Raw genomic sequence first — 57671 nt, forward strand, 5'->3', positions numbered from 1 at the left:
AGCTTGAGCTAAAACTTGGGCAGGCGGAGGAGGCGCTCACCCAGTTTGACAATGCGAATGAGTTTCTTGAAAAGCGCAAACCGTGGGTGGTACAGGCAGAAAAATTTGCTGGCAGTTGGCAGGCCCATGAGCAGGCGCTGAGTAAGACCAAGGAATGTGAATCGCTCCAGATCGCGTTGACCAATGCACGCGACTACCTCCTGGCCTTGCGGCGCCATTTTGAGAAAGGCGCAAGTTCAGCTATCTCACCTTGATCTCGCAGTCAAATGTTTGCACTGGCTTAACTTCTGGTGCCCAGGGCTGCTGATAAACCAGCACCAAATGCCCTTCGCCGGCGGCGCGGGCCTCGAAGCGCCAGGTAGAAACACCCGCGCTGCCAACGATGCCGGCGTCTTCCGGAGCGCTGTATACCTCTGGGCCGAGGTTACGCATTATCTGTGACGCAGGGTTTTGCAGCAGCCAGCGGTAACCGGTGGATGGGTTGCTCGGCAAGGAAAGCGTAAGTACCTGCCCAACCTGCAAGCGCTGGGGGCACTCGCTTTCGGCGTCCAGTTCGACCGGTTGCTGTGGATATTGGGCGCAGGCGGTGAGCAAAGCGAGGCTCAGGGGTACAAGCAGGCGAGGGCTGGTCATGGTGGCTCCGGAGACTGGCGGTGGCCTGAGGATAACCGAAGCATCTGGTTTTTTGTGCTGGGCTTGATGGCCCTTTTCGCAGAGGAGTAAGTCGGTGCGTTGATCCGACTTACTCCGCGAAAGGGCAGGTACAAGTCAAAACAGCACTTTAGCCACGTCGGCAAAGCGCTTGGCAAAATGCACAGTCAGCCCGTCACGCAGGTAATCCGGCAACTCTTCAAAGTCTCCGCGGTTAGGTTCGGGCAAGATCAGTTCGAAGATCTTCTGCCGGCGCGCGGCAATCACCTTTTCGCGTACCCCACCAATGGGCAGTACTTGGCCGGTGAGGGTCAGCTCGCCAGTCATGGCCACGCCTTTCTTGGGTGCCTGGTCGCGTGCGAGGGACAATAGCGCACTGGCCATGGTGATACCCGCACTCGGGCCGTCTTTGGGGGTAGCGCCTTCAGGCACATGCAGGTGGATGAATGCTTCGTTGAAGAAGCCCGGGTCGCCACCAAACTGTTTGAGGTTGGAGCTCACGTAGCTGTAGGCAATTTCTGCGGACTCTTTCATCACATCCCCAAGCTTGCCGGTAAGCTTGAAACCGCGGTTCAGCGTATGGATGCGGGTTGCCTCGATCGGCAGGGTCGCCCCCCCCATGCTGGTCCAGGCCAGGCCGGTGATAACGCCCTTGCCAGCTAGTACCTGCTCGCTGCGGAACACTGGCATGCCAAGTGCCGGCTCCAGGTCTTTGGTGCCGATCTTGAGTTTGGCATCCGGGTTATCCAGCAGCTTGACCACGGCTTTACGCACCAGTTTGCCCAGCAGTTTTTCAAGCTGGCGTACGCCGGCTTCGCGGGCGTAACCCTCGATGACCATGCGCAGGGCGCTGTCGCTGATGCTCAGGCTGGCCTTGGCCACCCCGGCCTTGTCCAATTGTTTGGGCCATAGGTGGCGTTTGGCGATGGCGAGCTTTTCTTCGGTGATGTAGCCCGACAGGCGAATCACCTCCATGCGGTCGAGCAACGGGCCGGGGATCGAGTCCAGGGTATTGGCGGTGCACACGAACAGTACTTTGGACAGGTCCAGGCGCAGGTCGAGGTAGTGATCGAGAAAGTCGACGTTCTGCTCTGGATCCAGGGTTTCCAGCAGCGCCGACGCCGGGTCGCCCTGGTAGCTCTGGCCCATTTTGTCGATCTCGTCGAGCATGATGACCGGGTTCATCACCTCGACGTCCTTGAGCGCCTGCACCAGCTTGCCCGGCTGGGCGCCGATGTAGGTGCGGCGGTGGCCCTTGATCTCGGCTTCATCGCGCATACCGCCGACGCTGAAGCGGTAGAACGGCCGGCCCAGGGATTCGGCGATGGATTTGCCAATACTGGTCTTGCCCACGCCAGGTGGGCCCACAAGCAGTACGATCGAGCCGCTGATTTCGCCTTTCCAGGCACCTACGGCAAGGAACTCAAGAATGCGCTCCTTGATGTCGTCGAGGCCTGCATGGTGCTGATCCAACACCTTGCGTGCATGCTGCAAGTCGAGCTTGTCCTTGCCGTAGACGCCCCACGGCAGGGCGGTTGCCCACTCCAGGTAGTTGCGGGTAACGGCGTACTCGGGCGAGCCTGTCTCAAGGATGGCCAGCTTGCCCATTTCTTCATCAATACGCTTTTGGGCCTGAGGGGGCAGGGTTTTGCCCTCCAGGCGCTGCACGAACTGTTCAAGGTCGGCACTGCGGTCGTCCTTGGTCAGGCCAAGCTCTTGCTGGATGACCTTGAGCTGTTCCTTGAGGAAAAACTCCCGCTGGTGTTCGCCAATCTGGCGATTCACCTCTGCAGAAATCTCATTTTGCAACCGCGCGACTTCAACTTCCTTGCGCAGCATGGGCAGGACTTTTTCCATGCGTTTGAGCATGGGCACACAGTCGAGTACTTCCTGCAGCTGGTTACCGGTGGCGGAAGTCAGTGCTGCGGCAAAGTCGGTGAGTGGCGAGGGGTCGTTGGGACTGAAGCGGTTGAGGTAGTTCTTCAGCTCTTCGCTGTACAGTGGGTTAAGGGGCAGCAGTTCCTTGATCGCGTTGATCAGGGCCATGCCATATGCCTTCACCTCGTCGGTGGGTTCAGCCGGTTGTCGCGGGTACTCGACCTCGACCAGATACGGCGGACGATGATGTTTGAGCCAGGTGCGGATGCGCACGCGAGACAGGCCCTGGGCGACGAACTGCAGCTTGCCGTTTTCCCTGCTGGCGTGGTGTACCTTGACCAGCGTGCCATATTGCGGCAGGGCCGAGGTGTCGAAGTGGCGGTGGTCTTCTGGTGGCGTGTCCATGAAAAACAGCGCCAGGGCGTGATCCGGGGTTTTTGCCACCAGGTCGAGAGTCTCGGCCCAGGGTTCTTCGTTGACGATGACTGGCAGCACTTGCGCGGGGAAGAATGGGCGGTTGTGAATCGGGATCACGTAGACCTTGTCCGGCAGCTGCTGGCCGGGCAGGGCCAGGGCGTGGCCAGGTTCGGTCTTGGGATCGAGGTGTTCGACTTCGCTGTGTTCGTCGGGTTGTTCCGGGAAATCCTGCTGGTCGCTCATGGGGCACCTGCGTGAATGACTATGGTGCTTAGATGGGGCGGGGGGGATGGGTTTCAATGGTAGACGATGGGCGTGGGGTGGGGTTTCATCTTTGCCGGGCGGTGTTGGATGGCACCGGCTTCGCCGGTTCGCGGCTGAAGCCGCTCCTACAAACTACGGCGCCAATCCCGAAATCGGCGCTATTTCTGTAGGAGCGGCTTTAGCGGCGAACCGGCGAAGCCGGTGCCACCCAACGCTGCAAAAGGTTACTCAGCCAATTTGTAAGCGATGATGTAATCGCCCATTTTTGTGCCCAGCGAACCATGGCCGCCAGCAACGATCAACACGTACTGCTTGCCGTCCTTGCCGGTGTAAGTCATGGGCGTTGCCTGGCCACCTGCTGGCAGGCGGGCTTTCCACAGCTCCTTGCCATTGTTCACGTCATAGGCGCGCAGGTACTGGTCCAGGGTGCCGCTGAGGAAGCCGACACCGCCAGCTGTGACGATCGAGCCACCCATGCTCGGCACGCCAACCGGCAGGCCGATCGGCACCGGGGTGCTGTCGCGGGTGGTGCCGTTCTTGCGCTTCCACACCACTTTGTTGGTGAATAGGTCGATGGCGGCCACGTAGCCCCAGGAAGGCGCCTGGCACGGCACGCCCAGTGGCGACATGAATGGGTGCATGATCACAGCAAACGGGGCGCCGGTATTGGGCTGCACGCCACTGGTCTCGCTTTCGCGCTTGCTGCCAGCCGCCACTTGCTCACGCGGCACCATCTTCGACACGAACGCCATGTAGTTGGGCGAGGTGAAAAGCAGTTGGCGCACCGGGTCGACGGACACGCCACCCCAGTTGAACACGCCGACGTTGCCCGGGTACACCAACGTGCCTTGTTCGGACGGAGGGGTGTACTGGCCTTCGTAGCGCAGTTCGCGGAATTGGATGCGGCAGAGCATCTGGTCGAACGGCGTCGCGCCCCACATGGCCTGTTCGGTCAGTTCCGGAGCCAGCAGGTTGAGGTCGGAGCGTGCTTGGGTCGGCGCGGTGTGGTCACCCTCGACGGCGCCCTGCGGCACCGGGATCTCGCGGATCGGCACGATCGGCGTACCGTCGCGGCGGTCGAGCACGTACAGGCTGCCTTGTTTGGTCGGTACGATGATGGCGGGCTTCACACCTTCCTTGGTTTTCAGGTGCACCAGGGTGGGTTGACTGCCCACGTCCATGTCCCACAGGTCGTGGTGGGTGAACTGGTAGTTCCAGCGGGCCTTGCCGGTGGCGAGGTCCAGCGCGACCACGCCGGCGCTGTATTTTTCGGCGCCGGGGGTACGGTTGGCGCCGTACTGGTCGGGCGTCTGGTTGCCAAGAGGCAGGTACACCATGCCCAGGTCTTCATCGACACTGGCCAGCGACCACATGTTGGCCGAATTGCGGCTGTAGGTTTTGCCGGGGGCCAGGGGCTTGGTGTCGTCGGGGTTGTTGCTGTCCCAGTTCCACACAAGGTGGCCGTCGTGTACATCGTAGGCGCGAATCACACCGGACGGTTCGTTGGTCGACTCGTTGTCGGTGACGTGGCCACCGATGATCACCAGGCTGCGGGTCACGGCCACCGGCGAGGTGGAGTAGTAGCCGCCTGCGGTGAACGGGCCGATGCCGGTGGTCAGGTCGATGGCGCCCTGATTGGCGAAGCCTTCGCAGACCTTGCCGTTGTCGGCGTTGATCGCGATCAGGCGCGCGTCGGCGGTCGGCAGATAGAGGCGGCGTGGGCAAGCCTGGGCGACAACCTGGCCTGCATCGGAGATTTTCGGCGCGGGGCTGCCGTCGCGGCTCACGTAGGCATTTTCGTCAAAGTACGAGACACCGCGGCAGGTCATGTGGGCAAAGCCCTTGAAGGTGCCCACCGGGGTTTTGATTTGTGGGTCGAAACGCCAGATCTCGGCGCCGGTGTCCGGGTCCAGGGCCAATACCTTGCTGTGGGCGGTGCAGGCATAGAGCATGCCGTTGGCTTTGAGCGGGGTATTTTCGTTGGTGAGTTCTACCGGGTCGTTGTCGGTTGGCAGGTCACCGGTGCGAATGCGCCAGGCTTCTTCCAGGCGATAGGCATTTTGCGGAGTGATCTGGCGCAGTGGGGAATAGCGGTCGCCATGCTCGGTACGGCCATAGGCCTGCCAGTCGCCATCAGGCATGGCGGGTGCGGCGCTGCCCATTTCGCTGTTGTCACGGCCGAGTTCACCGAACACTTCACCGGGGTGAGTGAATTGGCTACCCAGTGCGCTGGCGCCGGAGGCCACTACGGCAACACTGAGCAAGGCGATGTTGGCTTTGTTTGCCGGCCCGGTCAGTGGGCGGCGCGCCCAAGGCAGCAGCAAGACCACGCCGATGGCAAACCAGATGGCCAGGCGTGGCACCAGTTGCCACCAGTCCAGGCCCACTTCGAGCAGGGCCCATACAGTGCTGCCCAGCAGCACCAGGCCGTAAAGGCCAAGGGCGATGCGGCGCTGTGCCAGCAGTAGAACGCCCGACAATGCAAAGCCGATACCGGCAATCAGGTAGTACAGCGAGCCGCCCACCTGGCTCAATTTTATGCCGCCCGCCAGCAGGGCAAGGCCCATCAGCAACAGCAATACGCCCAGTGTGCGCGGTAGCCAGCGGCTTCCATTCTTGGCACCGTCAGTGCTCATCGTAGGTTCTCCGTCAGGTTGAAAGTGGTCAGTAAGTGCTTTGAATTTTCGTTGCCAAAGACAGCGGCGCTGGTGGCGGGTGGCTGGCGGTTCACGTGCCTTGGAACATCGTGTGCATTGGCATTACTGTAGTAGCAGCCAGCGTGTTATTCCGCCTTTCAGGCCATTGCCTTAGTGCTCCAGCCCCTTCCTCTTCCACCATGGCGCCGGGTGAGACAGGCGTTGATGCGGCATGAGATAGCGCTATCTTCTGATTGCGAAAACAACGAGAAGCGCGCCCGACAACGGACGTCTCAAGATCATGGCGGCACGGTTTGGAGGTGAAGCGTTTCAGCTTGGGCCGGGGAGGATATAGAGGAAATCGTCAGAAAAAAAGACAAATTGTCGCAGGGGATTGTTGCTAAATCGGCAACAGTAATTCGCAGGCGCGCCCTCGCGGCGCACCTGCGAAATGGCCACGATGTCAGAACGTCGTGCGCAGTCCAACTTCGACACTGCGGCCCGGTGCTGGCGCGATGTCTCGCAGGATCGAACTGGCATAGCGCACTGTCTGGTCCGTGAGGTTCTCGCCACGCACAAACGCCAGCCACTCGCTTTGCCCGATATCGAAGCGATAGCCGACGCTGGCGCCCAGCGTGGTATAGCCATCGGTGCTGGTTTCGTTGTCGGGTTTGCGGTGTTGTGATGCAGCATGCTGCACATCGACCCGCGCCTGCCAGCGGTCCAGTTCCCAGACCAGGCCGCTGTTCAGCCGCAGTGGCGCAATGCGCGGTAGTGGCTCGCCGCTGTCGAGGTTCTTGGCGCGAGTGTAATCGCCCGACAGTTCCAGCGCGAAGCTGCCGAAGCGGTTCTCCAGCAGTTGCCAGCGGTCCTGGGCTTCGATGCCATAGAAGCGTGCGCGTACGCCTTGGTACTGGTATTCGGGGAAGCCTTCGTCATCGTGATCATGTTCTTCCTCTGCGTGGTCATGATCATGGCCTTCACGCACATTACCTGTGCCAATCAGGCCGATGTAATTACGGAAGTGGCTGTAGAACACGCCAACGCTGCCCTTGTGGGTGCCGTTGTCGAAGCGCAGCGCCAAGTCGGCGGAAATGGCCTTTTCCTTGTTCAGGCTGGCATCGCCCACTTCATAGGCTCCGGTGGCTACGTGGGGGCCATTGGCATACAGCTCGTAGAAGGTGGGAGCGCGTTCGGTGTAGGCAAGGTTGGCTGCCAGCGACCAGATCGGGTCAAGCTGGTAGACCGCGCCGGACGACAAGCTGAAGGCATTGAAGCTGCTGGCGCTGTCGGCGTCGATGAAGTTTTCGTTGCCTTTGGCGTCGGGGTCTACGCGGGTATGCTCCAGCCGCGCGCCCAGGCTCAGGTTGAGGCGTTCGGTGGCTTGCCATTGTTCAAGCATGAACAGGGCCAGGCTGTCGGTGTCGGTGTGGGGTACGAATGCTTCCTCACCCAATGCCGAAAATTCGTTGCGGCTGACTTGCGCGCCGATTACACCTTCGACTGGGCCAAGCGGTTGATGACGGGCTTCGATGCGCGCCTCGTAGCCTTTGTTCTTGAATGTGGTGTGCACCTCACCGCTTTCGATCTCGCTGTGCTCGTAGTCGGTGTAGCCAGCATCGACCTTTACTGAGCTGAACGGGCCTTCCAGGTCTCGCAGTTCGGAGGCGAAGGCATAGTGGTCCTGTTTCATGTCCAGGCGTACGCCAGATTCTGCTACCGAGCCGTAGTTGCTGTCGTAATTGCTGTAGGAAAGGCCTGCATAGCCGTGGTCCCAATGGTAGGAGCCGCCGATGGCTCCTCCGTCCTGACGACCGTCGCTGTTTTCCAGGCGGTGCTTGCTGCCTGGCTCGTCGGCATCACGCACTTTGCTGCTGCGCGCGTAGCCTGGGATGCGCAGGTCATTGAACTGCCGGCTGTTGGCGTCCAGGTGCAGGGCGAATGTGCCGTCGCCCGCCTCAAGCTTGCCGGCGCTGCTGCGGGTGGTGTCGGCACCGCCGTAGCGCAGTTCACCGGCGCCGTGGATGCCTTCGATGGGGGCGTCGGGAATGCGATTGTCGAAGGTGTTGACCACGCCACCAATAGCATTGCCACCATAGAGCAGCGCGGCAGGGCCTCGGACGATTTCGACGCGCTCTACGTTTACCGGGTCCAGCGGCACGGCATGGTCGTAGGAAAGCGACGATGCGTCCAGCGCACCTACACCGTTGCGCAAGATACGGATGCGATCACCGTCGAGGCCCCTGATCACCGGGCGGCTGGCGCCAGGGCCGAACCAGGTGGAAGCCACGCCAGGCTGCTTGTTAAGGGTTTCGCCCAGGCTACCGTGTTGCTGCTGCAGCAGGTTTTCACCTTCCAGCACGGTACTCGGCGCTGCCAGCTGGCGGTTGCCCAACGGGTTGGCGGTAATGACTTGAGGTTCAAGTTCCACGGCATGGCTGAGGGATGAAGCGAGCCAAAGGGCGATGGCGAGGGGGGAGAGACGCAAGGGAGAGGACAGCATGGTGAAATGACGTTCCTTGGCAGAGACTTTATATTGTTACTATATAACATCTCTATTTCAGCACGGACGATTCGCCACTGGCCAGCGGTTTTTGCGCGGTCACTACACTCGTGTAAGGTGCGCATCTTTAAATCGGAGCACAGCATGAGCACGGCCCAACACAACGCGTTGCACGGCAAGACCCTCGAACAGATCCTCACCGAACTGGTGGCGCACTACCAATGGCAGGGCTTGGCTGAACGCGTGGATGTGCGCTGCTTCAAGAGCAACCCGAGCATCAAGTCGAGCCTGACGTTTCTGCGCAAAACGCCTTGGGCGCGGGAAAAGGTCGAGCAGCTCTACGTGAAAATGCAGCGCCAGGGCTGAGATGCTGCGCCGCCCGTGGTTGACCCTGGCCGCCATGCTCGGCTGGCTGGGCCTGACTGTGCAGATTGACTTGGTGCTGGTGGCGCGTTGGCAGGAGCAGGCCAGCCTGATGGGTGGGCTGATCACTGTGTTCAGCTACTTCACGGTGCTGAGCAATACCCTGGTGGCGACTGTGCTGAGTTACGCGGCCTTTGGCCGTGAGGGCACCGCCAAACGGTGGTTCCTGTCGCCGTCGGTGAGTTCGGCAGTGTGCGCGAGCATCGTGCTAGTGGCACTGGCCTATAGCGTGTTGCTGCGGCACCTGTGGCAACCGCAGGGCTGGCAATGGCTGGCGGATGAGCTGCTGCATGATGTGATGCCGCTGCTGTACGTTTTGTATTGGTGGTTCGAAGTGCCCAAGGGGGCATTGCGGCTATGGCATCTTGGGCTGTGGACGGCTTACCCGGCGGCCTATTTTGCCTACGCCCTGTGGCGGGGGAGCGAGATTGGTGTGTATCCCTATCCGTTCATCGATGTGGCGAATTTGGGGTATGACCAGGTGATGCTCAATGCCCTGGGCGTGTTGGCGGGGTTCTGGGCGATTGGTCTGGTGTTGTTGTGGCTGGACCGGTGGTAGGGGCGCCTGCGCCGGCCCGCTCGCACTTAGGGGGCAGGGCCGCCGCCATGAATCACTCGTCGTCTGCAGTCCCATCCGCACGCCAGTAAGCGGCCGCCTTGAGGGCATCTTCCGCTATCCCTCTGTGCAGCAGCAGCGCTTTGGCTTGTCGGGTTAACGATTTCTCGAGCGCTACCCAGCTGTAAAGCTTGCCGTCTGGCAGTGGCAACGCCTGCAGCCGCGCCAGCAAGTCCTCGTCACGTTTGATCCAGATGATCTCGACCTGCGCCTTGCTCGGCAGCGGCTGGCGTTCGTGGTCATCTTCAATCTGGATCACCGCCAGCACCTTGCGGCCCGCTGCTAGCTCTTCAAGGCGCCGGCCAATTGCCGGAATCGCTGTCTCGTCACCCACCAGCAGGTAGCTTTCGAAGATGTGCGGAACCACCATCGAGGCCCTCGGCCCGGCGATGTTCAGTATGTGCCCTGGCTCAGCCTGAGCTGCCCATGTCGAGGCAGGGCCATCGCCATGCAACACAAAGTCGATATCCAGTTCATTGGCCACCAGGTCGATACGCCGAGGCGTGTATTCGCGCATGGTTGGCCGTGCACCGCCATCCCTGCCCAGGTTGCGGGCGTCAATGGCGGCCTGCTGCTCGGCGCTTTCGGCAAACAGCAACTTGATATGGTCATCGCTGCCCAGGCTGGTGAAACCTTGCAGCTCTTCACCACCCAAGGTGATGCGGCGCATGCGGGGGGTGAGGTCGGTCACTTTCAGCACCTGCAGGCGGCGCTGGCGGATTTCGTGATTAACGCGGTGAATGGTGTCAGTCATGGGAATTCTCCGTGGCAGGCACAGCGGCGATGGCCTTGGCTGTGTCGTTGAGCAGGGTGCGCACCCGCTCGATTTCTTCCGGCGTCCAGCGGCCACTGTGCATGTGCAGGGCATGGCGCAGGTTGCCGACCGCTTCGTGGATTTCGGGCGGGCGGTCGTGGCCGCGCAGGGCGCGCTTGCTGACTTCTATGCGCAGGCGCATGCCATCCAGAGCGACGGCCTGGTCAGCCAGGGCATTACGGCCTGCTTCGGTGATGGCATACAGGCGCTTGCTGCCCTGCACCTGCCCGCCGATCAGTTCGGCTTCTTCAAGAAAATTCAGGGTGGGGTAGATCACACCGGGGCTTGGTGTGTAGCTGCCGTCGAACAGGTTTTCGATCTGGCGGATCAGGTCGTAACCGTGGCCCGGTTGCTCCGCGAGCATCGACAGCATCAGCAGTTTGAGGTCACCAGGGGCGAAGACCCGGGGGCCTCGTTCACCCCGTCCAGGGCGGCGTTCGAACAAGTCATGGGCGCTATGGTCGCGCATGATTTCAAGGCTCCATCTGTTTCGATATATCGCAAGATATTACTCAAGATATATCTAAAGACAAGCCTTAAAATGCGGATGATTCTCATCTATGTTTTCGATGCATCACTCCCATGCATCGCTACTTCGGGCGCTTTGCAGGCGTTTGGATTGCCCGGTTCCAGGTAGGGCATGAGGATCGGCGCCATGCCCTTGAGCACCTGCACCGGTAACGCTGATGTGAACTTGAAGGCCTCGGCAGAACGCCCCGGCACAAACGCCGTGAGCGTGCCGAAGTGGTTGTCGCCCAGGAAGAAGACGAACGTGGCGGTGCGGTTCAGCGAGCGGGAGCCGATCAGCCGGCCCCCGGCCCCGAAGCTTTCGATACGGTTGTCACCGGTACCGGTCTTGCCACCCATCACCAGTGGGGTGCCATCGTGCAGCTTGAAGCTGCCGGAAATGCGCCGCGCCGTCCCGGCGTCGACCACCTGCGACATGGCGCCTTTGAGCGCCCGCGCCACCTCCACCGGGAGGATGCGCACCCCGCGGTCAGGGTCGCTGACCAACTTGGTTTCGTACGGGGTGTTGGCAGCGAAGTGCAGGGTGTCGATGCGAAGCGTGGGCAGGCGCACGCCATCGTTCTGGATGATCCCGACCAGCTCGGACAGTGCCGCCGGGCGATCGCCCGAGCTGCCGATGGCGGTGGCCAGCGAAGGTACCAGGTGGTCGAACGGGTAGCCTACACGCTTCCAGCGTTGGTGAATGTCGAGGAAGGCTTCGATCTCGACCATGGTACGAATGCGGCTGTCACGCGCGCCTTGGTGACGGCTCTTGAACAGCCAGCCATACACTTCCTGGCGCTCGAAGCGGCTGGCGTTGACCATTTCGGTCAGCGTGGCGCTGGGGTGCTTGAGCAGGTAACCGAGCAGCCAGAGGTCCAGTGGGTGCACTTTGGCGATGAACCCCTGGTCGGGCAGGTCGTATTTGCCAGGGCCATAGGCTTCGTACATTTCGGCAAGGCGGCCATCAGTCAGCTTGCCCAAGGCAATCTTGTCCGCTTTGCTGTGCGCACGGACGAAGGCGTTGAACGTCTCCTGGCCTGCCTCCGGGAACAGGTATCGGTGTACAGCAGCCAAGCGCTGCGGGGTCACGCGCATGCTGTCCAGGAAGGTGTCCAGGCGCTGTTGTGAAGTCTTGCGCTGGTACTTCTTCCAGAAGCGCATCAGGTAGTTGGTGCCTTCCTTGTCGGCAAAGCGCGCCAGGTACTCCTGGCGACGAGGGTCGGCATCGTCCTTGAGCAGTGGTACCCGGTTGAATGGCTGCTGGTAGGTGACATAGCGCACCAGGTCGCGCATCAGGCGGATGAAGGGCAGGTTGATCGATTCGCGCAGCGCTTCCTTGAGCGTAGGGTTGCGGCTGTTGTCTTCCTTGCGGAAGTTGTTGAACACATGCATGCCACCGCCGGTGAAAAAGGCCTCGCCGGTATTGGCCGAATACTTGCGCTCCAGCGCGGCATCGAGCATGGCATCCAGGCTCTGGTTCTTGCTGTTCAGTGCCAGCCACTCCAGCGACCATTGGGTGATGCGGTCCAGCTCGGCGACTTCGACTTTCTTCAGTTCCGCGGCGGGTTTGCCAGCGTATTTGTCGTGCAGTTCGGCAATGATTTCCAGGTAGGTGGTCAGCACCCGCAATTTGGCGGTGGAGCCCAGTTCCAGCTTGCTGCCTTCGTTGATATCGAAGGGTTGGTCAGTGCTGTCGGTTTGCACCCGCACCCGCGAGCCGTCTGCGGTGCGCTCGAACAGCGTGAAGCTGTAGCGCACCTGGTCGGTGGTTTTGCTGGTCAGTAACCGCTCACCGATCAGACCGATCTGTGCCGCAAATTCCGGGTCGGACAGGTTTTTCAAGTACTGACTCACTTGCATCTGCAAGTCGGCCTGCAAGGTGCTGGTGGCCGAGACGTCGAGGCGATCCAGGTCATACAGCGGGCGGTTGAGCATGGCCGCCATGCGGTTGCGCGCCAGGCTGATGCCTTTGTTGGTGATGATGGGCACGATGGTCGGTTGCGCTACCCAGTCGCGGTACACGGCCTTGCTGGCGAGTGCCGCTTCTGCCAGTGGAGCGTCGACGATGCCATTGGCGGCGAGCACACGAATGTGCGAGTCGGTCAGTTCGGCCAGTTCGACCCGGCCTTTGGACAGGTAATGCGAAGGCCTGCGCTGGGCGATCATCAGCGACAGCACCTGGCGCAGGGCCAGGCCGCGCACCGCCATGCTTTCAGGGTCGGTTGCGGTCGACGTCAGCGCCTGGTTGACCTGGTCGAAATCAGCGCCGTACCACACGCGCAGGCCTTCAGCCATGCCATGCACCTCACCGTGCCCCGGGACGGCCGACAGCGGCACGCTGTTGAGGTAGTCGCGCACGATGCGTTGACGCGCCTCGGTCGTATCCGCGCCGCCCTGATAGGCGCGCACGCTGGCAGAAATCATCTGGCGAATTTTTTCGGCACCTGAAACGGTCAGGCCGTCAGGCGAGTGACGGTACTTTTCCAACTGCGTGGCCAAGGTGCTGCCACCGGCGGACTGGCCGGGCAGCGCGAGGTATTTGGCTATTTGGCTGTAGGCGGCCTTGGCGAAGCGCGGCCAGTCGACGGCCGGGTTGTTTTTCGGGTCTTTCGGGTCCAGCAAGTCGCGGTTTTCGATGAACAGCAGGCTGTTCACCATTACCGGCGGGATCGCCGCAAAGTCCGGGTAAAGGTGCTGCGGGTAGTTGTACTGGTAGAGCGTGTCGCCACGGCAGTCGGTGATCGACAGGCCGGCCTGAATCTTCTCGATATAGGGTGCGAACAGGCCATGGTCGACATAATTCATGAGGGCCGGCGAAAACTTCACCTGCTCGCTGATCAGGTAGTCGCGCTTGAGCAATCGCGGCAGAAACTCCCCCAAGGCGCTATAACCCAAGCGTTTGTCGAATGGCCCTTCACCCGGGTACACGATGGCATCGCTGGGCCCAGGCTGCAGCGAATAGGTGAGAGTGGTAGCCAGCTTGCTGAACTCGCGCGATTGAATTTCGGAGGTGCGAAACTCTTCATAGGCGGCATAACCCACCGCAACAATCGCCACCAGCAAGATCAGCAGGATCAGACGCCACCATAGCCGACGCTGACGGGGGGACTTTGGCTGTGGCGTCTCGGCCAGAGGTGATTCGGGTGCTTCCGTTCTGGTTGGTTCCGATTGCCACAGTGCGCCCATAGTCATCTATCCGGCCAGGTTATTTCGTCTTGCTTGTCTGAAGCTTAGACGCTGACGGGAAGAGGTGAAAAATTTGTAGGAGCGGCAAAGCAGGGGCAAGCACGCCCCTGCTAAAGGCCCTTTCAGGCCGCCACCTCACTGTGCGGCTCGAAACTGTCGGCCCGGGCCAGTTGCCACATGCGCGAATAGAACTGCCCGTTTACCTCGCCGGTCAGCAACTCGCCTGGCTTGAGGAATACGTGCATCTGCGAAAACAGTTTGATTTCAGTGGCCGAAATGCGCCGCACCAGGTGTTTGGCCTCCAGCTGCGCCGGGTGCTCCAGCCCGGCTGCTGCCAGCATTTCTGCCAGTGCGCGCAGCGTGTTGTGGTGGAAGTTCAGTACCCGTTGCGCCTTGTCCGGCACCACCAGTGCGCGTTGGCGCAGCGGGTCCTGGGTGGCCACCCCGGTCGGGCATTTGTTGGTATGGCAACTTTGCGACTGGATGCAACCGATGGCGAACATGAAACCACGCGCCGAGTTGGCCCAGTCGGCACCGATGGCCAGCACGCTGGCGATGTCGAAGGCGCTGACGATCTTGCCGCTGGCGCCGAGCTTGATCTTGTCGCGCAGGTTCAACCCGACCAGCGTGTTGTGCACGAACAGCAAACCTTCGCGCAGCGGTACGCCGATATGATCGGTGAACTCCACTGGCGCAGCCCCCGTGCCGCCTTCCTTGCCGTCCACCACGATGAAGTCGGGCAAGATGCCGGTCTCCAGCATGGCTTTGGCAATGCCCATGAACTCCCAAGGGTGGCCCAGGCAGAACTTGAAGCCCACCGGCTTGCCTCCCGAAAGCTCACGCAATTGGGCAATGAACTGCATCATTTCGATGGGCGTGGAAAAGGCGCTGTGGCGTGATGGAGATATGCAGTCTTCGCCCATCAGCACGCCACGGGTTTCGGCAATTTCCTGGGTCACCTTATGCTTGGGCAAAATGCCGCCGTGCCCCGGTTTGGCGCCTTGGCTCATCTTGATTTCGATCATTCGTACCTGTGGGCTGAGGGCCTGGGCGGCGAAGCGTTCCGGGTCGAAGCGCCCGTCCGCGGTGCGGCAGCCGAAGTAGCCACTGCCCAGCTCCCAGACCAGATCGCCACCATGCTCCCGGTGATAGGGGCTGATGCTGCCTTCGCCGGTGTCGTGATGGAAGTTCCCCAACTTGGCACCCTGGTTCAGCGCGCGGATGGCATTGGCGCTGAGTGAACCGAAGCTCATGGCCGAAATGTTGAAGATCGACGCCGAATAAGGTTGGCTGCATTGCGGGCCGCCGATGATGACCCTGAAGCTTGAAGGGTCGGCCAGCGGCGCGGGGCGCATGGAGTGGCCAATGAATTCGAAGCCAGACTCGTACACGTCAATCAGTGTGCCGAAAGGCTTGTCCGAAGCTTCGTTCTTGGCCCGGGCATACACGAGCGAACGCTGGGCACGGGAGAAGGGCAGAGCGTCGCTGTCGGCCTCCAGCAGGTACTGGCGGATTTCCGGGCGAATGCCCTCAACCAGATAGCGAATGTTGCCCAGGTGTAAGACACACCAGTAAATGAGAAAAACAGCATTAAAGAAGATTTCCTCTAATTAAATGAGAAAAATGTGACTTAGCTGGGACCTATGCTCCGTCCACGCGTTCACAATATCGATAGCCCCTCCGATTGAAGGCTTTTTTGTACGGAAAATACACGCGTCGACTCATGAATCTTTTCAACAATTAGTGAGTGTAGTTGACACTTATCGTTACGGCTTGGCTTTATAGTTTTCCCTGTAATTCGAAGCTCAGCACGACTACCAAATGGCATCTTAAATTTTAGCAACATATTTTTTCTGGAAAGCATCAAGCTATTATTCAGACTTGTAACCTGAAGGTTTTTATATGGCAGCACTCCTGAAGCAACAGACCTCACAGACAATGAAAGTAGCTGCGTAGCAGAAATCTCATTTTTGCTGAACTTGTTTCGACCACTCGGCATCAAAAGGCCACCCCCCCCCCTATGCATGCGAGGTAGCCATGACTGAAACTCAGAGGTTAGTACAAAGTTCGCATACGTCTTTGAAGGACACAGATAATGCCTGAACAGTTCAGCACAAGGGATGAGAATTCTAGCGAAGTAACTTTCAAATCGAACATAATTTATATGGGATAGGAACTCAGCTCTCGAACACTTGGCACGAAGAAGTCGTTGATTCATCTCTTCAGGTGGCAGATGATGGGCTGCGTCCACATAGGTTACGTCATAGCTACTGAGATCCACCCAGTGCCCCCCATAAGTATGTGCTGAGATTCTTCGCCCGTTCTGCCATAGTGATCCTGGAATGAGCACACGAATCGCGTCAATTGGAAGCGTCACATAGATACTGGACCCAGACCAGACTTTTTCTTTCAAATCTTTTACAGAACGACAGTAAAATACCGCTTCGAACCCCTCTTTATTCCTCGACAAAACCAACTGCCCAACGCCCATAACCTCCAAAATTGTTGAACCACGATCCAACTGGGGGACATATTTCATATTCAAAACGAAAAACCTATCCCAATAACAAGTCAAGACATACCATTAAAGTAGCTGATCCTAGCACGTAATATTGACATACCTATGTCGGCAACATCATATTGCGCTCACCCTCGCAGTCGACAGGTAAATTACCCTTGAACAATTTTTCTAAGTCCTCCGTCCTAACCAATACGCAAGTCGCGCACGCCGCGAATCTAGCAAAGTCAATTAGCCATGAAAACGGTAACCGAGACGCCGCGTTAGTTTTAACCTGCTTCTCAAGTGGACTAACAATCACTGAGATTGCACGACTGACCATCAAAGATTATTTAGCTGCGAACGGGGAGGTTTTACATGAATCTGAGGTTAGAGAAAAGATTTCCTACAACGGCCGAAGCCGACCACTTTTCTGGGCAAATGCAAAAACAAATTCTGCAATTGACGCACATTTAGCAGAGCGTTCAATTCGCAATCACGGCACCACATCACACAAAACATTTCGAGGACTAGAACCAGACTCTGCATTGTTCGTGTCCGGCCGAACCGGGGCTGCCTTGAAAATCAGTGTCAAGGTAAGAGATGGTCAAACTTACTATAGCTGCAACCAACTAAGTAGGCTCATTACTAGGCTGTTTGAACTCTCGGGAGCACAGGGAGTAACTGCACAATCTGGTAGACGAACATTAGCCTGCAAAATGGCGAAACATGGAATTAAGTACAGCTACATAGGTGAAGTCTTAGGCATTGAAAGCCTAGAAGCGGTAAAAAGATTGTGCCAAGGCTCGCCTCCATGCTTCAAAACAATCATGAAATCGATTTATAAGTGAATCGCCCCTGGTTTCGCCAACCCCGCAACCGTTGATACACCGTCGAGAAGGGCCGAAGCGTTCGGGCTTATTTCGCCACGCAGCGCCCTAACAGAGTACCCAGAGCGCGCCATCAAGCATTAGGCGGTCGCTCAAGCGGGGCCGCCCTAGGCCGTGGGTTTCCGTGAAGAAATCGGCGACCAGAGTCCAGGCCTCATATGAGAGTTCGTAACGCTTTACGGATACCGTCATCGCTCTGCGCGGTCAGCGAATAAATCCAGTAGTCGGCTGTCTCCGTTCGACGCGAATTTTTCTCCGGGTTTGGCGATGGGCGGTCTTTGAAGCCGAAGCGGACTCTGAGCCGCTTTCCGCTCTTACACAGGAAGTCGGCGTAGTCACGACCGTTTCGCGTGACGCTCAGGTCGTTGCTTGCGGCTACTGCGAGTAACCGCTGTCGAGTTCGAATCAGCCCAGCATCAATCGCGGCCTGCATGGCGCTCTTCAGCCGCCTAGCATGTTCGATCGCCTCCCGGTCCATTTGGGCTACTGATGGCTTTTTGCAATCGGAGCCTACGGTCAACAGCGCGAGGATGGCAACTCGCGCGTGTAGTAAAGCAGTCCCCAAAAACGCACCGGCCCCATTTCTCGACTACTGTTTGATGGCTATTGGCCTTGCTATCTGAGGCTTACATGGGATCGGGAGCGGACGGATATGCGGGTTGCACGGCTACAGATTGAGAATTTTCGGGGTATTAAGCGTGCGGATGTCTTGTTGCCCAAGCATGCCGTTATCGTCGGTGACAACAACATCGGTAAGTCTACGCTGCTGGAGGCGATTGATCTCGTCCTAGGCCCCGAGCGACTCTCGCGTCGGCCGGTGATCGATGAGCACGATTTTTATGCGGGGGAATATGTCGATCCACAGAGGCAGCCAGTCAACATCACCATTGAAGCAGTGATCACTGATCTGAACCTGGATCAGGAAATGCGCTTCCGGGATCACATAGAGTGGTGGGATAACGGTACGGGAGATCTGCTCGGTGGCCCGCCAGCAGAGGGTACTGACGAACAGATGGTTCAGGCCTGTTTACGCGTCGTTTTTGTCGGCAACTACGACGCTGATGAGGATGATTTCACTGGCACCACGTACTTCTGCTCGCCGATGAAACAGGATGGGTCCTACGATTTCTTCAGGACGGCCGATAAGCGTGTCTGTGGATTTCTGTACCTGCGCACGATCCGAACCGGCAGTCGTGCGTTGAGCCTCGAGCGTGGCTCGCTCCTGGACATTATTTTGCGGTTGCAGGACGACAAGAACTTCAAGATCTGGGAAGGACTCCTAGTCGAGCTTCGACAGTTGCAGGTTGCAGCTGATCCAGAGATTGGGATCAACGACATCCTGGCGAATGTGCAGGCCTCAATCCGCGGCTACATGCCCAGCGATGACGGCAGCGATCCCCAAATGCGAGTCACGCAACTGACACGTGAGTCTCTGCGGAAAGCGTTAACTGTCTTCATGGCAACCGGGGCTCAGCGCAGTGATGGCGAAGCGCATGCAGCACCATTCCAGAGCCAAGGCACCGGTACTATTAGGCTCTGTACGAAAAGAGATGTCGCAAACATCGCATGGAACAAGCCAGCGAGACCATGGCGGCATAGCTTTTTGCGAGCTTGTCGAAGCGTGTCACGATCCGGCGGTTCTCTTTCAGCCAGCCGAACATGCGTTCGATGATGTTGCGCTGTCGATACTTGGGGCGGTCAAACAGCCTGGGTAAGCCAGGCTTGGGCTTGCGCTTCATCGAACGCATCGGAATGACGGGTTGCATTCGATATTGGTCGCAGTAGCGGCGCAGCGCTTCGGCGTCGTAGCCCTTGTCGGCAAGCAACCACTTGCAGCGTTTACGCGGGCGGCCTCGTTGGCTCGATGGAATGCTGACTTCGTCCAGCAGAGGTTGCGCGTAGCTGATGTCACTGGCTTGGCCGCCAGAGAGGAGGAAGCGCAACGGTGTCCCGTTGGCGTCGCAGAGCATGTGAATCTTGGTTGTCAGGCCACCGCGACTGCGGCCTAGAGCGTGATCGGCAGGCTCGTCAGGCCCCCTTTTTTCCCGGCGCCAGAAGAGGCTCGGGTTGCGCGTACTGCGGTTGAGTCGATCATCCAGGTTTGCAAATCAATCAAGCCTTGCTCATTCAGTCTCAGGTGCAAGCGTTTGAGCATCTGATCGAATGTGCCCTGGTTTCGCCAGCCCCGGAACCGTTGATACACCGTTGACCAAGGGCCAAAGCGTTCCGGCATATCTCGCCACGCTGCACCCGAACAAAGTACCCAAAGCACGCCATCGAGCATCAGACGGTCGCTCAGGCGGGGCCGCCCCCGGCAATGGGTTTCTGTGAAGAGATCGGCGACCACAGTCCAAGCCTCATCCGAGAGTTCGTAACGCTTTGCCATCACAGAATTCCTTTCCGTAGATGGCCGGGAACCCTACAGAAATTCAGCGTCCGAAGGGTGGCGATTGGGTTTCTCGGGATTTCGTACAGAGCCTAACATGATGGTATTGGCACTTCTGTCGCTAATCGCGGAACTGAAGCAAAACGTGATTTTTGCGATGGAGGAGCCTGAGATAGCAATCCCGCCGCACATTCAGAAACGCATCATCAACGGCGTGCGCAGCAAGTCAGCCCAGGCGCTGTTTACCTCGCATTCGCCCTACGTGCTCGAAGAGTTCGAACCCGAGCAAGTTATCGTCATCAGCCGAAACGATGGGGAACTGAGTGCCATGCCTGCAGGGCTACCGCCGGGCATCAAAGCAAAAATGTACCGGCAGGACATGCGGCTGCGTGTTTGTGAGGCCCTTCTGGCACGTCGGGTACTGATTGCAGAAGGCCGGACAGAATACGACGCTTGGCCCGCCGTAGCTCGACTGCTTCATCAGCAGGAGCCAGAGTCATTCATGCCGCTTGAGGCCTTGGGCATTCCAATCATCGATGCGACGACAGATTCCCTGATCGCGCCGATGGGGGCTTATTACCGCAGACTCGGAAAGAAGGTCTACGCCGTGTTCGACGAACAGTCACCCGAGCAGCTCGAAGCTATCAAGGCGTCGGTTGACTACCCCTATCAGGCGCCTCAAAAAGGTTTCGAGAACGTCGTTCTCAAAGGAACCGATGAGGAAGTTTTGCGTGGCTGGGTAGCGTCTTTGATCGACAGCGGTGCTTGGCCTTCAGACTTAAAGGACAAGGCCCCGGGCCCTGATGCCACGAAGGATGAGGTAGTAGTGATTCTAGGGGTGCTGCTGAAGCGCTGGAAAGGCGATGGTGCTGCTGCCAGTTTGCTTTGTACCGCCATGACCCGACACCACCTGCCGGAATTCATTGTCAGTACCCTCGAGAGCATTACAGCCACAATTGTCCCCAAGAAGCCCGAGCCTGAACCTCCAGAACTGGATGATGACCTTCTCGATTTGGTCGGGCCTTAACAGATGATGGTGCTTGATCAGTCTCGACGGGATGTTATCGAATCCCCCAGCCATCTGATTGTGATGGGGGGGCCTGGCTCAGGGAAAACCACAGTCGCATTGCTTAAAGCTGAAGCATTTCTAGGCCGACTAGACCTCACAGAGTATCAGCAGGTGCTGTTCCTGAGCTTCGCCAGAGCAACGGTCGCAAGGGTTGCGGAACAGGCTGGGAAAATGCTGCCGAAACTCGAGCAGGCTCGGCTCGAGGTCAACACCTACCATGGCTTCACGTGGAATTTGCTACGCAGCCATGGCTACTTGCTCCGCAACGGTCGGCCCTTATCGCTGCTTCCTCCGCCAGAGGCTGCAGCCCGATTGTCCACATTGAGCGAAGAACAGATAGCCTTGGAGAAAATCAGGCTGCTCGAGGAGGAGGGACTGTTGCACTTCGACCTGTTCGCCGGCAATGCTGCCATGTTGCTGGAGAGAAGCAAGTCGCTGCAGCGCATCTACGGCAACACCTATCCACTTGTCATACTCGACGAGTTCCAGGACACGAACGAGGATGAGTGGCGTTTCATTCGAGCGCTGACTCGACATAGCCAGGTGCTGGCTTTGGCTGACCCGGAACAACGAATCTACGAATTCCGCGGTGCTAGTGCTAACAGGATTCAAGAATTCGAAGACGCCTACCGCCCCGCCTCCTTTTCTTTTGGAATGGAAAATCACCGGAGCACAGGGACCGACATCGTGCAGTTCAGCAACGATCTGCTGACAGGAGCCAATAAGAGCAGAGCCTACACCCATGTGTCGGTGACACCCTATGCGCCGCGCAAAGGGATGCTTCATCGGGCTTTCAAATTTGCCGTTCTGACCGCCATTGCACGGTTGAACAGAGGCGAACGTGATTGGTCGCTAGCAATTCTGGTGCCCAGCAAGAGCTTCATGGCAGAGGTTTCCGCGTATCTGTCGAGTGACTCGGATAATTTGCCGAGACTTTCCCATGAGGTAGCGTTCGACCAATAGGCTGCGGCGCTTTCTGCTACGGCTATCGCCGCGCTTCTCGAGGGCGGCGCGACTGCAGAGATCATTACTGAACGGCTGCTCAGAAATTTATGTGCTCACCTGCGTGGTAGGAAAGGCGAGAAGGCCCCCAGCAAACCGCATTTGGAATTGGTGCTCGCCCTAGAGCAGTTGTTCGGTGGACAAGCTCTTCGTCGAGTGCCGCACAAGCGGGTTCTTGCTGCCGCGCAGGTCATCGCGGTCCAGCGTCTTGATCTGCAATTGACTGGCGCCCCCCAGCTTGACTGGATTGCCGCGCGCCAGCTGCTGGATTCAAGCACCGAGCAGGTCTTCAATCAGATAGGTATCGATGGCCGCTATGTGCGCTTGCTGGGGAAGGGATCCCTACTTCGAAGCCGCTTGAGCGAATTGTGGCGCTCAGCCGAGGGTTACCCAGGAGCAGAGAGGCTAGTACGAGATGCTCTTATTCAGGATCACTTCCAAGCTGTCACCAAGGACTGGAAGGGTCTCCATCTCATGACCATGCACAAGTCAAAGGGAAAGGAATTCACGGAGGTCATTCTTTATGAGGGCGTCATGAAGGGACGCTTTTTACCGGCCGAAGCAACTCCAGATCGCGTGCGCCAGGCCCGTTTGGCCATGCGTGTCGCTGCCACCCGTGCTATGCAGAAAGTGACCATTTTGACGCCGACTGGACGAAATCGCTGCCCGTTGCTTTGAATGCAAAAGGATTCATCAAATGGTGAAACCGCCTGGGATCATCGGGTCATTACCGACGTGCGACTGATTGGGCGTAGATGCCCGCCAGGTGTAGGTTTTCGAATTAAATGCGAAACTTTGGATATTAATGCGACCAGTTTGGTGGTGCAGGCTCATCCTGGCCGTGCCTAAAGCCTCCAATCTCATATCCAAGTGATAGTCGATGTACGCAGTGGCCTTGGCGCGGATTCTCTTGTTCCGCCGATAGAGTGCGATGCCTACACGTATTTGTGTACCACGAGGCGCAGGCCTCTGGCTGTCACGCCGAAGAAATCGAGCGGCTTCGTCAAATCGCAGAATCACAGTTCCGAGCGGTGAACGAGTATCAGCTCAGAGCCTTGGGTTGCCATTCTCGAAAGCCCCACTGATAGGATTGACCAAATCGGCCCCCGTTGTGGGCACATGACTGCCCCCCAAGACACTCAACATGCCATGCATGTCCGGAGAGATCAGTTCCTGCCAAAGTGCGCAGACCGGCCCAAGAAATGACTTGAGCCGGTCCTACACTAAATGGTTTAGGCGGTAGCCGGCTTACCAGCTAGCTCAGGTTGTGAAGGACGAATCGTCAACAGGGTGAGCGTTGTTACTGCGCCGAACAGCATCAGCATTACTGCAACTGGCCACGCGTCCTTGTAGGCTGCAAAGAGCGCAGTAGCAATTAGCGGTGCGAAACCACCCGCGAAGATCGATGCGATTTCATGTCCCAGTGCTAGGCCGGTGTAGCGGACATGCGTCGGGAACAACTCGCCCATCATGGCCGGTTGGGTGCCGATCATTGCGCCATGGCTAAATGGCAGCCCCAGGCAAAGCGCGAGGTAAACCAGCAGCGGCTGGTGTGTGTCCATCAACCAGAAAAACGGGAACGCAAATGCAATCAGGCTGACCGAGCCGATCGCGTAGACGGTGCGGCGCCCGATGATATCGCTCAACCAGCCCCAGAATAGGATGCTGAACGCTTCGATGATCATGGCCACCATCACGCCGCTGAGGACCACTTGGGTGCTGAGCCCGGTGAACTTGGCATACGCCATGGAAAACGCCAGGAAGATGTAGCCACCTCCATTCTCTGCCAGACGCAGGCCCATGGCTTGCAATACCGCCTTGGGGTGTTCGCGCAGAACCTGAAGAGCAGGCAGATGTTTGGCTTCGTCCTTGGTACTCACATCACGTTCGAATTCGCGGCTTTCCGGTAGGTTACGGCGAATGTAGACGCCCACACCAAAAATCACCACGCTAGCCAGGAACGGAATACGCCAGCCCCAGCTCATGAAGTCTTCTGTCGGCAGCATCTGCACCAGATAGAACGCTGCGGCCGAGAGCACGAAGCCGGCGGATACGCCCAACTGGCTGAAAGCTGCAAAAAAACCAGTGCGATCGGCCGGGGCATTCTCGCTGAGCATCAGTACGCCACCACCCCATTCGCCGCCAGAGGCGATGCCTTGAACGATCCGCAGGATGACCAGACATACAGGTGCCAGGTAGCCCACTTGCTGGAAGGTTGGCAACAAGCCAATGAGGAACGTCGCAACGCCCATCATCGACAGGGTAATGACCAGCGCCTTTTTCCTCCCGTCTCGGTCACCGATATGGCCGAAAATGATGCCGCCCAACGGTCGCGCGACAAAACCAACGGCAAAGCCAGCAAAAGCACCCATAGTGCCAAGGATGGGGTCGGTGCCAGCGGGGAAGAACAGCGGCCCAAAGATCAGGGCCGCGGCAGTGCCGTAGAGGAAAAAGTCATACCACTCGAGTGCATTGCCAATGACGGAGGCGACAACGATTCGCCCGAGTGAGGATTGTTTATCTGAAGCTTGGGACATTTTTAGCTCCTAGCGCATTACTTGAACGGTAAAGCTGCGCTTCATGGACTGGAGATACGTTGTGACTGCAGGCTGGCTTACCAGACCTGCCACGTGTAGGTGGTGATCAAGCGGTTCTCATCGAAGTCGTTGCCGTAGCGTTGCTTGACCATCCAGTTTTTCCATTCGAGGCCGAGTCCCTTAAGCGGCCCACTCTGGACAACATATTTCAAAGCCATCCCTCGTTCGTTTTCAGCATCATCTGCAAGACCCTGGCCACGATCGATCTGGGTGCCTTTGATGTAGCGGAGAGAAGCGGTCAGACCAGGGATTCCGGATTGCGCGAAATCGTAGGCGTACCCCACTCCCCAGGAGCGCTCCTGAGGTCGAATGAACGGTTGGTTGGCCCAGTTCATCAAGTAGAACTGTGGGATTGCACCGTTCAGCGTCGGGAACATGCTTTCGCCCAGCATGCGCTGATAGGTCACGGAGGCTTTATGTCCGCCTTTGGTCAGCGTGAATCCACCTGTAACGGCGCGGTTATCGATGTCGCCGCCTTTGGCCTGGCCCGCTTCATCATTGTCGAAGTAGCGCAAATCAGTGCGCAGTGCGAAACCTGCCCCCAAGTCAGCAGTATGGGCAAACCCTACGTAGTTCTGCTTGTAGATGTCATGAACGAGTGCATGGAAAACACTTGCCTGGAAGCGGGGTGTCACGTTGTAGGTTGCACCAGCAAAGTCCATGCCTTCACTGTCGAGATCGTCACGAGTGCCGTACTTGTAGAAGCGCTCGTGGTTGGACGATTCGCGGGTGACAGCAGACCAGAATCGACCGCCGGTCAGGGTCAAACCATCGATCTCCTTCGACTCCACCACGGCACCTTGGTAAATGGTGTCAAGCTGGCGGCTCGGGTCGTGCCAGGCGACCGGTAACTCGGGGCGCATGTCACCTATTTTTAGTTCGGTTTTGGAATACCTCAACTTCAGGGTGGCGCCGGCCCGACTGTAGTTATCCACAGCCTCGCCGTTGTTTTTCATTGGCAGTGATCCATCATTGCCGTCGGAGTCGAAGACATATGCGTACTGGGCGTCGACATCAAGGCCGACTTGCACAGGGGTTTGGGTGTAACCAGAAGTAAATTGAAGGTCGAAGCCTTGCGACCAGTTACCAACCTGTGAAACCGGCGCATCGCTCTTGGTAAAGTTACGGTTCAAATACAAGTTCCGCAGATCCACTTTGAAGTGGCTATCTTCAATAAGGTCTGCATGTGCAACCAAGGGCGTAGATACTGCGCCTACGATCCCCATGCACTGAACTCCACGCACAAGCACCTTTCGCTGAAACATGTGAGGCGTCCTCAACAGGCGTGCCGAGCACTATTTATTTGAGCAGGTGGAATAATTATTAAAATTGGCAGTCAAAACGCCGTGCACTTTGGTGGGTGCTTATTGTGGGGCGGCATAAGCCACGCGCACGGTCGTATTGCCGTGGCGTTGTCGTTATAAGGTGCTGCAGGAAAACCTGGGAACAGCGCAGGCTTCAACGATTGGCCAAAGACTCAGATGTCGAGTACCAGCCGTTTGGATTTGGCCCGAGAGCAACACACCAGAATCTGGTCGTTGGCGCGCTTCTCCTCATCAGTGAAATACACATCGCGATGGTCCGGTTCGCCTTCGAGTACATCGCACATGCACGTGCCGCATACGCCTTGCTCGCAAGACACCTCGATCTTGATGCCCACCGTCCCCAGGGCTTCGAGGATGGTTTGCCCTTCGGCGACCTGCACAGTCTTGCCGCTGGCCGCTGCGACCACTTCGAAGGCACCACCGGTGTTGTCCACTTCGACCTGGAAGAACTCCCGGTGAATATGGTCGTCGCTGTAACCCTGCTGTGAGGCTGTTGCAATGACCCAGTCCATAAATCCGGCTGGGCCACAGGTGTAAACATGAACACCGTCGTTACCTTGGCCCAACACGCTGGCGAGGTCCAACCGGGTTTCAGGCGCATCGTCGAAATGGGTGAAAACGCTGCCCGCAAATACTGCGTTCTGCAGTTCATCCAGAAACGCGCAGTGGCCACGGGAGCGGGCGCAGTAATGCAACTCGAAGGATTTGCCCTGCGCCTGCAGACTGTACGCCATGGCAATCATTGGGGTAATGCCAATGCCGCCGCCCACCAGAATGGAGCGTTGCGCATCCGGTGCGAGTGGGAACAGGTTGCGCGGCACGCTGATGGTGACTTCAGCATTTTCGATCAAGGTTTCATGAACTTTGACCGACCCACCCCTGGAAGCAGGATCCTTGAGAATGCCAAGCCGATACACTTGCGTATCGGCGGGTGCGCTGCACAGTGAGTATTGGCGCACCAGGCCGGGCTCAATATGCAGATCAACATGCGCACCAGCGTCAAACGCGGGCAAGGGCATGCCGTTGATAGAAACAAGGTCAATAACAGCGACACCGTCGCCTTGAAGTTGGCGCTTGTGCACCTTTACTTTCAGTAGTTGTTCAGTCATCTGGCATTACCCGCGTTGCACGTCAAGGTTGTTGTATGCGGCCTTGAATGGCCGTCGCATGGTAGTAAGTGTTACGTCAAAGGATGTAGCCGATACCAGCGAGGGTGTCGTCAGAGTTGATGAGTCGTATCAATTTTCGTTGCAGCGTAAAGGTGTCCGCCTGCCGCCGGAGTTCATAAATGATGTCGGCGCTGTAATGTTTGAGCACGTCCTTGCGGAACTCGCGCAGGTCCTGAGCGCAGCGCACGGTCACGTGCTCTCTGTCTTCATAGACAATACGAAAACGCGAGGAGTGGCGTACCGTGCGCGGTTGCGGGCTGGTGGAAATCGATTCGCCACCGATCAAACGCTGTACGCGTTTTTCACGCATGTGCGCATCGTCGTAGGCGTAGTTCAACGTATTCTCGAAATCCTGCTCATCGGGATTGATCGGGATGATATAAGTACCGTTCTTTTCCCACAGAGCCAGCCAGGCGTCGTATTCGCCATGGTCGAGCATGTCGCCTTCCTGCCAGATAAAGGCGGTTACCGCCTGCAGCAATTGCAAATTCATCAGTGCATACTCCGTCGGTCAGGCCGACATCATCTTTTTCCATTGTTGATAGGCCGCGCGCATGCCGGTCTCAGCGGAGACGTCGCTGATCAGGCCATCTTCGCTGGGCTTTTCACCTGGCAGGCCCCGATTGAGCATGATCCAGAGGTCTTCACCGGCGTTCGCACCTTTCTGCACCCGTTCCCACGCTTCGGAATCGTCCGGCGTACCAAAGCCCATCGGCCCTTGGAAGTGTTCGTGTAGGCGCAGGCGGTACTGGTTGGCCACTGCTGGGCCCCCATCCATGGTGATCACCGAGTGATGGATCTCGGTTTCGTTGACCGAAATAGGTTGCAGAACCCGGAAGAACGCCATCGAACAGGCTACGTTGGGGAATAGATTGAGGTTGAAACCTGTTCCGCCAACGGCGCGGACGATACGACGCACTTGCAGTTCATCGATGCCCTCTTCGCGAAGTTGCTGAGCCAGTTCCTCGAAGCGCGTGGGGATGGGCGCCTCAAGATCCGCGTCTAGGTCGATCAGTTCCGGGATCATGACCATGACACTGTGACCGTTACCCAAGTCCTCGACGTATCCGGCCCCATCGACGAAGTCGAGCATGTCCATGGTCTGCTGGTCGACCGAGTGCAGGAACGACTTGTGCACCAGTGGGAAGTGGTAAGCATCCGTGGTGTTTTCCAGCTGAATCTTCCAGTTACCGGGGAAGCGGAAGCGGTGTTCGCCCGGCACTTTGATGCCGTAGCCAGCCCCCTGCTTCATGAACAGATCCATCCATTTCTTCGCTGGCCCCAGGAAGTCCACCAGCGGTTCAATATCGTCATTGAATGTCGCGAAAATCATCCCCGCATAGCGTTCGGTACGCAGGCTGACGAGGGGCAGTTCGCTTTTGTCCAGGCAGTCACCGTAGCTGTCCGGGTGTGGAACGCCGCGCAGCGAACCGTCCAGTGCGTAACCCCAGCCGTGGTATGGGCAGACGAAGCTGTTGGTTTTGCCTTTTTTGTGCTCGCACACGGTGGCACCCCGGTGGCGGCAGCGGTTGAGCAGCACATGAATGGCTTGCTTGCGATCGCGCACAACGATGACCGGCTGCTTGCCCACGTAGGTGCTCTTGTAGCTGCCGGCCTCAGGAATCTCACTTTCGTGGGCAACCCACACCCAGGTGCGGTAGAAAATCTTGTCCATTTCCTGGTCGAACAGCTTGCTGTCGGTATAGAGCGAGGTGTGGACGCGATCGGCCTGTACGAGCTCGGCAGGTGAGCTCTCCAGGGTCACGGTTTCTATCAGGTTGGTCACGGTGGTTACCTCTTTTTTTGAATTTGGGTTAAGCCCTGTGTCACAGGTATTGGCTGAGTGCTTTGCCTACCGCGCAGACCTTGGCGTCATCGCCAAGGGCGCCAATGACTTGCAGGCCTGCCTTCAGCCGAGTACCAGGCAGCGGCAGTGGCATCGAAAGTGCTGGGTGGCCACTGAGATTGAAGGGACGCACCAAGGCGCTGAGTTCAAGTAAGGGCTCGCCGTTGCGCACGCGCTCGACCGACGGAGGCAGGCGAGGCAGGGTCGGCATCACAAGGGCGTCGAATTGCGTGAGGGTCGACTCGACGTGCGATTGGAACCGTTGGCGTATCTCCTCGGCGTGGGCCAAGGCCTGGCTAGATGTTTGCTTTGCCTGAAGCAAACGCGCTTCAACGTCGGCACCCAACAAACCGCGTTCGGTAAAATGGCCGAATGCCGCCCAGGTTTCTGCTGATATGACATCGACGGCGGCCTGGAACGCTTCGCGCATCAAGGGCAGTTCGACAATCTCAACCTGCCACCCGGTTTTCTTGAGTACCTGGGTCAATGCCTCGACGATGGGCGCATCACTGTCAGTGCGCACAAGTGCAATACGCGGGCTTTCGGGAGCTGCTTCAGACTTAAAACTGCTGTCCAACGCTTGCATGACCCGAATCAGGGTATTCATGTCTCGGGCAAACGGCCCAACGCAATCCAGCGAACTCTCGGCCGGATGCAGCCCTTTGCGGCTTACTCTGCCGAACGTCGGTTTGAAACCATGCACGGCGCAACACGCTGCTGGTAGCCGGATGGAGCCACCGGTATCGGTGCCCAGTGCAGCATCCATAAGGCCTGCACCTACTGCGACAGCACTGCCGCTGGAAGATCCACCGGTAATCAGGGTTGGATCTTGCGGGTTGAGCGGGGTGCCCGACCATTCGTTGATCCCGCTCATGCCGAACGCAAGTTCGTGCATGGTGAGCTTACCGACGATGTACCAGCCGTTATCCAGAAGCGCCTGTACCACTGTCGCATGTTCGGCGGCTGGCGGTTGCTCAGCCAATGCCCGACTGCCTGCGAACGTTACATGCTGGGCAATATCGATACAGTCTTTGATGCCAATGCTCGGACCTTCACCACCCAGTTCGAAACGCTCTACAAATACACCCTTCATTAGTTCTTCTCCGCAGTTGGGACGCTTGCGCCCAGTGGAAACTCTGCCAGGCGCTCCGTGCGGAAATGACTGATCTTCCAGTGATCGTCGACAAGGGCGAAGTCGATGTTCAGGCGAGCAACAATCAGTTCGCTGCGCCCATCCTCGTAGCTTGACACTTGTTGCATCAGCCACTGGCCATTGGCACTTACCACGTCAGACTTGATGTCTTCGGAGGTCAAGAAGTGAGCGTTGAAAACAAAGTGCGGTGAGGGTGGCAGGTAGGAGGCAAGCATGGCGGCGATTGATGTACTGCCAACCAGTCGACCGAATTTTTGTGCGTACTTACTACCTACGCCTTCCCAGATGGCATCGTCGGTAAACAACGCTTGTAGTGCGAGAGAGGTTCCAAATGGAGCTGGCACATCGCAAAGCTGCATGTATCGCGCAATGGTCTGACGGACTCCCTGGGCCGACTCGAGCTTGTTGAGGCGTTCGATCAGGAGCTTGCTTGATTCGTGTTCGGGCGTTGGATCAATCATCATGGCAACTCGATCTGTCCGGTATGGACACATGATGGTTATCCAGTGTCGATCCGCTCAATGACAGGTGGCGCCTAACATGATGCGTTTTGTGCAACACACTTTTTGGCTTTTTGCACCTTTATGATGCGAAACGTGAAATCGTGCGCAAGACAGGGGCATGATGGGGCCGGCGCTAGATCGACCCGTTAGCGAACTTCGTTCCTGACCCCACCGGAAGACCGGTGCCGGCGGCTGGCCTGGTATTTGCGTGAATGCAGCAGTTCCAACCACAGCCAACATTCAGATTGGCGAAGAGTGCCTACCGTGATTACCAATTCCCAAGGAGCTCACCTGGATCTTCAGGACCAGCGGCTCAAATATCTGTATCTCAGTTATCAACTGGGCTCCATGCGTGCTGCCGCCGATGAGCTTGGGCTTGCGGCGTCGTCAGTCAGTCGACAGATCGGCAAGCTTGAAGCCGAACTAGATATCGACTTGGTAGAACAAGGCACCCACCGGATTCGCTTGACCGAAGCGGGACAGGCCGCCATTGCCTATTACCATGCACGCGCCGAGCAGTTCGAGGCGCTATTGAGCCGCCTGGATGACCTGCGCGGCCGTTTCCTGGGCACCACAGTCATTGCTGTGGGAGAGGGTTTGCTTGGCGCACGGGCAATAGGCGAGCTGGAGGGGTTCTTTCAAAGTCACCCAGATGCGCGCACGGAATTCATTACCGCGCCGTCCTTCGAGGTGCAACGTATGATCCTAGAAGATCAGGCTCATATAGGAGTGGTCTTTTCTCCGCAACAGACTGGTGGCTTGCGGTCGCTCTATCGTTTTGAGCAACCCTTGCGAGCCATCGTCAACCCCAATTCTCCACTTGCTCACAAAGCCTACGTAACACTGGAGGACCTCGCGAGTGCTTCAGTCGTCCTACCAGGGCCAAAATTTCGTGTCAGGGAATTGGCCGATAAAGCAGGCAAGGGAAAGCCGTTCTCAATAACGCCGAGCATCACCTCGAACTCGCTGCAGGTCATCCTAGATTGTGTCCGCAGCAACCTTGCGGTAACACTGCTGGCGGAGCTGACGGTTGCTCCAGAATTGCAAGCAGGGACAGTTACTGCAGTTCCTATCGCAAGCGAAGAAATGAACAGCACCGACATTCAGATTGTCGTGCGCAAGTCGCGGAAATTGTCATCCAATACACGCGACCTGATCCATCATCTGGCACGTACGATTAAAAAGCTGAGTAAGGACACAGCCTTTGGTGGCCGCTAACTGAAACCTGCGAGTTATTGTTATCAATTCAGTTGTTGCAAAACTGGTCTTCGCTGAGCGACCCGGGGATGGGCGAAGCGTTAGGCCTCGGAACTCCTTGAACCGCTCACTTCAGATGAAGCTGCGTAAAAAGGGTTTTGATGACTATCTTCTCTCACCCCCCAAAGAGCCAAAGCTGGTGGTTTTCGTCAGATTTCGTCACCGACTTTCAAGCTTCAGTAGATACTGGGCCCGTATGTCTCACTGGGACCTCGCGGGAAGCCTAATTCGCCCCTAACGAACACCCATCGCGGAAGTGCGTCCATAATCTTTACAAAAGGCTAGCTTTACGGATATGGAAGCCAAATTTTAATCATTCTTCTTGCTGCGTCCCGTTGGACCCCTAAAACTCGCATAACGTTTTGAGTGCTCAATTGTAGACCGTTTGAAACTAAATATGCCGCCGCTTGCAGAAATTTCTCTTGGTTTGGCGAGTAGGTCCGATTATCCAAATAATTGGAAAGCGCAGCCTCAAGCCAATAAGGACTAGCATCAGGCTCTTCAAGGATTCGACTTCTTGATAGTCCAGCGGTGCGGCAGGATGTTACGAAGCGGTCAGGCCAGTTTTGTATTAACCAACATGCACATAGCAGCAGATGCAAACGTCTAGCTGGTCCCAGGTATTCAAAGTGCAGAGCGGACGTCTGCACAACTGCTATAGGTAGTTGAGAACATATTGAATTCTGCAACCGCTCTCCGTAACGGCCATTAAGCAAATTCAAAATCGCGCGCAATCCTATAAAAAAGGGTAGGGGGCAATCAGCACCGACCGGGAACCCCTGCCATGGACAAGAATCAAATTCACGAATCAAGCGCTCAAGCAGAAATTGCGAGCTGAGGTCTGGCCACTGTGGATAAATGGGCTCTACTGCGGCCAAATTATCATTACATGCATAACAATACTTAAGGCAATGAGGGTGTAGATATTTCCCTCTGCCGATTCCATGTCTATGGAAAATAATTGGACTATTACATCTCGGGCAATGGTCCATCAAAACACAGTTATGCACTTCGCATAGCACTATCAGCCCTATTCGCCACTTGAGCCTGTAATATGGGCTCGAATCATTCTTTAGGCAAAGCGGACAAAATTGCATACCTGCAAGCTTGTGGGTACGATGATAAATTCCTAGCGGCAGCAACCATGGTGCCACGCCATTTACCGAAAGACTGTCATAGAACAAACCTTCATACTTTTTTAAACTTAGCTCATTAAGCTGGCTTATTGAAGCTTTAGTAACGTGATTAAGGCACTCCAGTAAGCCAATAGGCGGATGCCGATCAATATCACGACTCCAGATTGCCTGACGAAAATTTAGCAATCCAGAATAAAAGCTGTGCAGTGGCAGACCATTTGCCAAGGACAGCCTCACCAGCCAAGAGGAAAAAATCTCGCCCGCTTTTGGCTGAGGATGCATAGGAACCATTTTATATTTCACCCATGATTCTTCGCCGCTGCGAAGGTGGCGTGAACTGGCAGGAGTTTAGGATTTCGAGATCTATAGCTTCGACTCCAGACTGTATAGCAAGACTTGCTGCTGCATTCAGAAGTTTAGAAAGCTCCCCAATGGTACCTTCGCTCAAGGACAGAATTTTTGCCGCCAGCAAAGGCTCACTGAGATTTGATGCTTTTTTGAGCGGCAAAATTTTCTCAAAAGATTTAAGCAGTCTAGTGAATTCTGCCCCTTTGACCCAACGTGTTAGTATCTGAGGCTCAAATCTATTTTGAATTTGCGAATCAATACTCACAGCATTCAGTAAAGTCTCATCTCCCACCCCGATGATCGACACCTGTAGCTCGTTAGTTAAATACTTTATAAGATTCAAAAACTGATGCTGGCTTTGCGACGAATTAGCCAATGTATTATGCATCTCATCTATTATAAGAACCTTTAACTGAACCGCCCGAAGTATATCTATTACTTGCGAACGCTTTGTGTCGTTTGACCCCGCGACAGGCTTTATCATCAAGGGCCTGAGGATCTCCGCATAAAATCCATTTTCAGTCGGCTTTGGCGGTGTCTGGACAAAAATAACAGGAGCCAAGATGTGTTCGCCACCCAAGTTCTCAGCGGCAGGGTGCTTTGCAGCGAAGCGCTTGACTATGTCGGTTTTCCCATTATTCGTCCGGCCGATCAGTAGCATGTTCGGCATCCGAGTTACTCGCGGATGATTATATAACGATTCAAGGGCCTCACTGACTTCACGTGCTCGTGTATACCCTATCCATCTTTGCATAGCGAGGTGATCTATACGCTCTTGATCGCTCATGCACGAGACTTTATCAATTATCGATGGTAGCAAATGGGAAAAATCACTCATGACTAATCGGTCTCTATTTCGTCAAAAGCATCCAGATTTTCATCAACACCCTCATCAAATGTGTCTATCGGTTGCGTCGACACATCAGCGTGGACACCTCTCCATCCGGCTCGACGCTCGGCAGTACGTCTTTTACGCTTTTCCGTTGCTCGCGCATTTTTCGCCAATCTGGTTTTCTCTATTGCTTCTTCTTCAATTTTGCGCATTCTGTAATACCCTTCACGGATCGCATGCTCGTTTACATGCCCGCGGGGATCAATCTTAATTATTCGCCTAACCTCCTTCAGATCCCATTTACTCATTGGGGGCAGCGTAGCGTCGAAATAAGGAATGGGGAAATAGACTTTCTGGTCCGGATCCAAAAAATAGATCACGCTAATATCTCGAGGATCCCTGACACAATAAAACTTTCTGCTTTTCCCGTTTGCATCCTTCTGACCAATGCGGTTTTTCAACACTGGCGCGTAGTAACTTATATAATCCCAGGTTATTCCATGACGCTGCACACTTTTATACTCGAACGGCATAAAATCCAGCCGCAACTTCTCTTCATTCTCAATCGGCTCCGGCAATCCAACGCCCAATTCTTCATCGTTCCCAAAAACACATTGAGCATAACGCTTTATAGGGAGAAAGTCGCAAATTCCAACATGCTTATTATTATGATAAACATATACTATATAAATAGTAAACCATAGCTCAAGCTCAGCTAGCGTTAAGCAAGCACGCCCTTCAGAGTCATAGTCTAACTTTTCCTTAACATTGGAAAATGTTGTTCCCTTGAGCGTATGCGCTTCGCTCATGAATGTCCGGAAAGCACGCTCGATATGTGGGCCATAGTTTGGCTGACCCTTAGGGCGCCACTCAAGAGATATACCGTATTCTTCGCACCCCCTACTAGGCTCTGTACGAAATCCCGAGAAACCCAATCGCCACCCTTCGGACGCTGAATTTCTGTAGGGTTCCCGGCCATCTACGGAAAGGAATTCTGTGATGGCAAAGCGTTACGAACTCTCGGATGAGGCTTGGACTGTGGTCGCCGATCTCTTCACAGAAACCCATTGCCGGGGGCGGCCCCGCCTGAGCGACCGTCTGATGCTCGATGGCGTGCTTTGGGTACTTTGTTCGGGTGCAGCGTGGCGAGATATGCCGGAACGCTTTGGCCCTTGGTCAACGGTGTATCAACGGTTCCGGGGCTGGCGAAACCAGGGCACATTCGATCAGATGCTCAAACGCTTGCACCTGAGACTGAATGAGCAAGGCTTGATTGATTTGCAAACCTGGATGATCGACTCAACCGCAGTACGCGCAACCCGAGCCTCTTCTGGCGCCGGGAAAAAAGGGGGCCTGACGAGCCTGCCGATCACGCTCTAGGCCGCAGTCGCGGTGGCCTGACAACCAAGATTCACATGCTCTGCGACGCCAACGGGACACCGTTGCGCTTCCTCCTCTCTGGCGGCCAAGCCAGTGACATCAGCTACGCGCAACCTCTGCTGGACGAAGTCAGCATTCCATCGAGCCAACGAGGCCGCCCGCGTAAACGCTGCAAGTGGTTGCTTGCCGACAAGGGCTACGACGCCGAAGCGCTGCGCCGCTACTGCGACCAATATCGAATGCAACCCGTCATTCCGATGCGTTCGATGAAGCGCAAGCCCAAGCCTGGCTTACCCAGGCTGTTTGACCGCCCCAAGTATCGACAGCGCAACATCATCGAACGCATGTTCGGCTGGCTGAAAGAGAACCGCCGGATCGTGACACGCTTCGACAAGCTCGCAAAAAGCTATGCCGCCATGGTCTCGCTGGCTTGTTCCATGCGATGTTTGCGACATCTCTTTTCGTACAGAGCCTAAGCCCACGTGGGTTCAGCATCTGGTGGGTAGGAATTTTTAATGGTTTAGATTTTTATTTTATGCCTGCGTTTTTAAGTGAGCTGCAACTATTGTCAATTTTTTTGGCCCGGCGTGTAATCATGTGCAGGTCATTTAATTGACGTTCACGAAATGTAGATCGAGGCTTTACGATCTGCTGTTGAGTAGTCAGCATTGAAAGAGTAATTTAATTAAAATTACCTCACCTGCTCTCATGGAGACTCTCAGTGCTCGCCCTTATTATAGATTTTGCGTTCGGCGTAGCCATGGGGGCTTTGGGCGGTTTTTTTGGGATAGGTGGAGGACTCATTGCCATCCCCGTCATGACTATCATCTTCGAGCAGTCGCAAAAGCTCGCACAGGGCACGGCTTTGGTGATGATGGTTCCCAATCTAGTTCTTGCGTTCTGGCGGTATCAGCAGCGCACACCGTTAAACTGGCCACTCGTATTTCCTCTTGCTGGAGCAGGGTTCATCTGTGCTGGTGTGGGAGCGCGGCTGGCTACCAAAATGGATGCTCAAGTCATCCAGTTCGGATTCGCGATTCTGATGATTTTTCTGGCTATGTTGAATCTCGTGAGGGCTCGACTGGCTGCCATTTCCAAATCCCTTACGCATCCCACATCGTCACGACTTGCTGTGTTGGGAACTGGCTGCGGTGCATTGGGAGGATTCTTTGGGGTCGGTGCCTCCGTGGTTGCCGTACCCGTTTTGACCGGCGTTTTTGGATTGACCCAGGTCGCAGCACAAGGGATGGCTCTGTCCCTTGCTCTGCCTAGCTCACTAGTCACCCTCGTCACTTACGGTATAGGCGGCCATGTGAATTGGTCGATGGGCTCAGCTATGGCGCTGGGCGGTCTATTAAGCGTCAGCTGGGGTGTGAAGTGGGCGTATAGAGCACCCGAGGCAGTGCTGTGTGGGCTGTTTTCGCTTTTTTTACTGGGCTGCGCGGGTTTGCTCATCCTTCGCCAGTTTTGATGGATTCACGAAGTGTGAACTGAGCATCCACTGGGAGCCAGTTGATGTGTGTTCTCGTATCGATATCCTGTTGTTAACACTGCCAAGCAGTGACCGTGATGCCTCAGGGCCTGAACAACAACAAAGGGTACGTACTTGCGATGAGCACTCCAAGAACGCTTTATCAGAAGCATATTGATTCCCACACCGTGTGCGAGCTGGATGATCAGGGGCATGTGCTCCTTTACATTGATCGTCAAGTTGCCAATGAATACACCAGCCCTCAGGCCTTCAGCGGCTTGCGTGAAGCGGGAAGGAAAGTGTGGAGACCCTCCGCGACGTTGTGTGTTGTGGATCACGTCAACCCAACAGCACCTGAGCGTATTGCGGACATGCCAGATGCTGGGGGTGCACTTCAGGTCAATTACTTCGAGCAGAACTGTCGAGATTTCGGTATCGAGCTGTTTGACGTATTGGACAAGCGCCAAGGTATCGAACACGTCGTGGCACCCGAGCAAGGTTTCATCTTGCCCGGAATGGTCGTCGCCGCTGGTGACAGTCACACCACTACCTACGGTGCCCTTGGCGCGTTCGGTTTTGGTATCGGTACTTCAGAAATCGAGCATTTGCTGGCTACCCAAACCCTTGTCTACAAGCGCCTCAAAACGATGCGTGTGACGGTCGAGGGTAAGCCTGGTCCAGGATTGGTCTCCAAAGATATCATCATGGAACTCATCCGCCAGATTGGCGCTGCTGGTGCCACCGGATATGCCATTGAGTTCACTGGGCCTGCTATCACCGACCTGAGCGTCGAGGCTCGGATGACCATCTGTAACATGGCTGTGGAAGCAGGGGCGCGGGGAGCTTTCATGGCACCTGACGAGAAAGTGTTTGCCTACCTTGAAGACAAACCACGAGTACCCAAAGGTGCACACTGGAGCGCAGCGATTGAGGAGTGGAAGAAGCTTCACTCTGACCCTGAAGCGACTTTTGACAAAGAAGTCCGAATGCACGTTGCGGATCTTCAGCCGATGGTTACCTGGGGAACCAGCCCTGACCAAGCTGCTTCAATTACCGGCCTTGTACCAGACCCTATGCAGGAAGCTGATCTGATTCTGCGCCAAGACTTGCAGCGCGCTTTGCGCTACATGGATTTGCAACCAGGTACTGCTCTGGAAGGCATTCAAATCAGCCATGCATTCATCGGGTCTTGCACGAATGCGCGGATCGAGGACTTGCGCGATGCTGCTCGCGTAGTGAAAGGGCGGAAGGTGGCGGATGGCGTACGTGCGATGATCGTACCTGGGTCCACCTTGGTGCGTGATCAGGCTGAGACTGAAGGATTGGCACAGATCTTCCGTGACGCCGGTTTCGAGTGGCGACAATCTGGCTGTTCCATGTGCTTGGCGATGAACGATGACGTCCTTAATCCGGGTGATCGTTGCGCTTCCAGTACAAACCGTAACTTTGAAGGCCGTCAGGGTGCCGGTGCTCGTACCCACTTGATGTCCCCTGCAATGGTTGCTGCGGCTGCGGTCACAGGTCATTTGGTTGATGTACGTTCTTTGGCGTTGGAGGCGTGAGCATGGAACCTTTCAAATATGTAGAGGGCTATGCAGCCCCAATGCTGGCAGCCAACGTCGATACCGATGTGATCATGCCAAAGCAGTTCTTGAAGGGAATCGACCGTAGTGGATTGGACCGAGGGGTATTCTTCGATTTGCGGTTCCTCTTGGATGGCACTACCAACCCTGATTTCGTCCTCAACCAAGACCCATGGAACACTGCCACTTTTCTGGTGGTAGGCCCAAACTTTGGCTGTGGATCAAGTCGAGAACATGCCGTCTGGGGCCTGAAGCAGCTGGGCATTCGAGCCCTGATCGGTACGACCTTCGCTGGCATTTTCTACGATAACTGTCAGCGCAACGGGGTGCTCACGATTCAGCTTTCACCCGCTGAACTCAAAGAGATCGGCCAGGTTGTGAGCGAGCGTGGGAGTTCCTGTATCGCCATTGATTTGGAGGCTCAGCACATCCTGTTGACAGATGGTCGTGCTATCGCATTCAACATCGATTCGTTGCGTAAAGAAGCTCTGATGTTGGGGCTCGATGCCATCGGCACGACGCTCCAGCGCGGCGATGAAATCCGCGAGTTCGAGAAGCGCCACCTTGCCAGCAATCCTTGGCTGGCTTGAGAGCCATACGTCTGATGGGCGGGATGCGCTGCTTCCCGCTTAGGAGCTACCGCAATGTTGAATGTGATAAGTCATGGTGATTGGCCAGCAGGTTATCTGATCAAACCGTGCGCCCCATCACTGTTAAAGGATTGGCATGAGGCGTTTCAAGGTATGCCATCCGCAATTGTCAGTGATTGCCTAGGACGAAATACGGGCGGTCTAGGTTTGAAGCCCTATCATGGCCTTCGTCATCTGTGCGGCACAGCCTTAACGGTAAGGGTTCGTCCTGGTGATAATCTCCTCGTGCTCAAGGCTATACAGATGGCACGTCCTGGCGATGTACTTGTGATCGATGGCAGCGCAGATCTCAGCAGGGCTGTCATTGGTGGCATCATGCGTGCGATGGCTATCAAGGCGGGCATCGCTGGTGTCGTGATCAACGGTGCGATACGCGACCGTGAGGAATGGCTAGACGGAGAGTTGCCGGTTTATGCGCTTGGGTATGTACATCGGGGGCCAAGCACTGATGGAGGCGGAGAAATTAACGTTCCGATTGCTTGCGCCGGTATGCTGGTAAACCCAGGTGACCTTATAGTCGGCGACGCAGATGGTGTGGTAGCGGTCAGGACCGATGAGTTGGCAAAGGTTCATGCCCGTTGCACTGAGCTTTTGGACAGGGAAGCAAGCATCCTGAAGGCCGTGGCATCCGGTGAACTGGACCCATCCCGATTTGATGAGATTCTGCGCAGCAAGGGCTGCCCCATTTAACTGGGGCACCGAGCATGGTTCAGTCTGCTTTCAGTCTACTGAACCATGCCTCTAAAAACTCAACACATGCTCTCAGCTTTCCCGACTCGCCCAGCCTCGTAGGGTAGACAGCCCAGACGTTAGCACTCTGGCTGTAGTCGTGAAGCACTTGCACAAGGCGCCCTTGTTCTAAGAGCGGTTTAACATCCCACATTGAACGTAACAATAAGCCCCGATGCCTGAGCGCCCATTGCAATACAATTTCGCCATTATTTGAGGATAGCTTTCCGTTCACGCGCACAGCCATGTCTTTTTGACCATTACGTAATTGCCAAACACCGAAACTATTATTGCGCTCCTTAAGAACGAGGCAGTCGTGGTCTGCTAAATCCTCAATGGTGTTTGGGGTGCCGCGTGCTGCCAAATACTCCGGAGTCGCACAAATTACGCGACGGTTTGCTACCAGCAGACGACTGATGTGTTGGCCGGGGATATCATCACCTACACGAATCTCAAGGTCGAACCCCTCAGCTACTATATCCACCACCCTATCAAACACATCCATACGAACTTCAAGGTCTGGATATTCCTCTGAAAGCTCTGCAATAGCTGGGGCTACATAATTACGTCCAAAGCCGAAGCTGCTACAAATGTGTAGAAGCCCGCGAGGTGCTTTCCGCACCTGGCTCAGATCACCCATGAAATCGTCAATGTCATTGAGGATTCTCGTGGCCCACTGTTCAGCACGGACACCAGTATCCGTCAGCGCTATGCGTCGAGTGGATCTGTGGATGAGTTTCGTTCCCAGGGTTTCCTCTAGGATTTTTATGCGTTTACTCACATAGGCGGGAGACTGCTGAAGCTCAGCTGCTGCCGCTGCGAAGCTGGATTTCCTGATCACGGTCAGGAACACCCGCAGATCCTCTGGGAGCGGCGCTTCTTCATGAATCGTGTTCATAGTCTTCATGGTATTCGTATTTTTCCACGGTTCGTTAAAGGATAGCATGTACTTAGCCTCGGAAAACCGTGATCCGGGCAGAAATTAATTCTCCTCACACAAAAATAATTGAGGACCCGCGTATGACTTCCGCTACTCTTGCCTCGACCCCAAAAAGCCGTTTCAGCGCAATAATGAGTTACGAAATCGGGGTCATCCCGTTTCCATACTTCCTCGGTATCTCGCTGATCGTGTTTCTATCTGCCCATTTCGGAATGTTGCCTAAGACCATGATTGGTGGCTTAGCCGTGATCATGACGCTTGGCATGTTTCTGGGCCAAATTGGCCAGCGCTTACCAATTTTAAGAGATATCGGTGGAGGCGCAATCCTCTGCCTTTTGTTACCTTCAGTTCTAGTGTTTCATGGGTTCTTTGGTAGCACCACCATTGATGCCACGAAGATGTTGATGAAGGATGCAAATTTCCTCTATTTCGTGATCGCAAGTTTAGTAGTTGGTAGCATCCTGGGTATGAATCGCACTATCCTTGTACAGGGTATGATTCGTATGTTCGTACCGTTAGTAGCTGGTACGCTAGCCGCGATACTAGCTGGTGTTCTTGTCGGAGTCTGTTTCGGTTACACCGTGCACCATACTCTCTTCTTTATTATTGTTCCAATTATTGGTGGTGGTATCGGTGAAGGTATTTTGCCTCTTTCGCTCGCCTATGCGCATATCTTAGGCGGCACTCCAGAACAGTTTGTAGCGCAGTTGGTCCCTGCTGCTGTGGTAGGGAATATAGTTGCAATCATCTGTGCAGGAGTACTTGCCCGCCTGGCTGTGCGTAAGCCGCATCTGAATGGTGACGGTATGCTGATTCGTGCCAAGGAAGAAAATGACAAATTCAAAGTAGAAGAGCAGGAAGACAAAGAAATTGACTTCCGTTACATGGGTGCGGGTGTATTGCTAATCTGCTCCTTCTTCGTTCTGGGTGGTTTGCTGGAGAAGCTAGTCCACATTCCTGGTCCAGTCATGATGATCGTTGTCGCTGTACTGTTCAAATATCTCCGGGTCTTGCCTGACCGGTTGGAAAAGGGCAGCAAGAAATTCTACAAGCTGGTATCTACAGTCTTTATTTGGCCGACCATGATTGGACTTGGAATGCTCTACGTGCCACTGGAGAGTGTGGCGAGCGTGTTTTCAGTCGGTTACGTGATGGTCTGTGTTTCCGTTGTGGTGGCAATGGCGCTCGCTGGTTTCTTGGTGGGGAATCTGCTCAAGATGTACCCCATTGAATCCGCCATCGTGACCAGTTGCCACAGTGGCCTTGGAGGCACCGGAGATGTGGCAATCTTGTCCGCTTGCAACCGTATGTCCCTGATGCCATTCGCTCAAATCTCGACCCGGATTGGAGGCGCGGCGACGGTCATCGGCGCGACAATCCTGCTGGGTCTCTGGCACTGATCGGCAGCCAAATCACTGCTTGAAGTGCCATTTTGCTCCCATCATTCTTCCCTTCGCCACGCACTCGGGGAAGAATGATCGGGAGTTTTTTTTAATTTTAGATTTGGCCTTTCGCAGCTTGGCTGTTGATCCGTAAGAAATTATGTGCGCGCACAGAGCCAACTTAATGTAGAGGATCGATGTTTAGAGCGTTACGTAAGCTTAACATCGCCGGCCTTATGATTTGTGTGTAACGTTTCCAGTCAGCAGCTTTGGATGCTAGCTTTACTATTCGAGAAAGTGCGATTGCCCTAGACTCACCAGTGTGGGCAACGATAGTACTTACTAAGCTATGATCATCCCTGGCATTTACTACATTTCTCGCTATTTCCAGCAAATCGATCTCGTCAGGCGATAAATTATCGTTAGGTATGCTTCTGAGAAGATTGTTGATAGCACGTTCGGGAGACTCAAGATTTTTCGGTTTGAGCGGTCTGATCCGACCTAGCACATTTTTTCGTTGTTGCGCTCTAAACACTTCAGTGCCGGTAATTTCTTGTGAGACTCTATCTCGGCGCTCGCATTTACTGGAATATAAGTCGCCATCTTGAACAATGAGCACACTATCAAGCGGGCGACCTGCCAGAACGAGGCCGGAAGCAAGTTTGAATGCGTTTATGGCTGCGCCATACATGACGATATCAACTTGAGGTCGCATTCTCAAATCAAGAGCAATCTGGCCAATGATCGCTGAGGCTAAATCATCTTCAACGTAAATTGTTATTTCTCTGCTCAGCTCTCCAGTTATGTGCCTCAAAGCCGCTAGAGAATAACCACTCCAGTACACTGTTTTTTCAGGTGTTCGATGAAGGGTGGTGATCGAAACATTATTGTACATTTTTGCAATTGGCGGGAAGTGCGTGGTCATTACAAGTTGTTTGTTCTTTTTGCTGCAATGATCATGCAAAGATTCAATGAGGCGGCTCAAGGCATCTTGATGTAAAAATAAATCGATCTCATCAATTAGAATTAAGGCATAGTCTGGAGCAGTGAAAACGGCTTCAAGTATGCGAAATACACGTTGCTCACCAGCGCTCATCGAAAGCGCAGGATAAGTAAGTCCTCCCGCTGTAACTCCAAATGATGCTCTTCCGCCTCGATCATAATTTACACTGTGGTAAGCTCAATAGTCACGATTAAGAATTCTACCAGCGCTATCCAAAATCGCCAGGTCAGTAGCTGAATCACGCACTACTCTGCTGTACTTTATTAGGCCAGTCGCACTCACGAACTCCACCTCAGGAACAGATTCTCTGATGGTGATCAGCCTTGTGAAGCGTGTTGGTCTTCTCTCATATCTGGGAGTCCAGCGATCAGCTGCTTTAGCATAATTCTGAACAAGTCCTTCTCTGTAATTAGTTCCTTCTCTTTCATTGTATTTAACTGTGAAGGAGCTGCCTCTCCAGGTAGAGTCTCGTGTTGGATTGAAAAAAGTTGATAGCTTGTAATTGGGAGAGATTTCATTCGGCGGTGAATATACGCAGGCTAGCGCATGAAGAACCGTTGTTTTTCCGCAACCATTTGTGCCCATTAGAGCCGTAAGTGGTGTGCTGTCGAGCTGAAGTGGAAAATCTTTTAGGTTCTTTAAAGAATCAAAGTAAATCTCTATGAGCTTTTGCTGTGTTGGCATTTTTGTAGTAGATCCATGACGTCATACGGCCATCATGACATACGGCTGGGCTCTAGAAAAGTGAGGTCTGGCGCATCAGATCTTCAGGCAGTGGTCCAAGAACCGGGGGACCACGATATAGCTGTAGCGCTAGGGGGCAGGCTAACGGTCATGGATGATTGCGAGACACGCACTACTCGGCATGACAATGCTCAACGCATAAGGTGCGGCAGCCCTAATGCTGCGCGAGGAAAGGGTTTATATCTTAACTTAAAGGCCTGCTCTGGAGCAGGCCATGATGTTCAATGGAATAGATTCCGCGAGTATCTAATTCAACCTGAGTGCTTACCGACTTCTGAGCTTTGGTGAACTCCCAGTGTCCTGGCTTCACAGTGCTCTATGGTTTAAGTTAAAGTTAAATGTTCTTATCTCAAAATTTTTTCTAGTAAGCCCTAGTCGTATTCCAGATAAGCAGTTATCTGGTGGCTTCGCGATTGACTAAGTCTACGGGGACTTGCCCCCGGAGGCCGTCCAGTAAATTTTTAAGTGCCCGTTGCGCCATTGCCAATCGTGTTTGAGTCGTAGCAGAGCCGATATGAGGCACTGTGACGGCATTTGTCAGCTTGAACAGTGGTGATTCCGACATTGGCTCCTTGGCGTACACGTCTAAGCCGGCAGCACGGATGCGATGATTCTGAAGGGCATCTATCAGAGCTTCCTCGTCCACCACAGCGCCGCGAGAGACGTTAATCAGTATGGCTTCGGACTTCATCAGTGACAGCTCTTTGCGGCTGATGAGATTCCTGGTCTGGGCGGAGAGCGGCACAACCGGGCAAACAAAATCTGCCTCGCGGAGCAGATGCTCCTGGGGAACGTACCGTGCATCAAGTTCCTTTTCCAGCTCAGGTTTACGGCTGTTGCCAGAATATAGGATTTCCATTCCGAACCCGAAGCGCCCTCGGCGGGCGATGGCTGCACCAATTTTTCCGAGTCCGATAATGCCTAGGGTCTTGCCATGGACGTCACAGCCGAAAGCCGACTCGTCGATGGTTTTGCTCCATGACCCAGACTTTGTCCATGCATCCAGCTCTGGAATGCGCCTAGCAGTGGCCAGAATCAAGGCGAGCGCCAGGTCTGCTGTTGTCTCATTCAGAACGTCCGGAGTGTTGGTTAGCATGATCCCGCGACGGTTGAGGTAGGCCAGATCATAGTTGTCGTACCCCACGGAGATACTGGAAATGATTTCCAGATTTTCTGCTGCCTCTAGGTCTCTCTCGCCAAACTTACGATTCCCTCCGATCAGTCCATGCGCCTTCGGTAGCGCGGCCTGGAATTGTGCGTCGAGGTCTCCCTCCTTGGGATCAAGCACGATGATGTTGAACTGGTCAGCATAAGGTGCGAGCAGGCTTGGGTGAACACGGCTAAATGCGAGAATCGTCTTTTTCATAACCCTGTATAACCTTATTTACTTAGTTAAAGCCGCCTTCGGCTTTGAGATAGAGGTCCGCCAACCGCTGGTATTTGTCTGAAAGGGAGTACTTAGCAACCAGTTGGTTGGGAGAGAGTTGGGAAGGATCGTGCTCAGATTCGGCGCATAATGCTTCGTATGTAGCTTGAAGAGCAGCGAAATAGGGTTTGTGACCATTTACGACAATCCGTACGTTTGCGGCGCTCAGCTTTTCGGCATCTGCAAGTTCTGGATTGCCGTAGTTAATCAGCATAATTGGCAGCGACAAATGCGATGTGAGCGCTTCCAGGTGCAGGAAATCGGTCACTCCCACAAAGCAAATCGCATCGGCCCCTGCCTTTTGATAAGCAGTGGTCCTAGCGATGGAGTCACTCAGTGAAGTAGCGCCGGCGTGTGTACGCGCAATGATGCTGAGAGACTCGTCGGTTCGAGCAAGCCTTGCCGCGTAAATCTTGCTCGCAGCTTCATCGAGGCTGATCAGATGCGTTGATGGCTGGTTAAATTTTGCGGGGAGGTGAGTGTCCTCCAGGGTCAGCGCTGCCACGCCTACCTTCTGTAACTCACTCACGGTGCGCATCACATTGAGGGAATTTCCATAACCATGATCAGCATCCGCAATGACCGGAATTTGACTAGCACGGCCTAGCCTCGATGCTTGCTCAGCAAACTCATCCAGGGTGATCAGCGTGATGTCTGGTGCGCCGAGTACTTGGAGCGAGGCGACAGACCCTCCAAGAATGCCAACCTCAAAGCCCAAGTCAGCTGCCATTCGTACGGAGATCGGATCGAACACAGAAGCAGCGAACTTGCACGATTGGCCTTGCAAAATAGCGCGGAAGTCGCTTCGGAGTTCTGGGTGAGATCGTTCGTTCATCTTGTAGCTCCCAAAAACGGAATGCCAGCTTTCGCGAGGGGGCGCGAAGCTGGCATCTGCGTACACTTACTCTTGGATGGCGTAGGATTTGGCTTTGGTTTCGGTCTTTTCGGTCTTCAACGCCGCGATTTCCCTCTTGGCAGTTTCGACGTCGAACGCGTTGTCCCATTTGGCGATAGCGATGGTGCCGATGCCGTTCCCAATCAGGTTGGTGACCGCCCGAGCCTCATTGAGGAAACGGTCTATACCGAGCAGCAGAACCAGGCCGACCAGTGGGATTGAGTGAATGGTGGTCAGCGTGGCGGCCAGGGTGATGAACCCGGCTCCCGCAACCCCTGCCGAGCCTTTCGAGGTGAGCAGAAGCACGCCTAGCAAGATCATCTGATCCATAAGTGAGAGAGGCGTATTCGTTGCTTGCGCAACGAAGATTGCGGCCATGGTCAGATAGATACAGGTGCCGTCCGCATTGAAGGTGTAACCCGTAGGGAGAACCATCCCCACGACGGATTTCTTGCAACCCAGCTTTTCAAGTTTTGCCATCATGCGTGGCAGTACGGCCTCGGTTGAGCAGGTGCCCAGCGTGACCAGGATTTCATCCTTGAAGTAGCGAAGAAATTGCATCAGCGGCAGGCCAGACCAGCGAGCGACAGCCCCCAGAATGACCACGATGAACACCAGAGTTGTGACGTACAGCGCTACGAGCAACTGACCAAGCGACAGCAGCGTACCCACACCATATTTGCCGATGGTGAACGCCATACCTGCACCCGCACCGAGAGGGGCGAGCCGCATGACCATAGCGACGATCTTGAATAGGCCATGCAGGAAAAGATCAATGATATTGATCAGAGGCTTGCTGGTCGGCCCCATCTGAACCAGAGCAACCCCCATCAGTACCGACAACAGAATCACCTGGAGCATGGAGCCTTTGGCGAAGGCATCTATGAAGGTGTTGGGGATGATGTTCAGCAAGAAATCAACCGTGCCACCCTGTTCCTGAGCCGCGTGGCTGTATTTTCCGATGGCACTGCCGTCTAGGGTGCTCGCGTTGATGTTCATTCCAACGCCTGGCTTCACGATGTTGACAACGACCAAGCCGATGACTAAAGCAATCGTGGACAGGATTTCAAAATAAATTAATGCTTTGACACCAATGCGACCCACTTCCTTAATGTCACCCATCTTCGCTATGCCGACGACTACGGTGCCGAAGATGATCGGAGCCAACAGCATCTTAATAAGCTTGATGAAGCCATCGGCGAAAGGCTGTAGCTTGGCGCCGATATCGGGTTCCAGGTAGCCGATTATTCCACCGATCACGATGCCGATCAGTACCTGAACATAAAGCTGGCTATACCAGCGGGATTTGGACGTTTCCACGAGCGCACCTCATTTTATTTTTGTGATCGGCTGTGTGGTCAGGCGTCGACATGCGACGCTTGTAATGCAGCTGCCTTGGAACACAAGGCAGCTGCTGGCTTGGATCAGCCTTCGCCCAGCTCGCGCATCACTTTGTACAGTGCGGATTTCGCTTCGAAGCCTACGCCTGGAATATCCGGCAGGCCTACATAGCCGTTCTCGACGCGAATGCCATCCGCGAAGCCACCGAAAGGCTGGAACACATCTGGGTAGGATTCGTTACCGCCAAGATGCAGGCCTGCTGCGATGTTCAGAGACATTTGGTGGCCGCCGTGGGGCACGACGCGGCGAGAAGACCAGCCCATTTCTTCCATGACTTTCAGTGTGCGCATGTACTCGACCAACCCGTACGACAGGGCGCAGTCGAACTGTACGTAGTCACGGTCCGAGCGCATGCCGCCATGGCGAAGCAGGTTGCGCGCGTCCTGGTGCGAGAACAGGTTTTCACCTGTCGCCATTGGCAGGTCGTAGTGATTGGCCAGCTCGGCTTGAAGTGCGTAATCCAGCGGGTCGCCTGCCTCTTCGTACCAGAACAGGTTATAGGGCTTGAGAGCCTCGGCATACGCAATGGCAGTTTGCTGATCGAAGCGACCGTTGGCGTCGACTGCCAGGCGACGACCATCGCCAACGACTTTGATGACAGCTTCGATGCGACGGATGTCATCGGCAAGAGGTGCGGCACCGATCTTCATCTTGACGACGTCATAACCACGATCCAGGTAGCCGCGCATCTCATCTTGCAGCTTGGTATCGTCCTTGCCGGGGTAGTAGTAACCACCAGCCGCGTACACCCATACCTTGTCGTCGGCTTTGCCGCCACGATAGCGGTCGGCCAGGAGGCGATAAAGCGGCTTACCCTCGATTTTGGCTACGGCATCCCAGACAGCCATGTCGATAGTGCCGACGGCCACCGAGCGCTCACCGTGGCCACCCGGCTTCTCGTTGGTCATCAGGGTTTTCCAGATGGCGAACGGGTCGAGGTTGTTATGTTCCTTATCGATCAGCGACTCAGGGTCAGCTTCAGTGATTCGAGCCAGGAAGCGATCACGCATCAGCGCGCCTTGACCATAGCGACCGTTGGAGTTGAAGCCGTAGCCAATCACTGGCTTGCCATCACGGATGACATCAGTCACAACCGCTACGACAGAGCAGGTCATTTTGGAGAAATCGATGTAGGCGTTGGCAATTGGCGAGGCAATGGAAACGGTCTTTTCGCGGATGTCGACGATACGCATGTTGCGCTCCTCTTGTTGTTGGTGGCTTCAAATTAGGCCTGGTAACGAGGTCCGCCCAATGCTATTAATGCAGGCCCCCATGCTGAAACGGCATTGCCCATGGAACTGGTCTGGCTTGAGGATTTCATCGCACTGGCGGAGCACGGAAGCTTCGTTCGAGCTGCCGATGCGCGCCATGTAACTCAACCTGCTTTTAGCCGCAGGATAAGGTCGTTCGAGAGTTGGATCGGTGTCGAGCTGTTCACGCGCACACCTCAGGGTGCAAACTTGACGGATGCGGGGAAGCACATTCTTCCGAGTGTTCTGGATGAGGTGAGTAGGATTTATCGAATCCGCTCAGAGGCTCAGGAGCTTGCTGGGAAGGCAGCCAAGGTCCTGCAATTCGCAGCTACTCACTCGCTATCATTTACATTCTTTCCCAGGTGGATCAGGGCCGCTGAGCGTGGGGCGCCCATTGAAGCCGTCCGGCTTCACTCCGACAGTATGGCCAGTTGTGAACAGATGCTGGTTCATGGGCAAGTGCAGTTCCTGCTTTGCCACCGTCATCCTGAAGTACCGCCTCTGCTACCGCATGACCAATACATCAGCAAAAAGGTGGGGGACGATATTCTGATTCCTCTCGCCAGCCCAGTGCTTGATTTTTCAGCCGAAGAAACGTCGATGCCTTATCTCGCCTACACGGAAGAGTCGGGCCTTGGGCGAATCGTGAGGCATCGCTTGCAAGGTAAGGACGAGTATCTTCATCTCAAACCTCATTTCAGCAGCCATTTGGCTGCCGTGTTGACATCAATGGCCCTTGAGGGAAAAGGCATTGCGTGGCTCCCTAAAAGTTTGACCGAGCAGGAAGTCCTTGATGGTAGATTGATAAGGGCGCTCGACGAAAGTTGGGATATTCCGCTCGATATAAATCTCACGCGTCCTACTGCACCTATCAATACATCTGCTGAGACATTTTGGACCAGTCTGAAAGATTGATAGCTTACAAATAGATGGCTTCGGTATCACCGAGAGGCCATCTATGGCCGTTAAAGCAAGCTTTCTTTAAACTACCGGTAAAGACCAACGATTGACTGACCAAGTAAGGTGTGACCTTTCAATTCCTTCAAAAGTGCATCTCGTGTGAGGCCGATAGCTAGTTTTCCTGGTTCAATCGTTGTAGCAACTACTGTCAATGTATAGTGATGAGAGTTCTCGTCAGGCTGTGCACAAAGTCCTCGGTAAGCAGATTGCCCCATGGTGTTCAGCCCTACAGTGTAGCTACCGTCCAATTGATCTTTCAGGCCCTCATTCAACTGAGTGACTGTAGCGGGAATGTTGTATACCACCCAGTGAGAGGTTCCTGTGCCTTTTTGGCCATCCGGATCGGTAACGAATACCGCCAAAGATTTCGTACCTTCAGGCAGGTGTTTCCACTGAACGTGCGGGGAAAGGCCCTGGCCGCTACCACATTGTTCATCAGTTCCTGCATGGCGAGCGGAAATTTTCTCTCCATCTTTAAAAGAAGTACTCTCGATAGAGAACTTATCAGCTAGTGCTCCACCGGAAAATAATAATGTCGACAAAAGCGAGGTCTGTAAGAAAAACTTCGAAAGAATTGTATCTCTATTGGTTGGCATTGCATTAGCCTTCTGTTTGGGTGATGGTTCTCTAGGTTGCTGGCTACAAGGGGTTTTAAATAAAGGACAACCCTATCGTTGGTAAACCCTTGGATCGTATTGTTTGCTGAGCAAGCTGAGGTGGGGTAGTGATATGGCCATTCGTCTATCCTCTCGTTAGTTAATGAGTCGTCAAGGCGTCAAGTTATTGGGAGAGCGAAATATCGCTGGGGTGGTTTATCGATGATTGCATGTAAAATCTATTTTGTTGTTCACGATCCGTGTAGTGATGATTCACGATATGGCGTGTATGACAGCTCTCTGAGGAATATCGGTTAGTGGCTTCGCATGCAAGTTGTTGTCTGCTCTGGGGATTGGTTTCTACAAGCGAATTTGTCTGACGATATAAATATATATTCAGCAACACATTTGGTTTTGTCTTTGGTGCTGCTGATGCGTGCGCAAACAAGCCCGTGGGTATATCATTGCCACTATTTCTGAGGGGGTTAAGTAATCCTCAAGCGACTACGAGGAGAGGGGTTCAAGTCAAATCTTCTAAATTTCCCGTAAGAATGTTTGCAAGAAATATATGTAGGAAGTTTCTGTCTTTCAAGAATGCAGCACGTCGTTCGCAATCCTATGGGGATGATATGTTTCAAAAATTACTATTTGGAAATTACTTCTAGAAAGAATAATAATGTTAATGCCTAGTTGCCTCTTGGTGAGTTCTGAACTGTGCATGAGGATTTAATGGTTTTTGAGATATAAGTATCCCTATCAATAAAAACTATTCGAGACTCAAGCTTCACCGACTTCGCTCCAGTTTATTCAGCCCGTTATGCATGACCAGCCCAGCGGGCTGAGATTCTGGAAAGGGGCATCTAGGGCGAAAATGGTTTAGATGACTATCGAGAAGGTTGTGGTTTTCTCGAAATAGTGATTGGACGCAATTTTTTTGATGTAGTAGTCATCTAAAAAGTTAGATAGATCTTCGGATGTGATGGTCCTTTCTTCAAGTGGGTATCTAGTAAAAAGATCGTACATTTTTCTAATGGCATTCAAGGATGGGTCTGTTTTTTCTAGATGAGTTAGCAGTTTTTGAATAAACAGTCCGAGATAGCTGTCTGCCGGTTTTATCTCATCTCGGTCATGAAATTCGTAGGTCCTGTTGAATGTCATGTCCATGGGCGCGTCGTCTACGTCGTAGCAGAAAATAGTGCGCGTTCCCGTGAGGCAGAAATTATCAATTGATAATACTGAGTCCACCATGCTTAAGGATGTAGTATCTCCGGCCGAATGCCTAACTAATGCGTCGAGAACTGACTCGTGAGCCGATTTGAATTTATTTTCGATGTCACATGAGAGGGCGAGTACTCCATAGAAGACCGGAATCTCGGTGATGGGGTCTTTGGCATTGCCAGAGGCTAAGTCATTAAGCCGCCTAGCGGTAGAAACAGCTTCCTTAATGTCATCTAGACGAAGGCTTAGCTTGCATTCAAAAGCCGCGACAACTGAGTCTATTGGGTAAATTTTACTCTTGAGTAAGTGTACTGGGTAGTTTTCATTTAGTACCAAGATGTCTATCTGAGGCGATATTACTGGGCCAATACCGCCAATGACACCTTTCACTACAATATTGTACTTAGGTAGTAATAGCCGCAGTAGATCAGCCCAGCATTCTTCAGCGGCATCACCGGCAGTCCCATTATCGAAGCCAGTAAAAATTGACTTTATTCGTGGGCGATCTGCACTTAATCTGCGTTGTTGTTCCATTGTGGTCTGATATAGCATTTTTTCGTCTGGTTGCCAGCTATCTCGTGCTCGGCTAATCAACGAAAGCATTCCCTTCCTATAACTCTCCTCGCCGATCATTTCTCGGAAGCATCGAAGATGTAAAGTATTGATGATCCAGTCAGAGCTGTGGGGGCGCATAGGAAATCCTGCTCAAATTTACGCTGCTGATAGCTTAAGGAATAAAAAAACTCAGTGCATTAAATTTATCACCAAACTGGCACTTTCTAAGAGGAAGTGAGCAGGCCGACTCGCCAGCGTGGCCACCGCTGGTTGGCTTTAGCCTGCGTCAACCGGGCTGTTGTGGAGGTCGAGCTTGGAGAATGGCACTGGGAGCGGGATCGAGCTGAGGGCTCGAAACGAATGATAATTCTCGATGGTGACACACCGGAGACTAGAGGGCCTGATGTCGATCTGATTGGAGGCTCGATTTGGAGGAACGTACTAACCGTATCTGGCGGTTAGTACGTTTCAGTTGGTATAGTACTAACCTTGATCGTTCTCAAGATCCTTTTTTTATAAGGGCTGACGAAGGATAGTATGGTTAGTGATTCCAATCGAATTTCCGGGCGAATGCCTTCAACCAGGTAGCGAATGTTGCCCAGGATCGGGTAGTTGCGGCGTACGGCATGGCGTTGCTGCAGCAGGTCGAACACACCAATCAGGCTGAGTACACCCGTGGTCAGGGTGAATGGCCACAGCCATTCATGGTGCAGGAACGGCAAGCTGGCCAGGGTAGCCAGCACACAAGCGGCGAAGAAGGCATAGCGGCTGAGAAGTGACAGGCTCATACGGGATCCTTTCGATGGCTCGGTCAGGCTCAGGGCCTGGGGTAAAGTCCGACCATAGCCCGGTTAGAGCAATCTGAAAATCAAATGTAGACTGCTTCGGCCATATTCACCGTGAACCCAACGCATGCCAGACATCATCCGAATCGCCGCCGCCCTGCTCATCGATGGCCAGGGTCGTACATTGCTCGTGCGCAAGCGCGGCACCCAAGCCTTCATGCAGCCTGGCGGCAAGATCGACGCCACCGAGACACCGGCGCAGGCGTTGGTGCGCGAGCTGCATGAAGAGCTGGGGCTGCGTATCGACCCGGCCGGGGCCCGGCATTTGGGCCAGTTCAGCGCGCCTGCTGCCAATGAGCCGGGCTGTGAGGTGCACGCCGAGCTGTTTCGCGTGGACACGTGTGACGCCGTTAACCCGGCAGCAGAAATCGAGGAAGTGATCTGGCTCGAACCCGGTCAGCCAGTTGTGGTGCAACTGGCACCGTTGACGCGTGACTGGGTCCTGCCACTCTATCGCAAGGTGCTCAGCGCACCGCGCTGACGCCATCAAGCGTGGCGAAGGAGGTGTCCTTGGCCGTCAGCAGAAAATCCCGCATGTAGGGCGCATCGAGCATGTCGGTGCGCACTGCCGCGTACAGCGTGGCAAACAGGCCTTTTTCGCCGAGTCGTTTACCCTTCACATAGCCTCGCGAGCTGTACTCGTGCAGGGCCCAGTGCGGCATGCCGCACACACCACGGCCACTGGCCACCAGTTGCATCATCATTACCGTCAGTTCGGACGTACGCACGGCAGCCGGTTCGATGTCGGCAGGTTCAAGGAAGCGAGTAAAGATGTCCAGGCGGTCACGCTCAACCGGGTAAGTGATCAAGGTCTGGTCAAGCAGGTCCTGGGGCACGATGTAGGGCTTGCTGGCCAGCGGGTGCTGGTTCGCCACGGCCAGCATCGCTTCGTAGGTAAACAGCGGCACGTAGGTGATACCGGCCAGGTCTACAGGGTCTGACGTAACCACCAGGTCCAGGTCGCCGCGGGCCAGTGCCGGCAAAGGGGCGAAAGCAAAGCCCGAAGCCAGGTCAAGCTCCACTTCTGGCCAGGCGTCGCGGAACTGGTCGATGGTCGGCATCAGCCATTGGAAGCAGCTGTGGCATTCGATTGCCATGTGCAATCGCCCGGCGGTGCCGCCTGCCAGGCGGGCGATATCCCGCTCGGCACCACGCAGCAGGGGCAGGGTGGCGTCGGCCAGTTGCAAAAGGCGCAGGCCGGCACTGGTAAAGCGAATCGGTTTGGTCTTGCGCACGAATAGCGGCAGGCCCAGGCGTTCTTCCAGTTCTTTGAACTGGTGGGACAGTGCCGATTGGGTCAGGTGCAGGCGTTCGGCCGCCTCTACCAGGCTGTCGGCCTCGCGCAAGGCATGAAGGGTTTTCAGGTGGCGAATTTCCAACACAACGACTTCCCCAATAAAAACCTGGTCATTATGGGGGAGCCGTTGAGTTTTTCTCAAGTAGCGGGAGGTGGCAATCAGTCAACGTTCAGGAAGTACTGGTTGGCTGTCAACTTGCTGATTGGGCCACGCCAGACAGGTTGAGCGTCGGATTGGCCTTGCTGCCATTGTGGGCCGCGGAAGCGATCGACAACCCGTTTGATATGCCCGGCGCTGTATTGGTCGAACGGAGAGTCCAAACGCCTGTAATGAAAGTGGGCGTACCACAAGACCGCATGGTTGCCCGCTGTGGTTTCCAGCACTTCATACTCCTGAAGGTAATCATGCTCTTTCAGCATCTGGCGTCCGCCAACCCGGCGAAGTTGAATCTCTTGTTTTTCCATCAAGTAAATGAAATGTCCCTCACTTGGCGTAGTGCCCTCCTTGATCTGTGCAATGCGCATGCTACGGCCATCGGCTCTTAATGATCGTGCTTGTGTGATCAGCCGGGTTGGCAGCGGGTTCGATGGGTCCAGGCCCTCTAGCCGGGCAGCGTAGGTTTCCAGCTCTTCTGCCTTGATGACCATCATGTGCTCGACATCGACCGGCAACATGTTTTGCCGCTGATAGGTCTGAATCTGGCGTCGATATGCGGCCAGTCCTTCCATCGCGTTCTCGCTGACTTGCGTGAGTTCGCGTAGTTCGTTGGGTTTGGAGCGGGGCCTGCGCACAGGCTGCCAGCGTTCCTGAATGAGCTCATAATGGCGGCCAGACGTGTTGCCACCCAGCGGCACTATCCGTTGCGGCTGATTGCCAGCAGCAGGGAAGTGGTTGCCGATGTAGAGCTGGTCTTCGTTCGTCAGAAATACCCGGGGGCTGCCCCCGGCTTGCCTGGGCATACGCTCTTCGGCTGGAAGACGTTTGAGGTAGCCGTCCGAAATGGAAATGAACGCGTCCAGATTGTCGTGGAGGCGTTTGAGGTAAGCCTCATCGAACAAGGTAGGGAGGCTTGCGAACGTGCTTTGCAGGCGTCGCTTGTACGCGGCATAGTTGTCCCGTGCCTGTTGGTAGATCTGCCGCCTTTGCGGAGCCGTTACCTGAACACTTTGCAGCTGTGCCAGTGTACTGCGGCTCATCTGCACGTTGTGTTCGGCTTCAGTCAGTTGTTCAAGCAGGAACTCAGCGACCACGGAGCTGTTGTCGTGACGCAAGGCCGTCAGTATCAAGTGATTCGTGTCATAGAATGCCCGAAACTCGCGATTGAGAACTTTCTGGTATCGCTCGTAGGAACTCTGCACCCGAGGGTCTGGTTCAGCTCTGCGGAACCAGGTGTCCAGGTCGTTCATCTCCTCGAAAATCCGGTCTCGCTCGGCCAATACACTCACCGTCACCTTGCGGGCTTGTTGTAGCAATGGAATTTGGTCAGCCAGTTCTTGCTCTGCGTTGGCTTGCAGCCGCAAGACTATGCTTTGCTCAAGCAACGCACGGCTGCGCCTTGCTCTGATGTCAATCACGGTCATCAGGCGTTCGCAGACAAGTTTGGCTGCCCGTTGCTTTTGCATCAGTGGCGTGTTTCGGTTGCGCCCGGTGGTGATGTTCAGGTAATCATCCCACGATTGGAAACTCTGTTTCCCCAAGCGCACATCGGCAAGGTATGCCGCCTCAAGGGTGGCCATTGGAACGCTGCCCACATCCAGTGAATTGCTCGCGTTCAAGGATGCGATGAGCTGCGTTTCATCTGAGAAAGCCTTGGCTTTCACCCTTTGCTGGTTACGGAAGTGCGCGTCCACCAGGAAGCGCGGCAACCGGTCGCGGATTGCCGCAGGCCAGTAAGGGTCCAGTTGATCCACCAGGTGCCCGACCACCTGGCCACCTCCAGCGCCCCCGCCAAGCAAATGGGTGCCATACAGGGCGTAGTGAGTGTCCCACTCCCCATTTCCGTCCAACGCTATGGCACGTTTCCAGCCTTTGGTCGCATTACCTTTCAAGCGCCAGGTATGGGCAGTTGCGTCCCATTCCACCTGATAGACATGGTGCTCGATGCGGATGAAGTACTCGTCATCATTGCGGTAGATGCCCCGGAAGCGGCCGTGAGTACCGATGGGCAGGTCCGCCAACACATTGGGATGAGGGTGTTCGTAGCCAGCGAATCGGGTCAAACGTTCAATGGGTGAACTATCTACGCGTAAATAACTGGAAGTGCCATTGCGCAAAGGGCGCAGTTGTCGCTGGCGAGCCAATCTGCGCAGGGTTGCATGATTGATACTGGACCCGGTACCAACATCCATCAAGGTGTCGATAAGTGCCACCAGCACGTCATTGAGCGCCTCAAGCCCTTCAACTGTCTTGCCCTTGAAGAATGCATCCACGGCGCGCATCGAGGCTTCAAAGAAGTCATAGACCCCCACCGCCGCACCCACAAATGGCAGGAAACCTATTGCCAGCTTGATGTAGGTGTAAACCATCGTGCTCTGGTAGGTGAAGTTCTCCATCCAGAGATCGGCGTTGGACCGCGATGTCTTGCGGTGGGCGCTGATCACCCGTCCCATTTGTGCGTTGAGCAGATGTTCGGCGAATGACGTGGTCGCTGGCCATGCTCCGCCGATGCCAATGATGCCACTGAACGCGTGAGTCTGGGCTTGAAGGATGCGTGATTGATGGGCTCGTGGGTCGCCCGACAGCGCAAGGCCAGCCAAATAGGCGCTCTCCCCACTGAGCTTGCTTTGCTCGTACAGGCTGAGCCTGGCTTCCTCCAGGCTATCGTGCTGTGTCAGCGATTTGCTCGGGTGCTCGGGCAGGTACAGAAGCGTTATGCCAGAGCTGCGGTCCTCGACAAAGGTTATCCCCGACAAGGACGATGGCTTGAAATCGGTGTCTGTACCACCTGAAGTGAGCACGGCGGCCAACAATCGAATGTCGTGCCCCGAGGCTCGATAATCAGCGGGGCTTTTAGCGTTGATGGCAACCTGCAGGATCGCAAGCCCCTGGTCATTCAGAACGCGTTTCCCATGCAATAAGACGCCGCGCATTTTCAGCATGAACTGGTAGGGCGCTACAAGCGTTTCACGGCGAAGGTCCAAGGTGAAACCGCTATCGCTGATGCCCTGAAACGCATCGCGAACATGCTCTTCATATGCCTTTGCCAGATCCAGTTCACTGGCAAGGTTTTTGATGTAATTGGGCGTGAGGCCCGCTGATAGTGTGTCGAGCAACTCCTTGGAATCGGACGTCAGCTGCAGCTTGAGATATGCCAAACGCTCGAGGGTTGTCTGGTCGATGTTCTCCAGCAACAGCGTGTCGAGATTTACGACTTCCGTCGTGGAACTGGGTTTGGGGATTTTTTTGGTAACTGTTCCATAGGTGCCTCCCGTAAT

Annotated in this window: 44 protein-coding genes and 5 pseudogenes (2 of these 49 cut by a window edge); 17 read left to right on the forward strand and 32 right to left on the reverse strand. The window is 55.1% G+C overall.

What is annotated here, in order from left to right; genetic code table 11:
- Positions 1-254, forward strand: partial view of an alpha-xenorhabdolysin family binary toxin subunit B gene (locus PVV54_RS05280; RefSeq protein WP_274908930.1) — the 3' end only. The gene continues 691 nt to the left of window position 1, outside the view; 254 of the gene's 945 nt are visible here — the last part of the coding sequence; its start codon lies beyond the left edge, outside the window; it ends in the stop codon at positions 252-254.
- Here the strand turns inward: PVV54_RS05280 and PVV54_RS05285 are convergent.
- The 4 genes from PVV54_RS05285 to PVV54_RS05300 all read right to left on the reverse strand — a co-directional run bounded on the left by PVV54_RS05285 (position 241) and on the right by PVV54_RS05300 (position 8349).
- A complete protein-coding gene (locus PVV54_RS05285; protein ID WP_274908931.1) occupies positions 241-633 on the reverse strand; it encodes a protease inhibitor I42 family protein in 393 nt (130 codons plus the stop codon). The genes PVV54_RS05280 and PVV54_RS05285 overlap by 14 nt on opposite strands.
- Positions 634-768: 135 nt before the next feature.
- Positions 769-3189: an endopeptidase La gene (gene lon / locus PVV54_RS05290; RefSeq protein ID WP_274908932.1), complete on the reverse strand. Its 2421-nt coding sequence runs from the start codon at positions 3187-3189 to the stop codon at positions 769-771.
- Between the two features lie 245 nt (positions 3190-3434).
- The gene (locus PVV54_RS05295) at positions 3435-5846 is read right to left on the reverse strand and encodes a glucose/quinate/shikimate family membrane-bound PQQ-dependent dehydrogenase (protein WP_274908933.1); all 2412 of its coding nucleotides are present in this window, start codon (positions 5844-5846) and stop codon (positions 3435-3437) included.
- Between the two features lie 463 nt (positions 5847-6309).
- The gene (locus PVV54_RS05300) at positions 6310-8349 is read right to left on the reverse strand and encodes a TonB-dependent receptor (RefSeq protein WP_274908934.1); all 2040 of its coding nucleotides are present in this window, start codon (positions 8347-8349) and stop codon (positions 6310-6312) included.
- Between the two features lie 144 nt (positions 8350-8493).
- Between PVV54_RS05300 and PVV54_RS05305 the strand changes: the two genes are divergently transcribed.
- Together PVV54_RS05305 and PVV54_RS05310 are read left to right on the forward strand one after the other, a co-directional pair.
- Entirely contained in the window at positions 8494-8715 is a 222-nt protein-coding gene (locus PVV54_RS05305) for a VF530 family protein (RefSeq protein ID WP_274908935.1), read from the forward strand.
- 1 nt (position 8716) lies between these two features.
- Positions 8717-9331 carry a Pr6Pr family membrane protein gene (locus tag PVV54_RS05310; protein ID WP_274908936.1) on the forward strand — a complete coding sequence of 205 codons (615 nt, stop codon included), beginning with the start codon at positions 8717-8719 and terminating at the stop codon, positions 9329-9331.
- A 52-nt stretch (positions 9332-9383) separates the two neighbouring features.
- Here the strand turns inward: PVV54_RS05310 and PVV54_RS05315 are convergent, their stop codons facing one another.
- From PVV54_RS05315 to PVV54_RS05330, 4 genes and pseudogenes are all read right to left on the reverse strand, one after another.
- Positions 9384-10142 carry a siderophore-interacting protein gene (locus PVV54_RS05315; protein WP_274908937.1) on the reverse strand — a complete coding sequence of 253 codons (759 nt, stop codon included), beginning with the start codon at positions 10140-10142 and terminating at the stop codon, positions 9384-9386.
- Positions 10135-10671 (reverse strand): PadR family transcriptional regulator, encoded by a 537-nt coding sequence (locus tag PVV54_RS05320; RefSeq protein ID WP_274908938.1) that lies wholly within the window; start codon positions 10669-10671, stop codon positions 10135-10137. Before PVV54_RS05320 ends, PVV54_RS05315 begins: the two co-directional genes overlap by 8 nt.
- A gap of 89 nt (positions 10672-10760) precedes the next feature.
- Positions 10761-13898, reverse strand: a complete 3138-nt coding sequence (locus PVV54_RS05325; RefSeq protein ID WP_274908939.1) for a transglycosylase domain-containing protein — start codon at positions 13896-13898, stop codon at positions 10761-10763.
- A 122-nt stretch (positions 13899-14020) separates the two neighbouring features.
- A pseudogene (locus tag PVV54_RS05330) lies at positions 14021-15454 on the reverse strand (FMN-binding glutamate synthase family protein); the annotation flags it as partial.
- 1120 nt (positions 15455-16574) lie between these two features.
- Between PVV54_RS05330 and PVV54_RS05335 the strand changes: the two are divergent.
- Entirely contained in the window at positions 16575-17246 is a 672-nt protein-coding gene (locus PVV54_RS05335) for a tyrosine-type recombinase/integrase (RefSeq protein ID WP_274908940.1), read from the forward strand.
- On the opposite strand, the pseudogene PVV54_RS05340 reads toward PVV54_RS05335, so the two are convergent.
- Positions 17245-17477: pseudogene (locus tag PVV54_RS05340) on the reverse strand (transposase); the annotation flags it as partial. The gene PVV54_RS05335 and the pseudogene PVV54_RS05340 sit on opposite strands and share 2 nt — an antisense overlap.
- Positions 17478-17937: 460 nt before the next feature.
- Between PVV54_RS05340 and PVV54_RS05345 the strand changes: the two are divergent.
- Positions 17938-18216: pseudogene (locus tag PVV54_RS05345) on the forward strand (ATP-dependent nuclease); the annotation flags it as partial.
- Positions 18217-18814: 598 nt separating this feature from the next.
- Here PVV54_RS05345 and PVV54_RS05350 read toward each other — a convergent pair.
- A protein-coding gene (locus tag PVV54_RS05350) for an IS5 family transposase (RefSeq protein ID WP_274907383.1) occupies positions 18815-19671 on the reverse strand; the annotation gives its coding sequence in 2 pieces (ribosomal slippage) (positions 18815-19327 and positions 19330-19671; 855 coding nt in all).
- Between the two features lie 97 nt (positions 19672-19768).
- Between PVV54_RS05350 and PVV54_RS05355 the strand changes: the two genes are divergently transcribed.
- The 3 genes from PVV54_RS05355 to PVV54_RS05365 all read left to right on the forward strand — a co-directional run bounded on the left by PVV54_RS05355 (position 19769) and on the right by PVV54_RS05365 (position 22420).
- On the forward strand, positions 19769-20698 hold the full coding sequence (locus tag PVV54_RS05355) for an ATP-dependent nuclease (RefSeq protein WP_274908941.1): 930 nt from the start codon (positions 19769-19771) through the stop codon (positions 20696-20698).
- A gap of 3 nt (positions 20699-20701) precedes the next feature.
- The gene (locus PVV54_RS05360; RefSeq protein ID WP_274908942.1) at positions 20702-21703 is read left to right on the forward strand and encodes a UvrD-helicase domain-containing protein; all 1002 of its coding nucleotides are present in this window, start codon (positions 20702-20704) and stop codon (positions 21701-21703) included.
- 150 nt (positions 21704-21853) lie between these two features.
- Positions 21854-22420 (forward strand): 3'-5' exonuclease, encoded by a 567-nt coding sequence (locus PVV54_RS05365; RefSeq protein ID WP_274910390.1) that lies wholly within the window; start codon positions 21854-21856, stop codon positions 22418-22420.
- A 554-nt stretch (positions 22421-22974) separates the two neighbouring features.
- Here the strand turns inward: PVV54_RS05365 and PVV54_RS05370 are convergent.
- The 7 genes from PVV54_RS05370 to PVV54_RS05400 all read right to left on the reverse strand — a co-directional run bounded on the left by PVV54_RS05370 (position 22975) and on the right by PVV54_RS05400 (position 30296).
- Entirely contained in the window at positions 22975-24279 is a 1305-nt protein-coding gene (locus PVV54_RS05370) for an MFS transporter (RefSeq protein ID WP_274908943.1), read from the reverse strand.
- A 77-nt stretch (positions 24280-24356) separates the two neighbouring features.
- On the reverse strand, positions 24357-25604 hold the full coding sequence (locus PVV54_RS05375) for an OprD family porin (protein WP_274908944.1): 1248 nt from the start codon (positions 25602-25604) through the stop codon (positions 24357-24359).
- 212 nt (positions 25605-25816) lie between these two features.
- Complete coding sequence (locus PVV54_RS05380; RefSeq protein WP_274908945.1) at positions 25817-26773, reverse strand: PDR/VanB family oxidoreductase; 957 nt, start codon at positions 26771-26773, stop codon at positions 25817-25819.
- Positions 26774-26849: 76 nt separating this feature from the next.
- Positions 26850-27326 carry an aromatic-ring-hydroxylating dioxygenase subunit beta gene (locus tag PVV54_RS05385; protein ID WP_274908946.1) on the reverse strand — a complete coding sequence of 159 codons (477 nt, stop codon included), beginning with the start codon at positions 27324-27326 and terminating at the stop codon, positions 26850-26852.
- Between the two features lie 18 nt (positions 27327-27344).
- Positions 27345-28619 carry an aromatic ring-hydroxylating oxygenase subunit alpha gene (locus PVV54_RS05390; RefSeq protein WP_274908947.1) on the reverse strand — a complete coding sequence of 425 codons (1275 nt, stop codon included), beginning with the start codon at positions 28617-28619 and terminating at the stop codon, positions 27345-27347.
- Between the two features lie 40 nt (positions 28620-28659).
- Positions 28660-29772, reverse strand: a complete 1113-nt coding sequence (locus PVV54_RS05395; RefSeq protein WP_274908948.1) for an amidase — start codon at positions 29770-29772, stop codon at positions 28660-28662.
- A complete protein-coding gene (locus PVV54_RS05400) occupies positions 29772-30296 on the reverse strand; it encodes a nuclear transport factor 2 family protein (protein ID WP_274908949.1) in 525 nt (174 codons plus the stop codon). Before PVV54_RS05400 ends, PVV54_RS05395 begins: the two co-directional genes overlap by 1 nt.
- 303 nt (positions 30297-30599) lie before the next feature.
- Here PVV54_RS05400 and PVV54_RS05405 point away from each other — a divergent pair, with 303 nt between their 5' ends.
- Positions 30600-31553 carry a LysR family transcriptional regulator gene (locus PVV54_RS05405; RefSeq protein ID WP_274908950.1) on the forward strand — a complete coding sequence of 318 codons (954 nt, stop codon included), beginning with the start codon at positions 30600-30602 and terminating at the stop codon, positions 31551-31553.
- 326 nt (positions 31554-31879) lie between these two features.
- Here the strand turns inward: PVV54_RS05405 and PVV54_RS05410 are convergent, their stop codons facing one another.
- From PVV54_RS05410 to PVV54_RS05420, 3 genes are read right to left on the reverse strand one after another with little or no spacing between them, the layout of a single operon-like run.
- On the reverse strand, positions 31880-33031 hold the full coding sequence (locus PVV54_RS05410; protein ID WP_274908951.1) for a TniQ family protein: 1152 nt from the start codon (positions 33029-33031) through the stop codon (positions 31880-31882).
- Entirely contained in the window at positions 33021-33914 is an 894-nt protein-coding gene (locus tag PVV54_RS05415) for a TniB family NTP-binding protein (protein WP_342456603.1), read from the reverse strand. The genes PVV54_RS05410 and PVV54_RS05415 overlap by 11 nt, the downstream gene beginning before the upstream one ends.
- Before the next feature lie 2 nt (positions 33915-33916).
- Entirely contained in the window at positions 33917-34717 is an 801-nt protein-coding gene (locus tag PVV54_RS05420; protein ID WP_274908953.1) for a Mu transposase C-terminal domain-containing protein, read from the reverse strand.
- A 190-nt stretch (positions 34718-34907) separates the two neighbouring features.
- On the opposite strand from PVV54_RS05420, the gene PVV54_RS05425 reads away from it, so the two are divergent.
- The 5 genes from PVV54_RS05425 (at position 34908) to PVV54_RS05445 (ending at position 39682) form a co-directional block, all read left to right on the forward strand.
- A protein-coding gene (locus PVV54_RS05425) for an IS5 family transposase (RefSeq protein ID WP_274907383.1) occupies positions 34908-35764 on the forward strand; the annotation gives its coding sequence in 2 pieces (ribosomal slippage) (positions 34908-35249 and positions 35252-35764; 855 coding nt in all).
- Positions 35765-36009: 245 nt separating this feature from the next.
- Positions 36010-36759 (forward strand): sulfite exporter TauE/SafE family protein, encoded by a 750-nt coding sequence (locus PVV54_RS05430; protein WP_274908954.1) that lies wholly within the window; start codon positions 36010-36012, stop codon positions 36757-36759.
- Between the two features lie 140 nt (positions 36760-36899).
- Entirely contained in the window at positions 36900-38321 is a 1422-nt protein-coding gene (leuC, locus tag PVV54_RS05435; RefSeq protein WP_274910391.1) for a 3-isopropylmalate dehydratase large subunit, read from the forward strand.
- The gene (gene leuD / locus PVV54_RS05440) at positions 38318-38932 is read left to right on the forward strand and encodes a 3-isopropylmalate dehydratase small subunit (protein WP_274908955.1); all 615 of its coding nucleotides are present in this window, start codon (positions 38318-38320) and stop codon (positions 38930-38932) included. Before leuC ends, leuD begins: the two co-directional genes overlap by 4 nt.
- A gap of 54 nt (positions 38933-38986) precedes the next feature.
- On the forward strand, positions 38987-39682 hold the full coding sequence (locus PVV54_RS05445; protein ID WP_274908956.1) for an RraA family protein: 696 nt from the start codon (positions 38987-38989) through the stop codon (positions 39680-39682).
- 19 nt (positions 39683-39701) lie between these two features.
- Here the strand turns inward: PVV54_RS05445 and PVV54_RS05450 are convergent, their stop codons facing one another.
- Positions 39702-40619: a LysR substrate-binding domain-containing protein gene (locus PVV54_RS05450; protein ID WP_274910392.1), complete on the reverse strand. Its 918-nt coding sequence runs from the start codon at positions 40617-40619 to the stop codon at positions 39702-39704.
- A gap of 122 nt (positions 40620-40741) precedes the next feature.
- Here PVV54_RS05450 and PVV54_RS05455 point away from each other — a divergent pair, with 122 nt between their 5' ends.
- Entirely contained in the window at positions 40742-42061 is a 1320-nt protein-coding gene (locus PVV54_RS05455) for a 2-hydroxycarboxylate transporter family protein (protein ID WP_274908957.1), read from the forward strand.
- A 163-nt stretch (positions 42062-42224) separates the two neighbouring features.
- Here the strand turns inward: PVV54_RS05455 and PVV54_RS05460 are convergent.
- The 6 genes and pseudogenes from PVV54_RS05460 to PVV54_RS05485 all read right to left on the reverse strand — a co-directional run.
- Positions 42225-43145: pseudogene (locus PVV54_RS05460) on the reverse strand (AAA family ATPase); the annotation flags it as partial.
- A 78-nt stretch (positions 43146-43223) separates the two neighbouring features.
- The gene (locus PVV54_RS05465; protein WP_274908958.1) at positions 43224-43730 is read right to left on the reverse strand and encodes an ATP-binding cassette domain-containing protein; all 507 of its coding nucleotides are present in this window, start codon (positions 43728-43730) and stop codon (positions 43224-43226) included.
- Between the two features lie 454 nt (positions 43731-44184).
- The gene (locus tag PVV54_RS05470) at positions 44185-45156 is read right to left on the reverse strand and encodes a 2-hydroxyacid dehydrogenase (RefSeq protein WP_274908959.1); all 972 of its coding nucleotides are present in this window, start codon (positions 45154-45156) and stop codon (positions 44185-44187) included.
- 22 nt (positions 45157-45178) lie between these two features.
- Positions 45179-46051, reverse strand: a complete 873-nt coding sequence (locus PVV54_RS05475; RefSeq protein ID WP_274908960.1) for an isocitrate lyase/PEP mutase family protein — start codon at positions 46049-46051, stop codon at positions 45179-45181.
- Positions 46052-46117: 66 nt separating this feature from the next.
- Positions 46118-47431: a C4-dicarboxylate transporter DctA gene (gene dctA, locus PVV54_RS05480; protein WP_274908961.1), complete on the reverse strand. Its 1314-nt coding sequence runs from the start codon at positions 47429-47431 to the stop codon at positions 46118-46120.
- 104 nt (positions 47432-47535) lie between these two features.
- On the reverse strand, positions 47536-48705 hold the full coding sequence (locus PVV54_RS05485; RefSeq protein ID WP_274908962.1) for a mandelate racemase/muconate lactonizing enzyme family protein: 1170 nt from the start codon (positions 48703-48705) through the stop codon (positions 47536-47538).
- Between the two features lie 99 nt (positions 48706-48804).
- Here PVV54_RS05485 and PVV54_RS05490 point away from each other — a divergent pair, with 99 nt between their 5' ends.
- A complete protein-coding gene (locus PVV54_RS05490; RefSeq protein WP_274908963.1) occupies positions 48805-49680 on the forward strand; it encodes a LysR family transcriptional regulator in 876 nt (291 codons plus the stop codon).
- A gap of 71 nt (positions 49681-49751) precedes the next feature.
- On the opposite strand, the gene PVV54_RS05495 is transcribed toward PVV54_RS05490, so the two are convergent.
- From PVV54_RS05495 to PVV54_RS05505, 3 genes and pseudogenes are all read right to left on the reverse strand, one after another.
- Positions 49752-50321: a YbhB/YbcL family Raf kinase inhibitor-like protein gene (locus tag PVV54_RS05495; RefSeq protein ID WP_274908964.1), complete on the reverse strand. Its 570-nt coding sequence runs from the start codon at positions 50319-50321 to the stop codon at positions 49752-49754.
- Between the two features lie 876 nt (positions 50322-51197).
- Positions 51198-52232, reverse strand: a complete 1035-nt coding sequence (locus PVV54_RS05500; protein ID WP_274908965.1) for a DUF6602 domain-containing protein — start codon at positions 52230-52232, stop codon at positions 51198-51200.
- 416 nt (positions 52233-52648) lie between these two features.
- Positions 52649-52882: pseudogene (locus PVV54_RS05505) on the reverse strand (FMN-binding glutamate synthase family protein); the annotation flags it as partial.
- Between the two features lie 124 nt (positions 52883-53006).
- On the opposite strand from PVV54_RS05505, the gene PVV54_RS05510 reads away from it, so the two are divergent.
- On the forward strand, positions 53007-53420 hold the full coding sequence (locus PVV54_RS05510; RefSeq protein WP_274908966.1) for an NUDIX hydrolase: 414 nt from the start codon (positions 53007-53009) through the stop codon (positions 53418-53420).
- Here PVV54_RS05510 and metR read toward each other — a convergent pair.
- Both metR and PVV54_RS05520 read right to left on the reverse strand, forming a co-directional pair.
- A complete protein-coding gene (gene metR, locus PVV54_RS05515; RefSeq protein ID WP_050704009.1) occupies positions 53404-54321 on the reverse strand; it encodes a transcriptional regulator MetR in 918 nt (305 codons plus the stop codon). The two genes, PVV54_RS05510 and metR, sit on opposite strands and share 17 nt — an antisense overlap.
- 74 nt (positions 54322-54395) lie before the next feature.
- A protein-coding gene (locus PVV54_RS05520; protein ID WP_274908967.1) for a DUF6543 domain-containing protein crosses the window boundary here: on the reverse strand, positions 54396-57671 show its 3' portion. Its footprint extends 2043 nt past the window's final position; only the last 3276 of its 5319 coding nucleotides appear in the window; its start codon lies off the right edge, out of view; the stop codon is at positions 54396-54398.

It is taken from the genome of Pseudomonas sp. PSKL.D1, from assembly GCF_028898945.1.
GTDB lineage: Bacteria > Pseudomonadota > Gammaproteobacteria > Pseudomonadales > Pseudomonadaceae > Aquipseudomonas.

What these genes read in the sequence shown, in the direction of transcription:
- PVV54_RS05285 (WP_274908931.1), bottom strand. Translation starts at nt 633, where the DNA reads ATGACCAGCCCTCGCCTGCTTGTACCCCTGAGCCTCGCTTTGCTCACC.
- lon (WP_274908932.1), bottom strand. Translation starts at nt 3,189, where the DNA reads ATGAGCGACCAGCAGGATTTCCCGGAACAACCCGACGAACACAGCGAA.
- PVV54_RS05295 (WP_274908933.1), bottom strand. Translation starts at nt 5,846, where the DNA reads ATGAGCACTGACGGTGCCAAGAATGGAAGCCGCTGGCTACCGCGCACA.
- PVV54_RS05300 (WP_274908934.1), bottom strand. Translation starts at nt 8,349, where the DNA reads ATGCTGTCCTCTCCCTTGCGTCTCTCCCCCCTCGCCATCGCCCTTTGG.
- PVV54_RS05305 (WP_274908935.1), top strand. Translation starts at nt 8,494, where the DNA reads ATGAGCACGGCCCAACACAACGCGTTGCACGGCAAGACCCTCGAACAG.
- PVV54_RS05310 (WP_274908936.1), top strand. Translation starts at nt 8,717, where the DNA reads ATGCTGCGCCGCCCGTGGTTGACCCTGGCCGCCATGCTCGGCTGGCTG.
- PVV54_RS05315 (WP_274908937.1), bottom strand. Translation starts at nt 10,142, where the DNA reads ATGACTGACACCATTCACCGCGTTAATCACGAAATCCGCCAGCGCCGC.
- PVV54_RS05320 (WP_274908938.1), bottom strand. Translation starts at nt 10,671, where the DNA reads ATGCGCGACCATAGCGCCCATGACTTGTTCGAACGCCGCCCTGGACGG.
- PVV54_RS05325 (WP_274908939.1), bottom strand. Translation starts at nt 13,898, where the DNA reads ATGGGCGCACTGTGGCAATCGGAACCAACCAGAACGGAAGCACCCGAA.
- PVV54_RS05355 (WP_274908941.1), top strand. Translation starts at nt 19,769, where the DNA reads ATGATGGTATTGGCACTTCTGTCGCTAATCGCGGAACTGAAGCAAAAC.
- PVV54_RS05360 (WP_274908942.1), top strand. Translation starts at nt 20,702, where the DNA reads ATGATGGTGCTTGATCAGTCTCGACGGGATGTTATCGAATCCCCCAGC.
- PVV54_RS05370 (WP_274908943.1), bottom strand. Translation starts at nt 24,279, where the DNA reads ATGTCCCAAGCTTCAGATAAACAATCCTCACTCGGGCGAATCGTTGTC.
- PVV54_RS05375 (WP_274908944.1), bottom strand. Translation starts at nt 25,604, where the DNA reads ATGTTTCAGCGAAAGGTGCTTGTGCGTGGAGTTCAGTGCATGGGGATC.
- PVV54_RS05380 (WP_274908945.1), bottom strand. Translation starts at nt 26,773, where the DNA reads ATGACTGAACAACTACTGAAAGTAAAGGTGCACAAGCGCCAACTTCAA.
- PVV54_RS05385 (WP_274908946.1), bottom strand. Translation starts at nt 27,326, where the DNA reads ATGAATTTGCAATTGCTGCAGGCGGTAACCGCCTTTATCTGGCAGGAA.
- PVV54_RS05395 (WP_274908948.1), bottom strand. Translation starts at nt 29,772, where the DNA reads ATGAAGGGTGTATTTGTAGAGCGTTTCGAACTGGGTGGTGAAGGTCCG.
- PVV54_RS05400 (WP_274908949.1), bottom strand. Translation starts at nt 30,296, where the DNA reads ATGATGATTGATCCAACGCCCGAACACGAATCAAGCAAGCTCCTGATC.
- PVV54_RS05415 (WP_342456603.1), bottom strand. Translation starts at nt 33,914, where the DNA reads ATGAGTGATTTTTCCCATTTGCTACCATCGATAATTGATAAAGTCTCG.
- PVV54_RS05420 (WP_274908953.1), bottom strand. Translation starts at nt 34,717, where the DNA reads ATGAGCGAAGCGCATACGCTCAAGGGAACAACATTTTCCAATGTTAAG.
- leuC (WP_274910391.1), top strand. Translation starts at nt 36,900, where the DNA reads ATGAGCACTCCAAGAACGCTTTATCAGAAGCATATTGATTCCCACACC.
- PVV54_RS05445 (WP_274908956.1), top strand. Translation starts at nt 38,987, where the DNA reads ATGTTGAATGTGATAAGTCATGGTGATTGGCCAGCAGGTTATCTGATC.
- PVV54_RS05450 (WP_274910392.1), bottom strand. Translation starts at nt 40,619, where the DNA reads ATGAACACGATTCATGAAGAAGCGCCGCTCCCAGAGGATCTGCGGGTG.
- PVV54_RS05455 (WP_274908957.1), top strand. Translation starts at nt 40,742, where the DNA reads ATGACTTCCGCTACTCTTGCCTCGACCCCAAAAAGCCGTTTCAGCGCA.
- PVV54_RS05465 (WP_274908958.1), bottom strand. Translation starts at nt 43,730, where the DNA reads ATGCCAACACAGCAAAAGCTCATAGAGATTTACTTTGATTCTTTAAAG.
- PVV54_RS05470 (WP_274908959.1), bottom strand. Translation starts at nt 45,156, where the DNA reads ATGAAAAAGACGATTCTCGCATTTAGCCGTGTTCACCCAAGCCTGCTC.
- PVV54_RS05475 (WP_274908960.1), bottom strand. Translation starts at nt 46,051, where the DNA reads ATGAACGAACGATCTCACCCAGAACTCCGAAGCGACTTCCGCGCTATT.
- PVV54_RS05485 (WP_274908962.1), bottom strand. Translation starts at nt 48,705, where the DNA reads ATGCGTATCGTCGACATCCGCGAAAAGACCGTTTCCATTGCCTCGCCA.
- PVV54_RS05490 (WP_274908963.1), top strand. Translation starts at nt 48,805, where the DNA reads ATGGAACTGGTCTGGCTTGAGGATTTCATCGCACTGGCGGAGCACGGA.
- PVV54_RS05495 (WP_274908964.1), bottom strand. Translation starts at nt 50,321, where the DNA reads ATGCCAACCAATAGAGATACAATTCTTTCGAAGTTTTTCTTACAGACC.
- PVV54_RS05500 (WP_274908965.1), bottom strand. Translation starts at nt 52,232, where the DNA reads ATGCGCCCCCACAGCTCTGACTGGATCATCAATACTTTACATCTTCGA.
- PVV54_RS05510 (WP_274908966.1), top strand. Translation starts at nt 53,007, where the DNA reads ATGCCAGACATCATCCGAATCGCCGCCGCCCTGCTCATCGATGGCCAG.